The sequence below is a fragment of the Prosthecodimorpha staleyi genome, from assembly GCF_018729455.1.
In the GTDB taxonomy this organism is placed as follows: Bacteria; Pseudomonadota; Alphaproteobacteria; order Rhizobiales; family Ancalomicrobiaceae; genus Prosthecodimorpha; species Prosthecodimorpha staleyi.
Map to the genome: position 1 here is coordinate 247,018 of NZ_JAHHZF010000010.1, position 40,545 is coordinate 287,562.

General features: G+C 65.5%; 41 protein-coding genes and 1 pseudogene (1 of these 42 only partly in view). 34 read left to right on the forward strand and 8 right to left on the reverse strand.

What is annotated here, in order from left to right; translation table 11 throughout:
* From KL771_RS20400 to KL771_RS20415, 4 genes and pseudogenes are all read right to left on the reverse strand, one after another.
* Window positions 1-57: pseudogene (locus tag KL771_RS20400) on the reverse strand (integrase core domain-containing protein) (its annotated part extends 308 nt beyond the left edge of the window); the annotation flags it as partial.
* 38 nt (window positions 58-95) lie between these two features.
* On the reverse strand, window positions 96-1,376 hold the full coding sequence (locus tag KL771_RS20405) for a HipA domain-containing protein (RefSeq protein ID WP_261970357.1): 1,281 nt from the start codon (window positions 1,374-1,376) through the stop codon (window positions 96-98).
* Complete coding sequence (locus tag KL771_RS20410) at window positions 1,376-1,633, reverse strand: helix-turn-helix domain-containing protein (protein ID WP_261970358.1); 258 nt, start codon at window positions 1,631-1,633, stop codon at window positions 1,376-1,378. The genes KL771_RS20405 and KL771_RS20410 overlap by 1 nt, the downstream gene beginning before the upstream one ends.
* A gap of 310 nt (window positions 1,634-1,943) precedes the next feature.
* On the reverse strand, window positions 1,944-5,150 hold the full coding sequence (locus KL771_RS20415; protein WP_261970359.1) for a hypothetical protein: 3,207 nt from the start codon (window positions 5,148-5,150) through the stop codon (window positions 1,944-1,946).
* Window positions 5,151-5,915: 765 nt separating this feature from the next.
* Between KL771_RS20415 and KL771_RS20420 the strand changes: the two genes are divergently transcribed.
* From KL771_RS20420 to KL771_RS20435, 4 genes are all read left to right on the forward strand, one after another.
* Window positions 5,916-6,446, forward strand: a complete 531-nt coding sequence (locus tag KL771_RS20420; protein ID WP_261970360.1) for a crossover junction endodeoxyribonuclease RuvC — start codon at window positions 5,916-5,918, stop codon at window positions 6,444-6,446.
* Complete coding sequence (locus tag KL771_RS20425) at window positions 6,443-6,661, forward strand: hypothetical protein (RefSeq protein WP_261970361.1); 219 nt, start codon at window positions 6,443-6,445, stop codon at window positions 6,659-6,661. The genes KL771_RS20420 and KL771_RS20425 overlap by 4 nt, the downstream gene beginning before the upstream one ends.
* A complete protein-coding gene (locus KL771_RS20430; RefSeq protein WP_261970362.1) occupies window positions 6,658-7,212 on the forward strand; it encodes a hypothetical protein in 555 nt (184 codons plus the stop codon). The genes KL771_RS20425 and KL771_RS20430 overlap by 4 nt, the downstream gene beginning before the upstream one ends.
* Window positions 7,213-7,356: 144 nt before the next feature.
* Entirely contained in the window at window positions 7,357-7,962 is a 606-nt protein-coding gene (locus tag KL771_RS20435) for a hypothetical protein (RefSeq protein WP_261970363.1), read from the forward strand.
* Window positions 7,963-8,354: 392 nt separating this feature from the next.
* Here the strand turns inward: KL771_RS20435 and KL771_RS20440 are convergent, their stop codons facing one another.
* Complete coding sequence (locus tag KL771_RS20440) at window positions 8,355-9,026, reverse strand: hypothetical protein (RefSeq protein WP_261970364.1); 672 nt, start codon at window positions 9,024-9,026, stop codon at window positions 8,355-8,357.
* A gap of 33 nt (window positions 9,027-9,059) precedes the next feature.
* Between KL771_RS20440 and KL771_RS20445 the strand changes: the two genes are divergently transcribed.
* A complete protein-coding gene (locus tag KL771_RS20445) occupies window positions 9,060-10,319 on the forward strand; it encodes a site-specific DNA-methyltransferase (RefSeq protein ID WP_261970365.1) in 1,260 nt (419 codons plus the stop codon).
* Window positions 10,316-10,528 (forward strand): DUF7220 family protein, encoded by a 213-nt coding sequence (locus KL771_RS20450; protein WP_261970366.1) that lies wholly within the window; start codon window positions 10,316-10,318, stop codon window positions 10,526-10,528. The genes KL771_RS20445 and KL771_RS20450 overlap by 4 nt, the downstream gene beginning before the upstream one ends.
* Before the next feature lie 52 nt (window positions 10,529-10,580).
* Here KL771_RS20450 and KL771_RS20455 read toward each other — a convergent pair whose 3' ends face one another.
* On the reverse strand, window positions 10,581-11,165 hold the full coding sequence (locus KL771_RS20455) for a DUF3489 domain-containing protein (protein WP_261970367.1): 585 nt from the start codon (window positions 11,163-11,165) through the stop codon (window positions 10,581-10,583).
* Between the two features lie 98 nt (window positions 11,166-11,263).
* Window positions 11,264-11,485 (reverse strand): hypothetical protein, encoded by a 222-nt coding sequence (locus KL771_RS20460; RefSeq protein ID WP_054362053.1) that lies wholly within the window; start codon window positions 11,483-11,485, stop codon window positions 11,264-11,266.
* Window positions 11,486-11,601: 116 nt separating this feature from the next.
* Here KL771_RS20460 and KL771_RS20465 point away from each other — a divergent pair, with 116 nt between their 5' ends.
* Both KL771_RS20465 and KL771_RS20470 read left to right on the forward strand, forming a co-directional pair.
* Complete coding sequence (locus KL771_RS20465; RefSeq protein ID WP_054359357.1) at window positions 11,602-12,108, forward strand: hypothetical protein; 507 nt, start codon at window positions 11,602-11,604, stop codon at window positions 12,106-12,108.
* 857 nt (window positions 12,109-12,965) lie between these two features.
* Complete coding sequence (locus KL771_RS20470) at window positions 12,966-13,316, forward strand: hypothetical protein (RefSeq protein ID WP_261970368.1); 351 nt, start codon at window positions 12,966-12,968, stop codon at window positions 13,314-13,316.
* 239 nt (window positions 13,317-13,555) lie between these two features.
* Here KL771_RS20470 and KL771_RS20475 read toward each other — a convergent pair whose 3' ends face one another.
* Entirely contained in the window at window positions 13,556-13,726 is a 171-nt protein-coding gene (locus KL771_RS20475) for a hypothetical protein (RefSeq protein ID WP_160321237.1), read from the reverse strand.
* Window positions 13,727-14,100: 374 nt separating this feature from the next.
* On the opposite strand from KL771_RS20475, the gene KL771_RS20480 reads away from it, so the two are divergent.
* From KL771_RS20480 to KL771_RS20605, 26 genes are all read left to right on the forward strand, one after another.
* Window positions 14,101-16,122, forward strand: a complete 2,022-nt coding sequence (locus KL771_RS20480) for a phage terminase large subunit family protein (protein ID WP_390867318.1) — start codon at window positions 14,101-14,103, stop codon at window positions 16,120-16,122.
* 10 nt (window positions 16,123-16,132) lie between these two features.
* On the forward strand, window positions 16,133-16,345 hold the full coding sequence (locus KL771_RS20485; protein ID WP_261970369.1) for a phage head-tail joining protein: 213 nt from the start codon (window positions 16,133-16,135) through the stop codon (window positions 16,343-16,345).
* Window positions 16,345-17,898, forward strand: a complete 1,554-nt coding sequence (locus KL771_RS20490) for a phage portal protein (protein WP_261970370.1) — start codon at window positions 16,345-16,347, stop codon at window positions 17,896-17,898. The genes KL771_RS20485 and KL771_RS20490 overlap by 1 nt, the downstream gene beginning before the upstream one ends.
* 8 nt (window positions 17,899-17,906) lie before the next feature.
* Window positions 17,907-19,988 carry a prohead protease/major capsid protein fusion protein gene (locus KL771_RS20495; RefSeq protein ID WP_261970371.1) on the forward strand — a complete coding sequence of 694 codons (2,082 nt, stop codon included), beginning with the start codon at window positions 17,907-17,909 and terminating at the stop codon, window positions 19,986-19,988.
* Window positions 19,989-20,043: 55 nt separating this feature from the next.
* Window positions 20,044-20,373: a DUF2190 family protein gene (locus KL771_RS20500; protein WP_261970372.1), complete on the forward strand. Its 330-nt coding sequence runs from the start codon at window positions 20,044-20,046 to the stop codon at window positions 20,371-20,373.
* Window positions 20,374-20,388: 15 nt separating this feature from the next.
* Window positions 20,389-20,790: a hypothetical protein gene (locus KL771_RS20505; RefSeq protein WP_261970373.1), complete on the forward strand. Its 402-nt coding sequence runs from the start codon at window positions 20,389-20,391 to the stop codon at window positions 20,788-20,790.
* Window positions 20,787-21,638, forward strand: a complete 852-nt coding sequence (locus tag KL771_RS20510; protein WP_261970374.1) for a hypothetical protein — start codon at window positions 20,787-20,789, stop codon at window positions 21,636-21,638. The genes KL771_RS20505 and KL771_RS20510 overlap by 4 nt, the downstream gene beginning before the upstream one ends.
* The gene (locus KL771_RS20515; protein ID WP_261970375.1) at window positions 21,635-22,204 is read left to right on the forward strand and encodes a phage baseplate assembly protein V; all 570 of its coding nucleotides are present in this window, start codon (window positions 21,635-21,637) and stop codon (window positions 22,202-22,204) included. Before KL771_RS20510 ends, KL771_RS20515 begins: the two co-directional genes overlap by 4 nt.
* Before the next feature lie 581 nt (window positions 22,205-22,785).
* Window positions 22,786-23,289, forward strand: a complete 504-nt coding sequence (locus KL771_RS20520) for a hypothetical protein (protein WP_261970376.1) — start codon at window positions 22,786-22,788, stop codon at window positions 23,287-23,289.
* An 8-nt stretch (window positions 23,290-23,297) separates the two neighbouring features.
* Window positions 23,298-24,206, forward strand: coding sequence for a baseplate assembly protein (locus KL771_RS20525; protein WP_261970377.1), 909 nt, complete (start codon window positions 23,298-23,300; stop codon window positions 24,204-24,206).
* Complete coding sequence (locus KL771_RS20530; RefSeq protein WP_261970378.1) at window positions 24,199-25,596, forward strand: phage tail protein I; 1,398 nt, start codon at window positions 24,199-24,201, stop codon at window positions 25,594-25,596. The genes KL771_RS20525 and KL771_RS20530 overlap by 8 nt, the downstream gene beginning before the upstream one ends.
* Window positions 25,597-25,608: 12 nt before the next feature.
* Window positions 25,609-27,858, forward strand: a complete 2,250-nt coding sequence (locus KL771_RS20535; RefSeq protein WP_261970379.1) for a hypothetical protein — start codon at window positions 25,609-25,611, stop codon at window positions 27,856-27,858.
* Window positions 27,859-27,917: 59 nt separating this feature from the next.
* Complete coding sequence (locus KL771_RS20540) at window positions 27,918-28,127, forward strand: hypothetical protein (protein ID WP_261970380.1); 210 nt, start codon at window positions 27,918-27,920, stop codon at window positions 28,125-28,127.
* A gap of 1 nt (window position 28,128) precedes the next feature.
* Window positions 28,129-30,966 (forward strand): glycine-rich domain-containing protein, encoded by a 2,838-nt coding sequence (locus tag KL771_RS20545; protein WP_261970381.1) that lies wholly within the window; start codon window positions 28,129-28,131, stop codon window positions 30,964-30,966.
* A 24-nt stretch (window positions 30,967-30,990) separates the two neighbouring features.
* Window positions 30,991-31,443 (forward strand): hypothetical protein, encoded by a 453-nt coding sequence (locus tag KL771_RS20550; protein ID WP_261970382.1) that lies wholly within the window; start codon window positions 30,991-30,993, stop codon window positions 31,441-31,443.
* Between the two features lie 27 nt (window positions 31,444-31,470).
* The gene (locus KL771_RS20555) at window positions 31,471-32,985 is read left to right on the forward strand and encodes a hypothetical protein (protein ID WP_261970383.1); all 1,515 of its coding nucleotides are present in this window, start codon (window positions 31,471-31,473) and stop codon (window positions 32,983-32,985) included.
* 96 nt (window positions 32,986-33,081) lie between these two features.
* Entirely contained in the window at window positions 33,082-33,612 is a 531-nt protein-coding gene (locus tag KL771_RS20560) for a phage major tail tube protein (RefSeq protein WP_261970384.1), read from the forward strand.
* Window positions 33,612-34,100 carry a hypothetical protein gene (locus KL771_RS20565; protein ID WP_261970385.1) on the forward strand — a complete coding sequence of 163 codons (489 nt, stop codon included), beginning with the start codon at window positions 33,612-33,614 and terminating at the stop codon, window positions 34,098-34,100. Before KL771_RS20560 ends, KL771_RS20565 begins: the two co-directional genes overlap by 1 nt.
* Window positions 34,101-34,105: 5 nt before the next feature.
* Window positions 34,106-36,070 carry a phage tail tape measure protein gene (locus tag KL771_RS20570; protein ID WP_261970386.1) on the forward strand — a complete coding sequence of 655 codons (1,965 nt, stop codon included), beginning with the start codon at window positions 34,106-34,108 and terminating at the stop codon, window positions 36,068-36,070.
* On the forward strand, window positions 36,070-36,483 hold the full coding sequence (locus tag KL771_RS20575) for a phage tail protein (protein WP_261970387.1): 414 nt from the start codon (window positions 36,070-36,072) through the stop codon (window positions 36,481-36,483). The genes KL771_RS20570 and KL771_RS20575 overlap by 1 nt, the downstream gene beginning before the upstream one ends.
* Window positions 36,484-36,541: 58 nt before the next feature.
* Window positions 36,542-36,763: a tail protein X gene (locus KL771_RS20580; RefSeq protein ID WP_261970388.1), complete on the forward strand. Its 222-nt coding sequence runs from the start codon at window positions 36,542-36,544 to the stop codon at window positions 36,761-36,763.
* A gap of 11 nt (window positions 36,764-36,774) precedes the next feature.
* Complete coding sequence (locus KL771_RS20585; RefSeq protein WP_261970389.1) at window positions 36,775-37,815, forward strand: phage late control D family protein; 1,041 nt, start codon at window positions 36,775-36,777, stop codon at window positions 37,813-37,815.
* Between the two features lie 123 nt (window positions 37,816-37,938).
* The gene (locus KL771_RS20590; protein WP_261970390.1) at window positions 37,939-38,418 is read left to right on the forward strand and encodes a TIGR02594 family protein; all 480 of its coding nucleotides are present in this window, start codon (window positions 37,939-37,941) and stop codon (window positions 38,416-38,418) included.
* A 2-nt stretch (window positions 38,419-38,420) separates the two neighbouring features.
* Entirely contained in the window at window positions 38,421-38,756 is a 336-nt protein-coding gene (locus tag KL771_RS20595; RefSeq protein ID WP_054359381.1) for a hypothetical protein, read from the forward strand.
* A 231-nt stretch (window positions 38,757-38,987) separates the two neighbouring features.
* Window positions 38,988-39,356, forward strand: a complete 369-nt coding sequence (locus KL771_RS20600) for a hypothetical protein (RefSeq protein ID WP_261970391.1) — start codon at window positions 38,988-38,990, stop codon at window positions 39,354-39,356.
* Window positions 39,357-39,659: 303 nt separating this feature from the next.
* Window positions 39,660-40,337, forward strand: a complete 678-nt coding sequence (locus KL771_RS20605) for a hypothetical protein (RefSeq protein WP_261970392.1) — start codon at window positions 39,660-39,662, stop codon at window positions 40,335-40,337.
* Window positions 40,338-40,545 lie beyond the last annotated feature (208 nt).

The following is a 40,545-nucleotide window of genomic DNA, read 5'->3' on the forward strand; positions in this document are numbered from 1 at the left end:
GATCATGACAGGCTTCCCACGACGGGCCACCAGCGCCTCCAACTCTCGCATGACCCGCATGTTCGCGCGATCAAACAATTCCGACGGCTAAGATCTCACGTGAGCCGTCCGGCCATCTCGCGGATGATGGTGTGCAGGACGCCGCGGAGACAGCGCTGTTCGCCTTGAGGCGTCACGATACCGTCGTTGCCTGCTTCTATTTCGGCGAGCATCTCCTCTGCGATTCCTACGATGCGGCCATGTTGCCTGCTGATGAGACGCTCGGCAGTGGCCGCCTGCAATCCAAGTGTACGTGCAGCGTCGATAAGAATAGGGCGGTTGAGCGCTGAAAAGCGACCGGCTCCCATGACTGGCCATGCAAGCGTCGACCCATCGGGCCACCCCTGTTTTTGATAGAGGCGCGAGTCATAGATCGCTGTGCTCAGCAGATCATAGAAGGGTGCCGGTTGAATACCTGCGGACGTTACGAGGAAGCTCAGGTTCTTGAGGTGTGCGTCTCCGTTGCCGAGCAGCACATTAAAGACAAGCCAGTTGAAGAGGCGGGTGCGCGCAAGCGCCGGGCTGCGGCAGAGTTCGGCCAGTGCCGCGAGCGTTTCGACGCTGCCGCGCGCGTATTTGAATGAGCGGTCGAGATTGAGAAGCTGGCAGGCATCGATGGCGTGCAGCCGCCGCCATTCGGCTGCGGTCTGTTGCCTGTCAAAGCGTCGGATCAGGTAGACGGGCTCGGGGACGTAGCGGCGTTCTACATCGGGAACCTCGAGGCCGAGCGCGCGCGCGAGCCTCATCGAGAACCACTCGTTGATGACGGAGTGGGGATAGTCTTCGTCTGGATGATCCGGCTTTAGGATGTGGGTCGATGGCTGTGCACCAATTGGCTCGAAGAGTGCGCCGTTCTCGATCACGACGGCGAGCTTGTGCTGTGCACCGGCCAACGACATGCGCTTTACGGCATGGCGTCCGAGGGGGGCATTCGGAAGCGCCTTGATGCGGGCGGAGAGGTCGGCGTCGGGCAGCGGCCTCAAGCCGCCGGCGGGTACTTGCGCCTCGGGAGGCAGGAGGGTCAGGGCGCCGGCAGACTCGGCGCCGTAGTAGGCGAGCAAGCCGAAGGCATCGGCAGCGTCGATTTTGGCGTCGGTGGCGAGGAGTGTGCGCTGCGCTTCCTCGGGGAGGAGATTGTCGAAGAACCACTGCACGGGTCGGTTGCTGCCGCCATCGATATGGGGCTCAGCGCGTAGGGCCAGGTGTGGGCTCAGCGGGTAGCGCTGCGCATTCTCGAGCCAGCTTTCGACGTAGGTGAACGACCAGAGGCCCGCGACCTCGCCCAATTCGCCGACCGGTTGACCGTTGATGGAGGCGACGAGCGTCCGGGCGGCCATCAACTCTGCTCCGTGCCCTTCGGCAGGTATGACCGGGCTTCCTCGGGCAGGTCCAAGACGACGTGGATCCCGAGGCCCTGCAGGACCTGGAACAGCTTGTTCCATTGGGCCTTGTCGGCACCGTGCTCGATCTTGCTCAGGAAGTTCTCGCTCACGCCGACAGCGCCCGCGGTATCGTCCTGGCGCATTTTCTGGGCCTTACGGACGGCCCGGACCAGTGGGCCGATGTCGGTCGCCTTGGAGAGTTTGATGCGCATGAATCCTCACGATCATGAGGATTTTAACAGAAGCGTCGGCCTCCAGCAATATAATCCTGACGATCGTGAGGATTATGGTCCTCGACGCTCAGCAAATGCCGAAATCCTCGCATTTGTAAGGATTTCTCGACAAGGCTACCGCGACAGGGACTGACACCGACTGGCCGGGCCCGGCACGGAGCTCGGATCCGCACCGCCCGGGCGCGGGCTTCCGGCAAGAAATTGTTCGTCGTCTGGCTTGTCATGGCTCCATCCTATTCGGGAGTTGGAGCCTCCGGCAAACCCGGGCGGTTCACTCCGTCGAGAACCGCTATTCTTGCGCGGCACGCCAACCACTACGAAAGACAAGACCAGTCCGCCACCGCATCAACGCCGCCTCGCCGACATCGCATCGAACACTGACCAATTCGCGCAACATGTTGAATTCACGATCGTCGAGAAGAGCGACTTGCCAGCAGTCTTCGGAGAATTCTCCCAAGACGTTGTTCTTTTGAGTAATGCGCCAACGGGCAACGATGGCCTCCAGGGCTCGGCCTTTGAACTGGGCATGACCGTAATCGTCGACCTCGATTTCCCGTTTCACGACGGTCCAGCCATCCTCGGCCCTGGAAGCCTGGGATTGGGTTATCGGGGTCAAGCCATCAAAGGAAACCGGTGCCGAACCAGCCGCCTGCTTCTCGAGCAAGAGGCGAACCTTTTCCAAAAGGCCGCGGGCCGTAGCGCCATTCTGGGCACGCAACCGGGCTTCCACGGCATCCCGTTCGGCTGCCGCCTGTGCTTGGCGGCGCTCCGCAAGCTGGGCAGCGTCGCGGGACGCGCGGGCACGGTCCTCCTCGGCCGCAATGGCCTCAGCATCCCGTGCGCGGATAGCGGAGGCTTCCGCGTCGATTGCCGAGGCTTCCACAAGGACCGGTGCCGCTGCATAGGGGAGTGCATCACGCCGCATCGCCGTCATGAGTTTGCGAACGGTTTCCGCCGTTCCCGTCACGGCTCCGCAACTGCGCTTCTGAACGCCCACGAACATCGCTTCAGCGCCGAGCGACAAGCGACGCGCTGATCCTCCCGGCGGCAACCCCGGCCAAATGGCTCGCGACTCGCGGCCCAAGAGTTCGATGGCCGCCCGGTTCTTGGCAGGATCCTGCAACTCTTCAACGCAAAGGATGGGGGTCTTGTCGGAAACGACCAATACCGACCAGCCGGTCGCCCGACCGGCCTCGATCGCGGCTTCGATCTCCATACCGCGCGTCGCAGCCGCGCGGACGGTTTCATCATACTCGTTGCCAGCCATATTCCGATGCAGCTTCAAGTCGCCCTTGTCGAGCGCCCGGCCGTAGAAGGCGAGGCTCTCGGGTGTATCGGCGCGCAGATCGGCACGCCGGAAGCCGACGAAGTCGGATGTCACCCGTCCGGTTCCGCACGCCGTCGGTGCCACCTCGACGTTCAATCCTGGTCGTGCGAGCAATCGGGCGAGCGCAAGCCTGTCCGCCGCTTCGACCTTAGCTGCGACGATGCAGGCGGTGGCGATGTTATCCTTGAAGCGAAAATCACCGTCGAGGGTTCGGGTGAGATTCGGCGCACGGCCGCTGGCGTCGAAGAGGATCAAGACTGCAGCCGGATCTCCTTCCACCACCTCCCGTGCCGTCGGTCCGAGGCCTAGTCTCTCCGAAAGGCTTGCAGGCGGTCGTGGCGGCTCAGGCGGACGCTGACGTTCGGCATAGGCCTTCGCGGCGAGATCATAATCGCTCTTCAACGGCTCCGTCTGAACCTGCGCCGCCAAGGCTTGATTGGCGGCGCGCAAGTCAGACGCAGATTTAAGTTTCAAGGCGTGGGCCAGCGATTCTTGGATCGGCAGAAGCCGTGCAGCAGCCTGCGTGGCGAAATTATTCGCCATGTATCGATCAATGAAGAAGAGGCCAAGTTGGGCTTCGGCTTCGGCTTGGCTGAGAATTCGCGCCTCCTCCCGCTGGCGCAATTCGCGCCGGTCCGAAACGTAGGCTTCGAAGCCTTGAAGTGACCGGACTGCCTCGTCGAGCTTGCGGCGCGCCTCGGTCAGCCGAAGCAGGTCACCGGCCTCGAGGGCGGATTGAAGCTGCAGGGCGACGCGGCTGAGGTCGGCGATGCCAGGGACGACTCCCCGATCCGCCAGATAGGCCTTCAGATCGGCGAGCAGGTCACGCGCCGCGACCATGCGCGGGTCGTCCGCGCGCAAGACGACAGCCGGCGCGGGGGGCGGGGAGCCTTGGCCCGTGGTGGCCGAGGCTCCGCCATTCGACGTCGCGGCGCTGCTGCCAACGCCCGTCCCCGCGGCCATGGCATCCGGGACCGGAGCGAAAGCCTGGGTGCTGTTCAGGGCCGCGATGCCTGAGGTGCCTGGTCTCGTGCCTGCGGCGACTGCCAAATTTGGCGGTGTCGCGATCCGACACTCCGCATTCCACGAGTCGGTCTGCCGCTTCGTGCGCGTATCGAAAACGCCTTCGGAATAGATGAGCCGCCCGCGGGCATCGACCTTGGTGGTGCCGACCATGCTGAGCGTGGGGCGATTGCGCCGCACTCCGGTCCATTCGATCGCCCGTCGACGGGCATCGGCGGTGACGGACCTTGCCTCGTATTGATCGGCCCGGTGATACTCCGTGCCAGACGCCATGCGATGGACGATCGACAGACGGCCTCCGGAAATCTGGATGGTCGTGAGTGCGATAGGGTCCGGGTCGGACGATATCGTCGTCGGACTGCAATCGAGCGCAAGGTCTCCGGTTCCGGGGGACGCCGTGAAAGTCTGGTGCACGACGGTGGGCGCCACTGGAGGCATCGCGGCTGCGAGCCCGTCCGACGACGCCGTGCAGAGCGATGTCGATCCATCCGTGACCCGGCCGAGGTTCAGGTCGGTTACCGTTTCCGTGTAGAGAACGCGACCACCGGCATCCAACGAGGTTCGGCCATCCATGCGGATGTTGGGCCGTGTGCGGAGAACGCCTGACCAGATCAAGGCTTTCTGCCGCGCGTCGGCGCTGCCCGGCGACGCGATATATTGATCCCCACGGTGGTACTCCGCACCGGAAGCGGCCCGGTGAACGATGGAAAGACGGCCGGCCGTCACGGCGATCGTGGTCGAGACGATCGGGTCGGAGTCCGATGAAGGCTCCGAGGGCCGACATCTGAGCGTGAAATCGATAGTCGATGCGACCGGAATGCTCGCGTGAAGATCGGACGCGACCGACGGGTCCGGTGTCAGAACATTGCCACGGGCTCTCGCGCAGCGGCTGCGCGGGGCGACGAGCATGGGGTCATCGGGTGAAACACCGTTGCTGATGATGCGCCGCAACGACATGCCTTGCCTGGCCATCTCCGCGTCGATGCAGGCAAGCTCCCGTTCGTCGAATTGCCTCCAGGCCACGACGTTTCGCGCGCCCTGCTGTTGCGCCATGGCACCAAACATCAACGCGAACGGATCCACCTGTTGGGCGAAAGTCGGCGCTGCGAGCAAGATGAAAACAAGGGAGATAGGAGCACGCAGCATACAATTTCCACGCATTCTTGCTGACCACACGGCCGTCTTAAGGGAGGAGGGGACCTCCTGTCAGACGACCTTCAGCAAGCTAGACCTGTGCCTGCGGGCTGGCAATGCTCGCGGGTAGCAATAACGGAGTGCGCATCCGGCGAGTACCACGGTCCCCGTCGTTGACGGTGGGGAGCGTCAGGCAACGACGTGTTGGTCCGGCTTCGGCTTCCAGTTCCAGGGCGGCAGGGCATTGATCGCCCCCGCGGAAAATCCGGAGACCCCAATCCTAATCATCTGCACCAAATTGCATCGGCACATCGAGCGCAACCATCAAGACTTGAAGCAGGGAGTCGATCACTAAGAGAGTCGAGGGTGGCTCCTGTCACCAACCCCCCGTTTGTCACCAACCTCCAAACGAGGTTGGTGACAAAATTTCCTCATTAAATTCAACGCTGTCACCAACGTCACCATTGTCACCAACCTCTTTCAAACATGCATGAAGGAGGCGGTGTCCGGCTTTGGGGTTTCACACCCCTATAGGAATATGTTTGGTGAGGTTGGTGACAGCCGAGGTTGGTGACTATCGGACCAACCATTTGACGTAGAACGGAATTTCCTGTCACTAACCTCCCACGGGGTTGGTGACAGGAGAGGCGCGGGTCTGTGTCTTTTCGATCCGGCCGGCCTTGCCGCTTCTGATTTTGGCTTCCGGACATCGGGGCGCTGAAGCTATTCTCGCGACGACCAAAGCCGAAGGCCCACGCAGTCCCGTGAGCCTTCCCCATGCAGAAATCCCTGATCTCGGCGACCGACCCGACGGCTCAATCCCGCCGGCTGTCGAACGACCATCACGCCTTCCTCGCCCTCGACCTTGGCAGCGCGACCGGCTGGGCCTTGCGCTCGCCGGACGGGCACATATCCAGTGGGACGGTCTCGTTCCGCCCAAGTCGCTACGACGGCGGCGGCATGCGCTACCTGCGCTTCCGGTCTTGGCTCGACCAGATCGAAGCCCAAGCGCGTGGGATCTCGGCGGTCTATTTTGAAGAGGTCCGCCGCCATGTCGGTACCGACGCCGCTCACATCTACGGCGGCTTCCTCGCAACCCTGACCGCCTGGTGTGAGACGCATTCGATCGCCTACCAGGGTGTTCCGGTCGGGACGATCAAGCGGCATATCACCGGCAAGGGCAATGCCAACAAGGCCGCCGTCACCGCGGCGGTGCGCGCCCATGGCTTCGTCCCGGCCGACGACAACGAAGCAGACGCCATCGCCATTCTGATCTGGGCGACCGAGACCGATGGAGGTGTGCGATGAGCCGCCCCCTCCCAGGCGCTCCGCGTGAGCCGAGCTGTGTGCTCGGGCGGATGATCCCGACCTCGATTGCCCCGGACGCCGTGAAGGCGGCGGGCTGGCGGGATCACGGCCTTCTTGTCGTCGCTCTCAACGACCCCCGTCTTGGCTGGGCCGACCGTGAACTGATCCGCACCATCGGCGAAAAGCTCTACGGCACTCGGGAGGGAAGGCGATGAGCACGGGACGCAAGCGGAAGGCCCGTGCCACCATTGACCGGCCCGCCAAGCCGTCGGCGCGTCTCGTGACCCACCAAGTTGTCGAGGCCGATCCCGATGGCGTTCGCGTCGTCCACCACCGCGTTGTCGACACGCTGGGCCGGATGTTCGCTGCCGGCACGATCGACGGCGACATGCTGAGCGCCGCCCGCGACTTTGAAGCGGCCTTCACGCTCGCGAGTTTCGATCGCATGCCGTCGGCGTCGCTTGTGCTGGTTCACGCGCCCGGCACCCACATGGGCACGATGAGCGATCGGCAGATTGGCGCCCGCGAGAGCGTGTTCCGGGCGCTTGACACGCTGGGCGGCATGGGCTCGCCGGCCGGCTCCTGCGTCTGGCACGTGGTCGGCCTGCAGTCGTCGCTTCGGGAATGGTCGATGCGCCAGGGCTGGGGTGGCCGGGCCGTTCGCCATGAAGCGGCCCAGGGCATCCTGGTCGCCGCGCTTGGGGTGTTGGCGAGCCGGTCGCGTGGCAACAGCCGAATGAGCGCTGCGATGGAGAGGAATAGATAGCTAATACAATGTCTTGACGGAAAACGACAAGGGCACTTCAGCTTCCGTCTTGCAGCCTGTCCGACGTAACTCTAGGATTCTCCCATGGTCCGGAAGTGGGTCTCGACCCCTCCGGAACATCCTCTTCAAACCCATGAGCATCCGATGTCCGGCACAATCGTCGTCACATATGACGGGCGTGGCATCGCCAGTATGCTGTCGGCAGCGATGCTGCTCGCCGCACCAGGCCGGCTGGAACGCGCCCTGCACGAAGGCGTGCGCGCCGCCGGCGACAAGACCAGGACCGTGGTTCGCAAGAGCCTGCACCAGCAGATGGGGACGAAGCGCTACGGGACGGTCGTCGCCGCGACCCGTTCGTTCATCCCCGGCCCAATGACCTACGTGATCGAGGGCAGCGGCAAGGGCCTGCCGATCGTCGAGTTCCCGGTCCGCGGCAGTCGGACGAAAGGTCGGACCTGGCGCCAGCAGCCTCGCGACGGTGCTGGCCGGTTCGGGCCGTTGCCGCCGTCCGACATCGGCTTCGTCACCGCCAGGTCTTGGCGGGTGGCGCACAATTTCAAGCGCTCGTTCGTGGCAGCCGACGGCACGTACAAAGCCCGCCTGCCAAGCTCACCGCGGACGCGAAAGCTGTTCGGGCCGTCGGTCGCCAAGGAGATCGTGAAGGGCGCGACCTGCACCGCGTTCGAAGCGACGGCTCTGCGGGAGATGGAAGCGAATCTGGCCAAGCGACTTGCACGGATTGTTCCATAAAAGCACGTCAGAACAGTCGCTTATGGATAATCGACAACGCCCGTTCCGTTTCTGTATTGCGTGGTTTCCTGCGTAACTCTAGATTCTCGCCATGGTCGGAAAGTGGGTCTGAAGACGCCACGACGGCCCGAGAATCCCCAGCCTCAACACCTTCGAACTCGCTCTTCGGGGCGGGTTCCATTTTGTCCGCGCCATCGAGGTGATCCCCGAGTCCATCGCCCCGCGGGTATCCCGCGCTGACGCCACGATAGTCATGGTCCCGTAGCTGCAGAGCGCGGGTGCAGCTTCTGGGAGGCCTTGGGTCCTTACGGCACCCCCTTGCCCGCGGGTGCGCGCGCAGCCCGAGAATCCGCTAGCGGCTCTTGTGGGTTTGGGTTGGAAACGGTTGGAAACTAATCCTTCTCGGGGCCGTCTAGTGGCTGACCTTCGATCCGCGCCGCCAAAAATAAGGCGAATTCAACACGCCGCAGCGGTCCAACGTCTTCGCCCGCCAGGGCGGCAAGCCTCCCAATTTCCGAAGGGTGTCCGTCAAGCCAAGCATGGATCGCGCGTGAGTAAGATAAATATGCCGCAGGGCTATTGTGACTCTGCCCAGAGGCCGAATATCCAAATCGAGTCGCAATGATCTTGTCCCAAATTGGGCAGAGGTCTGGGTTTGCGAAATGCAGTAACTTGCTTGTTCCCACGACAGAGCGGTTCACAGAAAGGAGTGTACCGCGTTCGCCAGCGTGAGTCAGAATTCGAAAGATTTCCTCTTTTGAACGCGCGCAAATTCGTAAACTTGTCACAAGCTGCCCGAGTTCTCTTGCAGATTGCTCCCAATCCTGTCTCAGCTTCAGAACGGTCGGCATCCATCCATATGACGCGTACATCATCGCGAGAATGGCGTGTGGGTCCAGCCAGTCAGTTCTTGAGCCTAGCATAACAAGAGATTTGTACCCTAGCCGGTAGCCCCTGGGGTCAAGCTCATCCGTGGGGAGCGGATGCTTTAGCACAGCGGATACGGCATCAGAAATGATGTTCATTGAATCGTCAAATCGCTGCAGGTGGTTGTGTGAGCTCATCGGTGGTGGTGTCTCTGTTGCGGAGGTACTCGCATGCTGCAGGTGAACTACCGGCATGTCGATGGCCTCTTTCCGTATGCCCGCAACGCCCGCACCCATTCCGACGAGCAGGTTGCCCAGATCGCCGCCTCCATCCGTGAGTTCGGCTGGACCAACCCGATCCTGATCGACGACGATGGGGGTATCATCGCCGGCCACGGCCGGCTTCTGGCGGCGCGCAAGCTCGGCATGGTCGAGGTGCCGACCATCACGCTCGCCGGACTGTCCGAGACGCAGAAGCGCGCGCTGGTCATCGCCGACAACAAGCTGGCACTCAATGCCGGCTGGGATGACGAACTGCTTGCGGTCGAACTCCAGGCGCTCATCGACGAGGGTTATGAGGCCGCCATCACGGGCTTCTCCGACGCCGAGATTGAGCGGCTGATTGCGTCGGCCGCCGCGACAGCCTCCGGCCTCGTCGATGAGGACGAGATTCCCGAAGCGCCGCCGCATCCGACCACCGTGCCGGGCGACCTCTGGGTTCTTGGACGCCATCGCCTGATCTGCGGCGACGCCACCCAGGCCGACGCCGTCGCTCGCCTTCTCGGTGCAGTCAGGCCGCATCTGATGGTCACGGACCCGCCCTATGGCGTCGACTACGATCCGGAATGGCGGGAACGTGCCGGGGTCAACACGTCGACCGCCGCCAAGGGCAAGGTGCTCAACGACGATCGGGCGGATTGGCGGGAAGCCTGGGCGCTCTTCCCCGGAGACGTGGCCTATGTCTGGCACGCTGGCCTGTTTGCCGGAACTGCCGGCGAGAGCCTGATCGCGTCCGGGTTCAAGTTGCGATCACAGATCATCTGGGACAAGGGGCAACTCGTCCTCAGCCGAGGCGACTATCACTGGCAGCACGAACCCTGCTGGTACGCCGTGCGCGGCAAGGGACACTGGTCCGGAGATCGCAAGCAGACGACCGTCTGGGCGATTGCGAAGCCGCAAAAGTCCGAGACCGGCCATGGCACGCAGAAGCCGGTGGAATGCATGCGTCGCCCCATAGAGAACAATTCGTCGCCGGGGCAAGCCGTCTATGAGCCGTTCTCGGGCTCGGGCACGACCATCATCGCCGGCGAGCAATCCGGGCGTTCGGTCTATGCGGTCGAACTCAATCCCGCTTACGTTGATATTGCGGTCGAGCGCTGGCAGGCGTTCACGGGCTCGACCGCCACCCTCGAAGGAACTGATCGATCCTTCGCGAAGGTCAAGGCGGACCGATCGGCCGGCACCATCGACGCGCGGAAGGACGCTGCATGAGGCAGTCGCGCAGCCTGTCGCTGGTGGAAGCCGGCGCCAATGTGTTGGTCGGTTTTGGAATCGCGGTTCTCACCCAGATGGTGGTCTTCCCTATGTTCGGGCTGAAGGCAGCCCTCTCGGATCACCTCACGATCGGCCTCGTCTTCACGGTCGTGTCGCTGGCGAGGGGCTATCTGCTGCGACGGCTGTTCGACCGGCTTGCAGAATGACGATGCCCGCCACGGGGACGTGAGCCGAAGGCGGGCTCCTGGTCGGTCACCGTCAGTCGGCTATGCGATAGACCCGACCCCTCTGATCCTCTTTGGCCGAGGCAACCTCAAGCCCAAGCTTCTTCTTGAGCGGCCCGGCGAGTACACCTCGGACGGTGTGGCTCTGCCAGCCTGTCGCCTCGGCGATCTCGGCGATGGTCGCGCCGGCGGGCGCCTTCAGCATGGCGATGAGCTTCGCCTGCTTGGTCCCGTCGCGGGTCTTGCGGACCGGTGCGCCGTTGGCACCTGTGGGCGCGACCGGGGCTTCGGGCGCGGACGTCTTGACCGGAACGGCGACATCGCCCCCGCCGCCTGCCTGTAGCGCAGCGTCCGGCGACGTGACAGGCTCGATGCCGAGGACCGCGAGGCCGTCATTCGTTAGGATCAGCCTCGTCTCGCGACCGTCGTCCATGCGCCGCCAAACCGGTTCGTCCTCGACCGCTTCGACTTCCACCACCAGTCCGCTGGTCAGGAGCACGTGCAGCACCTTCGGGATGGCCCCTCCCTTCAGATGATTGGGCATCGGCAGGAGGTTAAGCGAACTCCGTTGCGACGCGGAGCTGAGAACCAGAAGCTGGGTGTCGGTGAGTTTGGCCATGTCGGTCTCCCGTCGTCTGGGCGCCACGACCATCGCGGCGCCGCTACGGGTGCGAGCCCCGCAAGGGGGCGGGGCCGTCAGGATGTTGGAGCCCTTGCTCAGTCGGCATATTCGCCTTCGTGGAAGGCATTGTCGGTGATGCGCTTCAGGAGGGCGGCGTAGTCTTCGAGCGATCCGACATGGCCCCAGGTGACGTCGTCGGGCGAGACCTGGAAGTGATCTTCGCTGAGCGCGACGATCCGCTGAAGCATCGCGTCGATCTGTTGCTTCTTGGCCAGGAAGGCGGCCAGGGCCCTGGTGTTGTCCTTGCGCTTCAGCATCGTCATGTCCTCCGGTCGTGACGGAGTAATGCGTTCTATTTGACCGAAGCCAAGGCAAATGATCGAAGTCGTCGATCACATCACCCCATGATCTGAGGCCGATCGCGAGGACATCGATGGGTCTCTCGATCGGTGACTTCGCCAAGCGTGTCGGCGTCAGCCACGAAGCGATCCGGAAGGGCATCAAGTCCGGCCGCGTGGTGCTGTCGTCCGACGGCACGATCGACGAGATGACCCAGGTCGAGCGCTGGCACGCGACGCGCGACCCAAGCAAAGTCCGCGGTGGCCGGCCGATGACGGCGTCAACGCCGGAGGCCTCGGCGTCCGCTGTAGCCAAGTTCGACCAGTTGAAGACCGCCGAGAAGGCGTTGCAGGTCCAGCTGCTGCAGGAAGAGCTGCGGCAGGTGAAGGCCGAGACGGTCAACCGCGACGAAGTTCGGCGCAGCCTGACCGCCTTCGCCCGCCTTATCCGCGACAAGTGGGTCAACTTCCCCAACCGCTACGGCCAGCAGATCGCCGCGGAGGTCGGCTGCGAACCTAAGAGCTTGATGGCGAGCCTGGATCGGTTCGTCCGCCTGCAACTCGACGAGATCGCCAACGCCAAGCCGACACTGCCAGACTGATTTCGTTATGATCGATGGGAGTTCGAGCCTTTCCAAAAATGGCATGGCCGCTGACGCCTGGGAGCGTGCAGCGGCCAAGGTTCGTTGGAGGAAGCCTTAGATCAGCCACCGGCGGCCGAGAAACCGCCGTACCCTCTCGGATTTCGATCTAATTTGATCTTATCAATCCAGTGTTGAAAAAAAAGAATAAATTCAGCTATTGAGGATGATGCGCTCGATATCGGCTATATAGCCTAATTTGAGGATTATTACTCTCTAACCACCCGTCCTCACGCGCCGCATCCTTACGAGAGCCTCAGACAAGCCAGGAGGCACCCCTTTGATCCGGCGGTCGTTTTTCAAGATGATGGTCGGGATGAGCGCAGCCGAGGCGAACTGCGCGTTCATCCGGGACGCGGATCAGCACAGCCTATGCTTTGGACGGTGTAGTTTCATCCGCGACGCCGATCTTCGGTACACTTTCAACGGCCGCTGGGCCCTTCATCCGGGGGAACGATATGCGGCAGATGTGCCTGGCGCGACGCCGTTGACCCTAGGAGGGCAGCCGACCGCTCAGAGCCAGACCCGAAAGGTCATTGCACCCGGCAAGGTAGTGTAATTCGCCGATACCGAGACCATCTGAGTGGTGATTTGGAATGTGGACGGTGGAGCAGCGGGCGATCCATCGGCGGGAGGGAAGAGAGGGTTCCGCCAAACCGGACAAATTTTCAATGTTTACCGAAGGCTGGAAGATCAGAGAATCTGTCGAAAAACACTGCAGATTGTTCGGAGTGAGGCGTTTCAGTGAGTAGTAACCCTCCTTTTCGGATTATATTTTTTATACATTTATAATTCAACGATAAATTTGCGGTAGAATCATGGCTGATTACGATTTAAAGGATATGCTGGGGCTGGTAGAGCAGGTCAAACGCTTCATCCTTACATTCAATCGACTGCGCGCTACTCATGGACTGGAGTTTGACGACATTCTGATTGTGTTGGCGGTCGTCGAAATCAATTATAGATATAAGGTTCTTTACCCTGCACCCGCGCAAGCCGTCGCAGCGTTCATTCAGATGCCCTATCAGACCACGCGTCGCCGGCTTGCTGTGCTGACCAAAGCAGGACACCTCCATCGGAGCGAAAGCGGCGGCTACATCGTCGCCGACATCAACTTGCCGAAAGAACTACTCCGTACCTTCCGCCAGGAACCCGACATTCAGACGTAAGCCTCTGCTATCGACTTCGATAATAGATAATCTCTGGTCGTAGTCGAGGCATCCTCAGGGGTCTTGGGGCGCTCCGCGATGGTGTGCTTGTTGCGTGCCATATTCTCGAAGAGCAGGCCACCTGCTTTCGACGGATCGAAGGCAGTCGAACCAACAGGGAACACATGGAGCGCGCCTCTCGATCAGGGTCGGCTTGAGGCCAACGAAGGCAAACGACGTTCATTTGGAAGCGCGCCGCCTCACCAGTTTGAGGCGACGAACAGCGCAAAGATCGGAAGCCACACGGCGATCGAGAGGAGAAAGACAAGGAGCGTCAGGAACCGATCTGTCGGAGTGCGCGGCGACTTGTCGATGATGGCTTCGACTTCGTCGAGATCGGGAGGTGCGTCGTCGATCAGGTGCCGGCGCACGAACCTTTTCCAGGCCCGCCTTGTGGCAGACAGTGCCCGTTTACGGTTTCGCATGGTCTTGGGCGACTTGGGCATGGCATGCCTGACTCGACTCGCATGGTTTCATCTGAACCATGAATGTAATGAGCGTCGGCAAGTACATCGATTGACCTACAGTTGTTATGGGATTCTAAGTATTAATATATAATAAGGATATTTGATGCGATTTAAATAAAATTTACATAAAAATTATCCATGACACTGATAACACTCTATATTTAATTGAGTATCCAATTGAACGGTGTTGATTTTCACAATTCAACGTTCTGATTGCGACCCCCAAAACGGGTAATAAAAGGAACGCCGATGGATGCGTCGGACCGGCAGCACGGCACGTGCCGGAGCGCCATGGCCTCTCTATCTCTATGCTGACCGACCACGACTGGGCGCTGACGGTCCTCTGCGAGGAGAGCCGCCCGGACGCCGCGGTGACGGTCTCGGAATGGGCTGACGAGCACCGTGTGCTGAGCTCCAAGGCGTCGGCCGAGCCGGGGCTCTGGCGTACGGACCGCACGCCGTATCTCCGCGAGATCATGGACGCGCTGTCGAGCTACTCGACGGTCGAGACGGTCGTGGTGATGAAGGGCGCGCAGGTCGGCATGTCGGAGGCCGGGCTCAACTTCATCGGCTACGCCATCCATCATGCTCCCGGTCCGGCGCTCTATGTGATGCCGACGGTCGAGACGGTGAAGCGGATCTCCAAGACCCGGCTCGACCCGATGATCGAGGCGAGCCCGGTCCTGCAGGAGCGCATTCCGCCGGCCCGGTCGCGCGACGCCTCGAACACGATGTTCTCGAAGGAGTATCTCGGCGGCGTCCTGATCCTGACCGGGGCCAACTCCGCGGCGGCGCTCCGATCCTCGCCGATCCGCTACCTGGTGCTCGACGAGGTCGACGCCTATCCGGCCAATGTCGACGACGAGGGCGATCCGGTCACGCTGGCGATCAAGCGCTCGGACACGTTCCTGCGGCGCAAGATCTTCATGCTGTCGACGCCGAGCGTGAAGGGGTTTTCGCGGATCGGCAAGGCGTTCCGGGAGGGCGACCAGCGCTGGTTCCACGTCGCGTGCGACGACTGTGGGGAGCGTCAGCCGATCGTCTGGTCAGGCATCCGCTGGCCGGAGAGTTCGCCGGAGGCGGCGGTGTTCGCTTGTCGGGCGTGCGGTCACGAGCATCCCGAACACCGGAAGTCCGATCTCATTGCCGGCGGCGCCTGGATCCCGACTGCCGAGCCGAAGCGTGCGGGGTTGCGTTCCTATCACCTGTCGAGCCTGTACTCGCCGTGGAAGTCCTGGGGCGACTGCGCAACGGAATTCCGCGCCGCCTTCGGCGACGACAACCGCGCCGACCCGGCGCTGCTGCAGCCCTTCGTCAACACGGTGCTCGGCGAGGAGTGGGAGGACGCCTCCGGCGAGCGGGTCGATGCCGCGGGCCTAATGGAGGTCCGGGAGGACTATCTTCAGGTCGAGGGTGAGCGGTTGCCAGTTCTTCCGGCCAAGGTCGCCTGCCTGACCGCCGGCGTCGACGTCCAGCCGGACCGGATCGAGCTCGAGGTGGTCGGCTGGGGCCGCGACGAGGAGTCCTGGTCGATCGACTTCAGGGTCATTCCCGGCGATCCGTCGGCACCGGCGCTGTGGGACGAGCTCGACAGCGTCCTCCTGCAGCGCTGGCCGCATCTCGGCGCGCCGGACGGCATGGCGCTCTCGGCCGTCTGCGTCGACACCGGCGGCCACAACACGATTGCGGCTTACGAGTTCGTCAAGCCACGCCAGAAGCGCCGGGTCTGGGGCATCAAGGGGGCGAGCGACTATCGAGCCCCGATCTGGCCGAAGCGACCGGGCCGCACCAACAAGGGCAAGATCGACCTCTATTCGGTCGGGGTGCATGCGGCAAAGGACGTGATCTACAAGCGCCTGGCGCGGACCGGGCCGGAGTTTGCCGGGGCCGGCGCCTGCCACTTCCCGGCCGATCGCGATGCCGGCTACTTCGAGCAGCTGACCGCGGAGGTGAAGCGGACCAAGTTCATCCGCGGGTTTTCGGTGCCGTTCTTCTGGAAGCCGGACCATGCCCGCAACGAGGCGCTCGACTGCCGGGTCTACGCCTACGCGGCGCTCCACGGGCTTTTCGCCCTCGGCTTCAAGCTCAACGCCACCGCCGAGCAGATCGCCGCCGCCGTGGAGGCCGCCCGGGCGGCGGGTCAGTCCCGACCGGCACATGTCGAGCGTGCTCTTGTCCCCGTTCCGGTCCGTCCGGACCTGCCCCAAGCCGCCCGCAACTCCAGTGCCCCGAAGCCGGTCCGGCCGAACCGCTGGATCCGACCCGGCCGAGCCCGATCGGGCGGATGGCTCAGCCGTTAGGAGACGCCGCATGACCACGCTCGACGAAGAGATCGCGGCGCTGCGCGAGGCGATCGCCAGCGGCGCGCTCAAGGTTCGCTCGCGGGTCAATGGCGTCGAGAAGGAGGTCGCCTATGCCTCCTACGACGACCTGCGCAAGCGGCTCGACTTCCTGCGCGGGCTGCAGGCCGGCGGCCTCCGCCGCAAGGCGATCCTGGCCGCCGTCCATCCCGGCCGGTCCTGATGCCGGCGACCTGGCTCGACCGCGCCATCGGCTTCGTCGCGCCGGCGGCCGGGCGACGCCGGCTTCGCGACCGCCACGCCTTCGAGGCGACGCTGCGCGCCTATGCCGGAGCCGATAGCGGCCGGCGCTCGGCCGGCTGGAGCCCGCGCGGCACGTCCGCCAATGCCGAACTGGCGCTCGCGCTGCCGAGCTTGCGTGATCGCATGCGCGATCTGGTGCGCAACAATCCGCATGCCGCCAAGGCGGTCTCGACCATCGTGGTCCACGCTGTCGGCTCCGGCATCATGCCGCGCGCCAAGTCCGGCAACAAACGCCTCGACCGCAAGGTCGACGCCCTGTTCGATGCCTGGACCAAGGTCTGCCATTCCAAGGGGCGGCTCGACTTCTACGGCCTCCAGACCCTGATCTGTCGCGAGTTCATCGAGGCCGGCGAGGTTTTGCTCCGCCGCCGGTCGCGGCGGCTCGCCGACGGGTTGCCAGTGCCGTTGCAGCTGCAGGTCATCGAGGCCGACCATCTCGACAGCGCCAAGGACGGTGACCTCGGCAACGGGGTCATCGCCGTCCAGGGCGTCGAGCAGGACGCCTTCGAGCGACCGACCGGCTATTGGCTGTTTCCCATCCACCCCGGGGCCATCCGGCCCGCCGGGATCCTGCCGAAGGGTGGGCGCTCGTCACGCGTGCCCGCCGACGATATCGCCCATGTGTTCGAGCTCCGCCGCGACCAGGATCGCGGAGAGCCCTGGGGCGTCGCCGCGATGGCGTCCCTCAAAGACCTCGGCACCTACGAGGAGGCCGAGGTCATGCGCAAGCAGATCGAGGCCTGCACGGTCGGGGTCGTGACCGGCGAGGATCCCGAGCCTCGTCTCGGCGGCACGGTCGGGGCAGACGAGGAACGCCAGTTCGGCATCTTCGACGGCTCGGGCTTCCGGGTCGAACGCTTCGAGCCCGGCATGTTCCTGAACCTGCACGGCGGGCAGGACATCAAGTTCCATTCGCCGGTCGCGACCGGGGCCTTCGAGGCCTACAAGCGCGTCTCGCTGCAGGCGATCGCGGCCGGCTTCCGGGTGCCCTATGAGCTGATCTCCGGCGACCTCGCCCATGTCTCCTACATCTCCGGCCGTCTCGGCATGCAGGAGTTCTATCGCCTGATGGAACAGGTGCAGTGGCAGATCCTGATCCCGATGTTCTGCGAGCGGGTCTGGGCCTGGTTCTGCGGGGCGGCCTACGACGCCGGCTTGATCCCGACCGCGACGGTCGCGGTCGAGTGGTCACCGCCGCGCATGCCGGCGGTCGACCCGTTCAAGCAGGCCATGGCCGACCTCCTCGACATGCGTGCCGGCACCCGTTCGCATGCCGAGATCGTGCACGAGCGCGGCCGGAACCCGGACGACGTGCTCGCCGAGATCGTGGCCTTCAACGCCGCGGTCGATGCGGCCGGCATCGTGCTCGACAGCGATCCGAGGAAGGTCGCGAAGTCCGGCGTCCTGCAGGTGAGCGAGGCGCAGAGCGCCGCGCCCGAACAAGCGGCGGCATCCGGCCAGCCCAAGACCTGAGGACCATCATGGATGACGAGTTGGAGCGTGCGATGCCGGTGGGCGTCGTCGGCGACACCATGCTGGGCCGCGAGCAGCGGCTGGCGCCCACGCAAGCCGTCTCGGACTGCATCGCTCTGGTGGAGAGCGTCCGTCTCAAGCCGGGCAGCTTCGATCGGACCCAACGCACCTTCGAGGCGGTGTTCACCACCGCCGCGCCGGTCCGCCGCTGGTTCGGCAACGAGATCCTGGAGATCACGCCGGACGCGATCGATCTCGCCCGGCTGGAAGCCGGCCAGGTCCGCTTTCTCGATCATCACCGCTCCAACGACCGCCGTGCCGTGCTCGGCACCGTCGAGCGGGCCTGGATCGAAGGCGACGGCCTCGTCGGTGTGATCCGCTTGGCCGAGACCCCCGAGGCCCACGAGGCCGCGGGCCAGATCGAGCGCGGCGAATTGACCGGCATCTCGGTCGGCTACCGCGTCGACAGGTGGCAGATCACCGCCGTCGACGAGACCACAGGCCGCGAGGACTGGACCGCCACACGCTGGGCCCTGCTCGAGGTCTCGCTCGTCTCCGTCCAGGCCGACGCCAATGCCTTCGTGCGATCGGCTTCGCCTCAGCCTGCGACGGGGGCCGCTCAGACCGCTCCCAGCACCCCTCCTCGTTCTTCCGCCGCCCCGGCACCATCCAAGGAGACCTCGATGGATCCCGAGACCATCGCCGACGGACCGCGCGGCGACACCCCGACGGCCGATCCCACCGCCGAGACGATTGTACGCTCGCAGGAAGCCGCCGTCCGCGCCGCGACCGAGGCCGCCGTCCGCGCCGAGCGCGAGCGGGTGGCCGCCATCACTGCGCTCTCGAGCCGCCACGCCCTGCCGAGCTTCGGCGCCGAACATGTTGCCGCCGGGACTGCCATCGACGCCTTCCGCACGGCTCTGCTCGATCGGCTCGTCGACGCGGAAGCGACGACGGCGATCCGCTCGACCGTCCGTATCGGCCAGGACGAGACCGAGACCCGTCGGGCCGCCGCGATCGACTATCTGTTCGCTCGCGGCCTTGGGTCCCGCGAAGCCACCCTATCGGACGCTGCCCGCCAGTTCCTCGGCCTCACCACCCTCGGCATGGCGGCCGAGTGCCTGGAATGGCGCGGCGAATCCACCCGGCGCATGAAGGCCGACGACATCGCGCGCCGCGCCATGACCAGTTCGGACTTCCCCTTCCTGCTCTCGGCCGTCGTCAACAAGGAGCTCCGCGCGGCCTATGACGTAGCCCCGCAGACCTTCCGTCCCTTCACCCGCCAGATCACGCTGCCTGACTTCAAGCTCGCCCATATCCTGCGCAAGGGGCTCGCCCCGCAGCTGAAGCGGCTCGGCGAGCATGGCGAGTACCGCCAGGGAGTCGTTGCCGAGAGCGAGGAGACGATCGGGCTGCAGACCTACGGCATCATCGTCGCCATGACGCGCCAGATGATCATCAACGACGACCTCGGCGCTTTCCGGTCGATCCCGGCCGAGTTCGGCCAGTCGGCCGCCACGCTCGAATCCGACCTCGTCTGGGGGAAGCTCCTGGCGAACCCGGTCCTTAAGTCGGACGGAACCGCCCTTTTCCACGCAACCCACGGCAATCTCGCCAACCCGGCCGCCGCCCTCTCGGCCGAGGCAATCAACAAGGGCCGCTCCGCCATGGGGCTGCAGACCGACCTCGACAAGAAGACGGTCCTGAACCTCACGCCGCGCTTCCTCCTGATCCCGCCCGAACTGGAGTTCACCGCGGCCCAGATCCTGACGCCTGTCAACGCCCAGCAGAGCGCCAACGTCGTGCCGGAGTTCATTCGCTCGCTGACCCCGATCGTGGAATCCCGCCTCTCGCTCGGCGTCAAGAAGCCCGACGATCTCGGGCTCAACGTGAACGGCTCGGCCACCCAGTGGCTCCTCGCCAGCGACCGCGTCGACACGGTCGTCTACGCCACCATGACCGGTCAGTCGGGGCCTTATGTAGAATCCGAGATGGGCTTCGATGTCGACGGCATGAAGATCAAGTGCCGGCACGACTTTGCGGCCGAGGCCGCCGACTTCCGCGGGCTCTACAGGAATGCCGGCGCGTGATCCCACGCCAAGCCCAGCCGAGCAATGCCACGCCAAACGTCGAGGGAGCCCTCTCATGAAGAACGTCGTCCAGCGAGGCGAGATCCTCACCCTTGCCGCACCCTACGATGTCGCCGCCGGCGCCGGCCTCCTGGTCGGCGCCATCTTCGGCGTGGCGACCAGCCCTGCGCTCTCCGGCGCAACCGTCGAGGCGGCCGTCTGCGGCGTGTTCGAACTCGCAAAGACCAGCGCGCAGGCCTGGACGGTCGGCGCCAAGGTCTACTGGGACGATGCCGCCAAGCTCTGCACGACGGTCAACACGTCCAACACGCTCATCGGCGTCGCGGTGGCGGCGGCCGCCAATCCGTCGGCGACCGGGCTGGTGCGCCTCAACGGGTCGTTTTGAGCGGTGTCCACCCGAATGCTCCTCGACAGGCTTGCCGGGCGTGCTGTCGAGCGGGCCTTTGGCGAAAGCGTTCTCGTTCAGCCGATGAAGGGCGGCAAAAATGCTGCCCCGAGCCCCGATCCTGATCGCAGCATGACGACGATCCGCGCGGTGATCTCTATCGCGCCGGAGGATCGCCCCCTCTTCGCCGACCGCAAGGCTGGCGCCAACACCCTCGGCCAGACGCGGGTCATGCTCGCCGGGGTCTGGGCCACGGTCACGGCCGCCTTCGTCGCCGAACTCGGCTATCAGCCTGTCCAAGGCGACCTCCTCGTTCTTGTCGACCGGCCCGGATCGCCCCGCTACCGCATCACCCAGGTCGATCTCGACGACCTCGGCGCTGTGACCCTGCACCTCACCAGAGAGGCAGCCTCTTGAGCCTCGTCGCCCTCGCCATCCGCGCCTGCACTTACCTCGCCTTGCGCGGCGCGACCTGGGCGGGCGACTGCGTTTACGAATCCAAGCTCGAGCCGATCGACGTGATCGTCCAGGCCGAGACCCAACCCTTCATCACCATTGCGATCGATGAGGCCTCCGGCGAACCCAAAGGTCACGGCGCCTCGCTCCTCGCCGCCGTCGACCGGCTTTTGCTCGTCATCGAGATCGCCGTCGGGGTCCGGGCACTCGCCGAAGACGGCTCCACCATCGTCGGCGTACCCCCGACCGACCGTGGTCTGGAATGGACCATGGACATTCTCGTGCACCAGGTCATGCGCACCCTCTCCACCAATCCGACCTGGGGCGACCTATGGCGGCGCTTCCGCATGGAACTGAACGGCATCCGCCTCCTCCGCGGCGGTGCCACTGAGGGCGAGCGCTATGCTGCTCGCCAGATCGTCTTCGACCTCCATCCCGTCTCCGATCCGGATGTTGGTACCATTCCGGCCGGTGACAGCCTTTGGGGCACGTTCATCGCGGCACTTCGCAGCCTCGATGCGGCAGACCCAGAGCTGGCCGAATACCGGGCGCTGGCCGATCTCATCGAGGCGGAGATCGCCGAGCCGCAAGGGATCGGGTCCTGGCAGGTTGCGGCGGGTCGGTTGGGACTGGCACGGCAGAGCGTCGGGGCGTTGGGGATCGTGCCGGAGGGGGATGGTTCCCCGGAAGTCGAAGCCGCGCTCGTGGCAATGATCGAGATAGATCAAGGGGGCGACGCGACATTCGTAGTTGATGAGGCTCGGACTTACGAGATCGTGCTAGGCGATGGGCTGGAGGCCTCGCAATGAACTGGCTCGAAGCCGTGCAGCGGATCCAGGCACTTGAGCGCCGCGTCGCCGGCATGGTGCGGCACGGAGCCGTGAGTGAGGTCGACATGGCTAACGGGCTCGTCCGGCTGACGATCGCGCCGGAGGCCGATCAGGCTTTCCTGTCGCCCTGGATTCCCTATGGCCAGATCGCCGGCCCATCGACGGGCCTGAAGGTCCACACGCCGCCGGTGGTCGGGCAGAACATGACCCTGGTCTCCCCGTCGGGCGACCTGCGCCAGGCCGTCGCCTTGCCGATGACCTGGTCGGATCAGGCAGTATCGCCTGGGCAAGGGCCGCATCCGGTCGCCACGTACGGCGCGTTCAAGATCGAGATCCTGCATGATGAGATGAAGGTCACCGTGCCGAAAGCCACGATCGTCGCCGGCGGTTCGACCTTCGAGTTGACGGGGCCAGGCCTGAAGCTTGCGGCCGACAAGGTCCAGATCGACGGGTCGTCGGTGAAGCACAACGCCAAGGAGATCGGCGACGGACACCGCCATATCGACTCAATGCCCGGTCCGGCCAAGACCGGCGTGCCGGAGTGATGTCCCTCCAGCCGCAAGGTGGTTGGGTCTCCCGCATTCCGATTGCGATCGCAGATATCACAAAATCTTCTACCCCCCCCAATGTTCAAACTTACGGGTTCATGGTTGGAAGTCTACATCCTTCCATCTTCAATCGGGTTCTGAAGGCTTCGACAGAATCGGGCTTCAGGCCACGACTTTCCAGGTAATGGCAAGACGCCTGTATCGCTGCGTTCCACGACATCTCGACAGTCTCAAGGACGAGAGGATGAATCTTGTCGTCTTCCAGAAATGTCTTCAACTTGGAGAGATGATGCATCGCACAAATCCTCTTTCGCCCCAAAAATGCTATTCTGACTAAAGCATCTTCGCCATCGTATAAATTGGTTATAGCGATCGCATGAATGCAGCTTTCGCTTATAGCGACCGAGACGGGTTTTGAGCGGCGGATGGGCATCATTCTCCTGCTTCCGCGTGCAAGGCCGATCGAACCCATAGTGTCGTTTGGCGAGGCTGCGGTGTTCCTCTTGGGAAAGACCATGCAGACCCCTCAGACCAGCGACGGCGTCGGATCGAATGCTATCCGCGCTTGAGCCGGAGGTGTGCTGATGCCTGTCGATCGTGTTGCCCTCCGGGCGCGCCTGCGCGCATCAGGCCGGCACGCCGAGGCTGCCGGTGCCGCCGCGATCGCCCCGCCGCCGCTCGCCGGCAATGAGCCGACCGGCATGGACGCAGCAACCGGCCGGCTGGTGACCGGCTGGCCTTGGGTAATGCAGTCGGCGTCACGGGTTCTGACCACCGCCTACTTCGAAGAGGTGATGCGGCCGCATGTCGGCTCGAATGCGCGTCAGCTCTTCGGCGAACTCGCCCATGTGAGGACAGCCCAGCGCTTCCGCTGGGCGGTTGGCGTGGCGCTCCTCCTGTTCGTGCCCAACCTGCGGCCATCGGCGATCCAGCAACTCAGCTCCGACCGAACAGGCGCAACCGGCTGGATCGCAGAGGGCGACTACCTGCCGCGTGCCCATCGTGGCGACCCGACCTCTGCCGGCCGTCGCAGCATCGATCTTGTGCCGGCCGGCCGCGGTGGTGCTGCCATTACCGGATAGGACAGTCGATGACCCGGTTCCTGTCGACGCGCCTGGACCTCTCCCGCCTCCAGGCGATCCGCCCGGCCGTACTCGTCGACATCGACTTCGAAGCCCTGCTGGTCGAGCGTCTGGCGCGGCTGCAGGAGGAACTGCCGGCAGTCGACGTGCTGGGCCTGGAGACGGACCCGCTGGTCCGGCTGCAGCGGGTCGACGCCTATCGCGAGATGCTCGACCGGCACCGGTTGAACGAAGGCTTTCGGGCCTTGCTGCCGGCCTTCGCGCGCGGCACCGATCTCGATCACATCGCGTTGCGGGCCGGGATTCTCCGGCAGGAACTGACCCCGGCGACACCATCCTCCCCGGCCGTGATGGAGCCGGATGACGCGCTGCGGCTCCGATACTTCGCAGCCTTCGGCGCGCCGGCGGCCGGCTCGGAAGACGCCTATGTCTTCGCCGCGCTGACCGCCTGGCCGGGCGCGTGGGACGTGCGCTGCGTCGGTCCGGACGAGCATGGCCAGCCCGGTGCCGTCGACGTGGTACTGACCGCCCCGGACGGTCAAACGGTCGCGACCGAGACCCTGGCGGCTGTCTCGGCCGCGCTCAACGCCAAGACGGTTCGACCGCTGACCGATCAGGTCTCGGTCCTGGCGGCCACCATCGAACCTTACGCGGTTGCGCTCACCGCCGAGATCCTGCCTGGACCCGATCCGGCTGCGGTTCGCACCGATATTGTCGCCCGGCTCGGGACGATCACTGCGGAGCGTTATCGCGCCGGCGGGGAGGTCCCGCTCGCCGCGCTGGCAGCGGCGGGTTATGCGGCTGGTGCGGTGATGGTGTCGGTCATGAGCCCGGTCACTTCGATCGCCCGCAGCCCTTATGCAGCCCCTTGGTGCACCAGCATCGCCGCAACTGTCGTGGAACGACTGCATGGCTGAGGGCGCGTCGGCTGCCGGGCGGCACACGGGCTTCGACCTGCTGCCGCCGAGCGCGATGGCCGTGGAACGTGCGCTATCACTCGTCTCGGCCGAGGCCCGCGATGCCATTCCGTGGGACGATCTTGCCGCCTGCTTCGACCCCGCGCGCTGCGCGGAACGGCTGCTGCCCTGGCTCGCGACCGTATATTCCGTCGATCTCTGGATCGAGACCTGGCCAACAACCCGCAAGCGGGAGGTCATCGCCCGCGCCATCGAACTGCATCGGCTCAAAGGCACGCTCGCCGGGATCGAGGCCTATCTCGGCCTCGTCGACGCCCGGATCGTTGCAGTTCGCACCCCGCCTGACCTCTTCTTTCTCGACGAGGAGGACGGGTTTGGCCGCGCCGCCTGGCTTGCGCGACTGCCGGAGATCCAGATCCGGCATTGGATGCGCAGAGGCTCGGCCGACCAGGCCGGCGCCTTGGATGATCCCGCCGAGGGCATCGCCGACGGCGAGGTCTCGATGGGGCCGCTGGAGGTCTTCCTCGACGACGACGAGCCGGATGTGACGATCGGCGCTCTGTTCTGCCTCGAAGCCGAGGACCAGCCCCTCACCGGCGCCGAGGCCGTCCTGATCGTTGCCGGCCGCGAGACGCCACTCGTGATCGAGCCCCTCGGCGAGGATGGCTCGCGCTCAGGCATCATCGCCGATGTCGAGCGGCTGCATGTCCCGCAGCCCTCCGACCCATACTGGTTCCTGGCGCTCGACGATGCCGCCGGTGATCCCGATCCCGGCTTCATCGGCGACGAAGACGGCTGCGCCTTCTTGGCATCCACGGATCGAACCTACGCAGCCCTGATCCGCCGCGGCCGGCAGACGTTCGCCGACTTCGCCGGTCCGACCGTGATCGGCCGCGATGTCCTCGATGTCGATCCGGTCCGGCTCTATCCGGAGAGTCCTGCACCTGCGACATGGTTCCTGGACGAATGCGCCGGTGATTTGATCGACGGCCTCGGGTCGGCCGAACCGCTCGGCTATCTCGCCGACGAGACCGAAGTCCTGACGGCATACGTCGACAGCTGGCGCCTCGTCGATCCGGATGTCCCGGAGACCCACGGACCGGCCTTCTCGTTCCTCGGTGTCGACCGTCTCGGCATACCGGCCTACGAGGCCGAGCTCACCGTCGACCGGTTGGAACCGTCGCATCCGCTCGGGCTTTTCCTTGGCGACGTGCCGGGCGACGACGACGCCCTCGGTTACCTGATCGAGGACGAGTTCGCCGCCCTCGCCGAGATCTGCGCCGCCATCGACACCGCAAAGAGCCGGCGGGACCGCGTCCTGATCGATGCCAATCACCGAAGCGCCAAAAGCCTGCGCGAGATGACGTCGATCCGAGACCTCTTTGCCTGACGAGGTGCACCGATGGAACAGCGCATCCCCTTCCAGCAGCGGCAGGGCGTGCCGCCGGTCGATCTGAACGCCCTGCAGGAGGCCGTGCGTGTCTCCGTCGATGCCGTCGTCGCCAACCTGCTGGTCCGCGCGGTCTACTACAAGGGCCTCGCGGTCACGAAGGTCTCGGCCAACGAGGCGCAGGTCGGCACAGGCCGCTTCTTCACCGCCGGTCAGGCCTACCGGCTCGATACGGCCCTGTCTTTGAACCTTGCCCCGCACCTGCCGGCCGGTGCCAACCGCAAGATCATCGCCATCGTGGCGAGCGGTGCGGAGGTGACGACCGAGAGCGACCCGCGCCGCTTCCTGACCGACGCCACCACCCGTGCCTCGGTCGCCAACACGGTCGCGACCCGCGTCACCCGCAAAGTGCAGATCGGCATGGTCGAGGGCGCCGAGAGCCTCGCACCGCTGCCCCCGACGGTCGCAGTCGACTATGCCCTCTTGGCGCTCATCACCCTGTCGTCGACCGGTATCGTCGACGTCCCCGTCCAGCAAACCTCCCAGATTGCCCCGAACCTGCAGGATGCGGTCGCGGCCATCACGGTGCTGCAGGCGCAGCAGGCTCTGCAGGCCGGCCTCATCGCGACGCTGCGCACCGATCTCGCCGGTCTCGCCCGCACCGTCTCGGGCCTTGCCGGTCAGAGCGATGTCGACCGGATCGAGCAGGCGCTGCTCATCATCCGCGAGAAGTTGGAGATCCCCGACGACGCCTCGGCCTGGAGCTATGACAGTTTTGCCACCGAGGACGAGAGCGACACCACCCACGGCGCCTATAATGCCCGGGTCGCGGCCGGCCTGCACCTGCCCGCGCCCGCTCCAACGTCCCAGATCATGACCCTGCTCAATCCGGTCGACAGCCGCGTCAAGGTCGGCGCCAACGGCGTCATGCTGCCGGCCTGGACCGAGACGACGCGGCTGGAGGTCGCCAGCGAGAAGCAGAAGCTCGCGCTCGCCACCTATCCGGTGGTGACCCGGACCCAGACGAAGCAGACCCAGTCGATCGCGTTCAAGTGGTGGAAGACCCGCCACGGCGGCCTCGCCGACACCATCGCCAAGACCCAAGGTATGGTCCGCCTGCTCGACCCGGCGACCGATACCTGGTTCGAGATCGACATCCGCCGCTACCGCTGGCGCAAGCTCAAGAACACCCAGTGGGGTCTCTGGATCACGATCGAGGATTTTGACGGCTATTGGGACCATGGCGAGACGACCACCTCCGTCTCCGGCGCCACCATCGCCCAAACCGTCCTCAACGCCCAGGCCGGCTGGCTGACCGCGGTCGGCATCAACATCGCCGAACTCGCCACCAGCGGCGACCTGCGCGTGAGCTTAAGCGGCTGTCGCGAGGACGGCACACCGGACCTCACCCGGACGCTGGAGACCGTGACGGTCGCCTATGCGGCTCTGACGCTGGGCTGGAATCGGATCGTGCTGCCGCCGGCCCATCTGGCCCGGGGTGTGCGCTATGCGGTCGTGCTGCAATCGGCGGGGGCCCACAAGGTCTGGGCGTCGGACGTGAACGAGCTCACCAACGGCACGGCCTTCACGGCGACCGACGATGTCTACTGGTCGGGCATCCTGGCCGCCGACCTCAATCTGCGCCTCGTCTTCGCGACCTTCCCCCAGCAACTGACCATCGTGGAACTGACCTCGATCGTCCGGGCTGGCGGCATCGACGCGATGGACTTCACCGCGACCGCCATCTGGCCCGACGCGGTCGACTTCGACGTGCAGGCGCAGATCGCCGGCGTCTGGCGCTCCATCGGAGCCGAGGATGCTGCCCTCTTCGCCGGCAGTCCGAACCTCGTGCCCCTGCGCATGCTTTGGAACGCCACCAAGGACGATGCGGTCGGCATCGTGCTCGCCAAGAGCAGGGTCACGGCCACCAAGGCCGCGCTGGCCGGCGTCCACATCTCGACCGCCAGAACCCTTGCCGCCGGCACCACGCCGGCCGTGACGGTCCGCCAGGTCCTCGACGGCTACGACGATGCCCAGCACGGACATGGGGTCAAGCTCCTGCACGGGGCCGGCTATGGCACGACCAAGACCGCCGCGGCGCAGAGCTTCACGACACGCTCGGACGGCCGCATCGACTATGTCGCGAGCTTCGATTTTTCGGCGGGCGAGATCGCCAGCTACAAGATCCGCACCGAGATGACGATCAGCGATCCGGCGGTCGAGTACCGCGTCACTGAGCGGTGGGATCACGCCGCAGCCTGACGGACCGTTCGGCCACAGCTCTCGCCCACCCTCGCTCCATCGCCATCGGAGACACTCTCATGGCCCGCAGGTCCATCACGACGACGCCCGCTGCGGCGCCGGCGACAGCGTCCCCGCGCTTCGATCCGCAAGCGCTCTATCGCGTCCGCTTTGCCGAGCCGGTCCGGCTCGGCGCTCTGACGATCCGCGCCGGCGCGCCGGCCATCGTGCTGGGCTCTACTCTCGAGCGCCAGCCGGACGATGCCATCCTGGCGGCGGAGCGGGTCTGACATGGCCGATCGCTGGTCTCAGTATCGTGCCGCGATCGACGGGGCGGCGCGCGGCGACGGGCTGTCGCCGGAGGACCTGCTCACCTTCCTGGCCCACGACCTGAACGATCGCCTGACCGACCAGGAAGGCCGGGTTCTCAGCCTGGAGGCGATCAAGGCGACCATCCTGGAGACGGTGCTTGCCTACAATCAGGTGAAGCTCGCCGATGCCTTCGATCGTCTGCGTGTCCTGACCGATGTCGGCCTCCTGTTCGAGGCCACGTCGACCACGGCTGCCGAGGTGGCGATCGGAACCCTGACCGTGGTCGTCGCCGAGGCCGACCGTGCTCGCTTTACGCCCGCAGGCTTCGTCGGCGTGATGAAGACCGGCGACCCCTCGATCTTCATGGCCGGCCAGCGGGTCGCCTACGATCGCGCCTCGGGCCTCATGACGATTGAGGTCGATCGCCTGACCGGCTCCGGCACCCATGCCGATTGGACCATCATCGCCGTCTCGGGCACCGACTATGCGGCGGCGGCCCAGGAGGCGGCCGGATCGGCGGCAGCCGCGGAGGTCACGCGAGCCGAGGCGGAGGCGGCCCGCGACGAGGCGCAGGGCCATGCCGACGATGCCTCGATCGCGCGCGCCGGCGCGGAAGTCGCTCGATCGGATGCTGAGGCTGCGGCGACAGGTGCCGCGTCATCCGAAGCGATTGCCGACGCGCATCTGGCGGCCCTGCTCGACCTCGCCCAGCATGTCCTGCCACCGGGGTCGGCAAACCCCACGACGAAGCCGAATGGCGCTCCGGTCGAGGAAGGCGACTTCTACTGGAACACATCCGCCAAGGAGCTGCGCCGGTTCGACGGATTGGCCTGGGGCGTCGCCTATGTGCCCGCGACCTCGGCGGTCTCATCCTTCAACGGCCGCACCGGTGGCGTGGCGCCCGCCGACGGCGACTATGCCGGATCCCAGGTCGTCGTCAGTCCGAGCATTCTCGGTCAGACCCGCGTTCAGGCTGTCCTGGCGGCCATGGCCGCAGCGGTGGCCGCCAAGCTCGACACCGCTGTCCTGTCGGGCTTCATGCTCGGCCTTCTCGACGATGCGGACGCAGCCGCAGCGCGCACGACGCTCGGGGCTGCGGCGACGAGCCACGAGCACGCCTGGACGACGCTGACCTCGGGCGTGCCGGGCACGATCGCGGCGCTGGCTGGCGGCACGGCCGCAGCCGACAGGGTCTGGTACTACACCGGGCCGGGCTCCGGCGCCTTCATGACCGTCTCGGCCTTCGCGCGCACGATCCTCGACGATGCCGATGGAGCAGCGATTCTCACCACCATCGGCGCCGCCGCTGCCGGCCACGGCCATGCCCATGCGGTCCCCGGCGGCGCCTCGGGCTTCCTGTCGGGGACCGACAAGACCAAGCTCGACGGCATCGAGGTCGGCGCCAATGCCTACACGCATCCGACCGGCGACGGCGCGCGGCATGTACCCGCCAATGGGACGACGAATGCCGGTAAGGTTCTGAAGGCGTCCGCTACCGCCGGGGCCTACAACTGGGACTGGGTCATCTGGTCGGAGTTGACCGGTGTCCCGCCCTCGCTCGGATCCATTGCCGCGCTGAACCCTGCGGCGGACCGCCTCGCCTACTACGACGGCCCGACCTCTGCAGCTCTCGCTCCCCTGACCGCCTTCGGTCGCAGTCTGATCGACGACGTGGACGCGGCCACGGCCCGCACGACGCTCGGGGCGGCCGCGTCCTCGCATGCCCATGCCGACGCCACGGCCGCCACCGCCGGCTTCCTGTCCACGGCCGACAAGACCAAGCTCGACGGCATCGCCGCCAATGCCAACGCCTATCTGCATCCGAGCGGCGACGGCAATCGTCATGTCCCGGCGACCGGCACGACCAACAGCGGCAAGGTTCTGAAGGCCGGCGCCACCGCCGCATCCGAGGCCTGGGGCGATGTGGCATGGGCCGAGATTGCCACCAAGCCCACCATCATCCAGGCGATCGCCGGCCTGACCCCGGCCGCCGACCGCCTGGCCTATCTGACCGGGACCGGAGCCGGTTCGGCCGCGCTGACACCGCTCACCGCCTTCGCACGCAGCCTCCTTGATGACGGCGACGCCGCCACAGCGCGCACGACCCTCGGCATCGGTTCATCTTTCGATGTCCAGCTCTTCACCACGAGCGGCACTTGGACCAAGCCGTTGGGCAAGTCCGACGATACGCCCGTCCTTGCGCGCGGCTGGGGCGGTGGCGGGTCCGGGGCGCGCTCGAGCGGCACCGCCCAGGATCGCAGTGGCGGGGGTGGCGGCGCCTTCAACTGGGCCTGGCTCCGCCTCGGTGATCTGCCGGCCACGGTCGCCGTCACGATCGCCGCGGGCGGTGCTGCCCGGACCAGCAATCAGTCCGGACAAGCCGGTGGCGACAGCACGTTCGGATCCTTTCTGACCTGCCACGGCGGCGCGGGCGGAACCCAGACCGGCACCAACTCAGCGGGGGGTGGTGGGGGTGGCGTTCGCGGTGCGGCGTCGGGCGCGACCGGGGGCATCGGTACCGGTGCGGCCGGCGACAGCATGTTCGGCGGTGCGAGTGCCACCTCGGGGAATGGCGCGTCCTCCTTCTTCGGGGGAGGCGCGGGGGCTGGCGCGGAGAACGACCGCAACGGCGGCAACAGCGAATGGGGCGGCGCCGGCGGCTCGTCGCGCTCCGGATCGGGCGGCCTCTCCAAGTTCGGCGGCAATGGCGGCTCGTCCACCGCGAAGGACGGCATCGCACCGGGCGGCGGCGGCGCCGGCGACAGCACGACCTCCGGAGCCGGTGCGCGCGGCGAGCTCCACGTCATCGTGTTCTGAAGCCTGTTGCGAGGAGGCCGGCCCATGCCACGCTACCACGTCGTTGAAGCCGGCCGGGTCGTGAACACGGTCCTGGCAGACGGGCCGAACAGCCTACCCGGTGTCGTCCTCGTCCCCGACGACGGCACCGCCGAGATCGGCTGGCGCTACGATGGTGAGGTGTTTATTCCGCCGCCGCCTTTACCCGGTCCCGTCCCCGCGGTCGTGTCCGATCGCCAATTCTTCCACGCTCTCGCGATCTCCAGCCTCATCACGGAGGCTGAGGCGCTGGCGGCTGTGCGGACCGGCGACATTCCTGCCGCCCTGCAGGTCGTCATCGACGCGATGCCCAAAGGCGAGCGCTTCGCCGCCACGATGCTGGTCAGCGGCGCCGTCGCGTTCCGGCGCGATCACCCGCTCGTCGAAGCCGTCCGCTACGCCCGCGGCATGACGTCCGATGAGGTGGACGACCTCTTCCGCCTGGCCGGCGGTCTTTAGCTCGACATCCCCATTCAAGGAGTTCCCATGTCCGTGACCGTCGGCCTGTCCATCCAGCGCGAGGCCAACGAGCCGGCGCCGCCGTCTTATGCCGTCATGTCGGTCGCAGGCCTGATCGGTCCGTTCGAGAAGGCAGCGGCAACCTCGGCAGAAGCCTTCGCAGCTCGCTTTCCGCTCGACACCTGCGTCCGCTTCCAATCGACCGATGCCACCGCACGCATGATCGATCCCGACGGCGACATGGGCCGGGCCATCGGCCTGATCAATGCTCAACTCGGCCGCACCCAGACTGGCGCCCAGATCATCGTGGTCAGGACCGCTGAAGGAGAAGATGACGACGCGACCATCGCCGCCATCGTCGGCAATGCCGCCGCCCGGTCCGGGATCCATGCCTTCAAGCGCGGCGGACCGGATGTCGGCGCCTACCCGCGCCTGATCCACATCCCGGGCGGTTGGTCCAGTCGGACCAGGGTCGGCGTGACCGGCCATACCATTGCGGCGGCCGGTGCCGGCTACGACACCGTGCCGACCGCGACGCTGCCCGTTGGGGCTGGAGCCGGTATAGGCTTTGCCGCAACCGTCACGCTGACCAGCGGTGCTGTCACCGGTCTCACCATCACGGATCCCGGCGACGGCTATACGCCCGGCACCTATCCGCTCACCCTGACCGGCGGCACGCCGGAGACCCCCGCCGTCGTCACCGTCACTGTTGCGCGCCTGGCCAACCCGATCGTCGCCGCCCTGCCGGCCGTGCTCAACGCCTTTCTCGGCATCGCCTACATCCAGGCGCCCGGTCTCTCCGAGCAGGGCGACCTCGACTTCCGCGAACTCCATGTGTCCGAGCGGATCGGCATCGTCACGCCCGGCGTGCTCGTCACGAACACGGCGGGCGACGTGGTCGCGACCGATCAGGCCGCAATCCAGATCGGCCTGCACATTCGCCGCGACTTCCAGGCCGACGGCCGGCCGTTCAACCCGATCCTGAACCAGCCCGTCACTGGCATCGTCGCGCCGACCCGCGCGATCGAGTTCTCCTGGCTCGACGACAGCGTCGAGGCCCAGCAGCTCCTCGCCCACCAGGTCGGACCGCTCGTACGCGGTGAGGCCGGCGACGACTTCGCCGCCGCCGAGGGGGGCTTCGTCTCCTTCGCGTTCGAGACGATCGGTTCCGAGCCGATCTGGAGCCAGATGCACAAGGTGCGCGGGCGCGACTTCATCGAGCTCACCGTGATCCGCACCTTCCGCAGCTATTTTGGCCGCTTCCGGCTGACCCGCCAGACGATCGAGACCATCGTCGACACGGTCGAGGACGTGCTCCGCATCGCGGAAGCCCGCGGCGAGATCCTCGGCTATGCCTGCCGCTTCGATCCGAACCTCAACAACCCCTCGGACCTCAGGACCGGTCACATCTTCATCGAGACCAAGTTCGAGGAGGCGCCCGTGTTCCGGAAGGCCACCCTGCTGTCGCGGCCCTACGTCCAGGCCATCGACGACCTCATCGCGGCCCTCTCCGGGCAGGCCGGCGTCCTGGTCGAGGGGTGATCATGATTCGTATTATATTTGTTCCAAAAATTCGCAACCTTGAATTTATTTCAATCACGATTCGTTCAGAATTGGGATTGTTTGGAGATATCCCAAATGTCTGATGTCCTTCTTCTGGAGACCGCCAACGTCTTCATCGGCAAGCACGACCCATCGAAGTCCAAGCATCTGGTCGTCCAGAACGCGACCCTTCCGGGCATCGACTTCGTCACCGTCGAGCATCAGGCCGGTGGCGCGCCGATGGGCGTCAAGTGGAACATGGGCTCGATCAAGCCCTTGGAGCCGAAGTTCAAGCTCGCCGGCTTCGACCGCGAGGCCTATCGCGCCGCGGCCATCGGCTCCGGCCGCGTCGAGACCATCACCATGCGCGGTTCGATCCGGCGCAAGTCCGACGGCGCCGAACTGGAATGCGTCGCAAAATTCCGCGGCTCGCTCGGTACCATGACGCCGGACGAGTTCGGGCCGTCGAAGGAGATGGGCCACGACCACATGCTCGCCGACGTGACCTACTACCGGCTCGTGATCGGCGGCGAGGAATGGTTCCTGGTCGACTTCTTCCGCGCCGTCGTCCGCCGCTTCGGTATCGACGAGTGGGCGACGCGCCGACAGTATCTGGGGCTGGCGTGATGGCGCTCTATCCCGCCCCGCGGCATGAGCCGACCTACGACACGACAGCGCCGCGTATCAGCGTGGCTCTCGCCTACCCACTCCGGCTCGGCCGTCGCCGCATTGCGCACATTGACCTGGTACCGCCGACACTCGACGATCTGGAGGCCTTGCGCGGCCTCGACGGCGCCGGCCCGCGCGAGATCCTGGCAGCGATGTCGGACCTCGACCAAGACAAAGTCGGCCTCCTCCGCTGGCCCGACGTGGAGGCGGCGTTGGAAGCCGCCAGGGCCCTCCTGCCGCCCGATCTCCTGCCTGTCCCCAACAGTACTTCGCTGATCGCAACCGACCTGGAAGCCAATGTGGCCTCCGTGGCGTCGGAGGCAGCCCCGCGCATTCCCGCTCTGCCGACCGATCTCGACGACGACGAGACCGTTCTGCCCACGGCCCGCGCGGATTGCCTCGTCGACCTCGTCGGTGTCTCCATGGAGGGCATCGAGCATGGATGACCGGCATGGGTGACATCCGCTCCACCCTGACCATGCAGCTCCTGAACCAGGTCAGCGGCCCGGCCGCCCGCATGCGACGGGACTTGCATGAGCTCGACGCGACGGCCCGCAAGGCCCAGGGTCGCCGAACGCTCGGTGTTGGAGCTGGGAGTGGGATTGGAACCGGGTCTGGCGCCGGCCTCGGCGCCGGTGTCGGCGCTGCCGGCACCGTTCTGGCGGGGAGCGGCCGGATGCTGGCCGGCGCCATCGGCGGCTATGCGGTCGGCTCTACCGCTTTTGACGGCTATCGCCGCTTTGCCGACTTCGAGCGTCGCCTGACCCGCGTCGGCCTCACCGCAGACGCAACCGCCGGCATGATCGCGCGGGCACGACCGCAGCTGAAGGCGACAGCACGCGAGGTCGGTCTGACCCAGTCCGAGGTCTTGGGCGGCGTTGAGGCGCTGGTCGCCGCCGGCCGCTCGCTGCCCGACGCCATGGCGTTCCTGCCGTCCGTCGCTCGCACCGCCCAGGCCGCCGGGGCCGAGATCGTCGATATCGCCAACTCGGCCGATGCGCTTGGGACCTCGCTGAAGATCCCCGCCAAGTCGATGCAGCAGGCCTTCGACATTCTTGTGGCCGGCGGCAAGGCCGGCAAGTTCGAGCTGAAGGACATGGCCCGCTATCTGCCGAGCCTCGCCCCGGCCGCCGCCGCCATCGGAATGTCGGGCACCGAGGGCCTGCGCAAGATGGTTGCCATGCTGCAGGTGATCCGCGCGCAGACCGGCTCGGCCGAGGAGGCCGCGGCGTCGGCCAACAACATCTTCGCCAAGATGGAATCGGAGGAGACCGCGAAGAAGTTCTCCAAGATGGGTGTCGATCTGCGCAAGGAGATGACCAAGGCTCGCCAGGAGGGCCGCGACCTCCTGGAGGTGTTCCTGGATCTCTCGACCCGCGCCTTGAAGGGTGACCTCTCGAAGCTGCCGCAGCTCTTCCAGGATATGGAGTTCGCCCGTGGCATGCGGGCCCTCCTGGCGCAGCGCGGCGAACTACAGCGGCTCGGGCATGCGCTGCGCTCCGTGGACGGCACGACGCTGAAGGATCTCGGCCAGGTCTCTGGCGATGCGGCCGCCGGGCTGAAGCGGCTGACGGATGCCTGGGACACGGCGCTGCGCTCGCTCGGCCGGCTCGCCGACAGCGCCGGCGTCTCAAGCCTGCTCTCCGGCCTCGGCAGCGCGGCCGAGAGCGCGGCGACGAGCTTCGATCATCTCGGCCGCTCGCTCGGCGCGCTCGGCGAGGGCCGCATCCGCGACGGCGTGCGCGACCTCGCCAAGGCGGTCGAAGACCCGCTGCGCTTTCTCAGCGGCGAGCGAGGCGGTGTGCTCGGCGCCGTCCAGGACCGGATCGACGCTCGAATGGACAACGAGGTCGCCACCAAAGAGGCGCGGCTGAAGCAGATGATCGGCGTCTTCGAGACCACGGCCAAGCGGATCGACGAGAAGTACCGTGGCCGGACGATACCGGCCGAGATCGCCCGCATGCGCGAGCAGGCGGTCGCCGACATGATGGCGCTCCAGGCCGAGATCGCCCGACTGAAGTCGATGCGGCAGTCCGCCGAGATAGGGGGCCGTCTCCCCGGTCTCCAGCCCTATGGTTCGCTCGACGATGCTGGTCCGCTCGACATTCCGAAGCCGCCGGCCCCGCCGACCGATCGGCTGCCGATCCGCAAGCCGACGCCTGAGGAACGGCGCAAGCCCCTCTCAAGCATGATCGTCCCGGTCGCGCCGCTCGACGATCCGACGCGGGGTCTGCCGGAGACGATCCGGCAGAATGGCGAGGCGGCGGTCGCCGAAGCCAAGGCCATCGCGGCTCGTATCCAGGCCGCCTTCGATGCCGTCCATCCGGTGATCCGTCCGCGCGTGGAGGCACCCTCGGGCTTCAATGGCGGCTTCGCCCCGCCCGGCAATTATGGTGACGATGGCGGGCGGCGCTGATGCTGATGTCGATCGGTCCCTTCGCGTTCGACCTGGTCGTCAATGCCGACACTCTCGGTGAGGAGGCGACCGAGGATTTTGCCCGCAAGGACATCATCGGCAGCCGCAAGCCGTTCGAGCATGTCGGCGCCGGCGACGACCGCTTCACGATCCGCGGGGCGCTGTTCCCCGATCATCTCGGCGGCGGCGAGGCGGTGCGCAGTCTCGTCGCCCTGATGCGCACCGGCATGCCCCAGCTTCTCCTGCGCGGCGACGGCCGGCTTCTCGGTTGGATCGTCATGACCAATATCCGCGCCGAGGCCACCCATCTCGACGGCCGGGGCCGGCCCGGACAGGTCACCTTCGAGATCGAATGCATGGCCTGCGACCAGCCGAGTGCGGCCGGGCACCTGGCGGCGCTGCTGTCGCTCTGAGGTCTGTCTCGCCAAGACGGGCCAACTCTCTGAAGCAGGACCCGCCGGAGGCAGCACCATGCCGGTCGTCACGGTCCGCGCCCGCGGGATCACGCTCGAGCGGCTGGTGTTCAAGGTCGCAGGCGGCTTGGTGCCGGGTCTGGTGGAACGAACCCTGGAGGCCAACCCCGACCTGGCGCAGGCCAGCGACGAACTCGCCGTCGGCACCCGCATCGCTATCCCTGAGGTCGGCGAACTCGAGCGGGCGCGCAGCATCCGTCCCGTGCGGCTGGTCGACTGACGGAGGCCTGGATGGCAAACCTCGCCTGGTCGCGCGCCCGTTATGCAATCACCTTCGCTGGCGCCTCGGTCGACGACCGGATCGCCCCCTTTCTGATGCGGGTCGAGGTTGTCCTCAACGAGGAGGCCGATGCCGACACGGCCACGATCCTGCTCTCCGACACGATCCCCGGCACCGTGCCGCCCATGCCGGCCTTCGCGCTGCCGCCGAAGGGTACACCCGTCTCCATCGCGCTCGGCGCAGAGCCTGCCGGTAGAACCCTGGTCTTCACCGGCTTCGTCGAGACCGCCCGTTCGCGGGGCGACCGCGGCGGCGGCCGCTCGATCGAGATCCGCTGCACGTCCCTCGACACGACCTCCGATGCCAAGAGCCCGAAGACGCGCCACAAGGACGGGGCCAGCCTGAAGGACGCGGCCGCAGACTTCGGCACGGCCGGCGGTCTTTCCATCGAGGTTCATGCAAGTCTAGGCGCCATCACGCGGCCCTATTGGGCCATGGATGGCGAGAGCGCCATAGGCTGGGGCCGGCGTGTCGCGCGCGAGGTCGGCGGTCTCTTCAAGGTGGTCGGCACCCACGGTGTCATCGTCCCCAAGGGCGCCGGACTTTCCGCCAGCAGACAGGCCCTGTCGCCGATCCTCGTCACCTACGGCGTCAACGTCATCTCCTGGGACCTCGCCCCGGATGCCGGCCGCACGCCCTTCGCCGAGGTCAATAGCCGCTGGTACGACCCGGCTCAGGCCAAGTGGCTGGAAAAGACCATCACGGTCACCGGCGGGTCGGGCTCGACCCGGCAGAGCATCCGTCATTCTCGCGCCGACGAGGCCGAGGCCGGAGACGCGGCCACGGCCGAGGGCAAGGACCAGGAACACGAGAAGGGCGGCGGGACGGTCGAGATCGACGGCTTGGCTGGGGCGCAGGCCGGGGCGCCCGTCATCGTCGCAGGCCTGCACCCCGATATCGATCGCACCTACACCGCCAAGGCCGTCGCCCACGCCCTCGACCGTGCCCGCGGCTTCGTCACGCGGATCGAACTCGCCCGTCCGCAGGGCTGACGGTCGAGACCGGGACTGCCGGCCCATCCATCCCCCGAGGCTTCACCGATGCGCTTTCCCCTGCGCGCCGAATGGCTCGCCGCTCCGCGCTCGCCCCCCACCCCTGACCGCATAAGGACATCCATGAACTGGCTTGAGCATGCCCGCGCCTATCTCGGTCTCACCGAGATCGCCGGCCCCCACCACAATCCCAAGGTCGTCGGGCTCTGGAAGACCGCCAAGGTTCCGGGCGTCAGCGACGACGAGACGCCCTGGTGCGCCGCCTTCGTCTCCGCCGTGCTCGAAGAGGCCGGCATCGTCTCCGCCCGCACCGGCTGGGCGCGGTCCTACCTGACCTGGGGCATCAAGCTCGGCGCGCCGGCCGTCGGCTGCATCGTGGTGTTCGAGCGCGGACCCCATGCCGGCCATGTCGGCTTCGTGGTCGGCAAGGACAAGGCCGGCCATCTGATGGTGCTCGGCGGCAACCAGGGCAATGCCGTCTCGATCAAGCCGTTCGATCGCAAACGCGTGCTCGGCTATCGCTGGCCGGCCGGGTCCGAGCCCGACAATTTTGCCCTTCCGCTCATGACCAGCGACGGGCAGCTCTCCCGGAGCGAGGCCTGACCATGCTGGGTCTCGGACTTCTCCTCCCCAGCCGTGGGGCTCTCGCCGCGCTGCTCGGAGGCCTCATCGCGCTCGGGATCGTAGCGCTCGTTGCCGAGGAACGCGGCGCCACCCGGGAACGCGCCGCCTGCCTGGCGCGCGCCATCGCCGAGCAGAACCGCCAGGCCCTCGCCAACGAGACCGCTCGCGAAGCCACCCGTGCCATTGCGCTCGGCTCGCTCGAGGCCGAGCGCCAGACCGCCGCCATCCTCGACGAGGTGCTTCATGCTCCGGTCCCTGCCTCTCCTCGCTGCGGTCTCGGCGCTGACCGCGTGCGCGCCCTCGACCGGCTCCGGTAACCCGCCGCGGATCGACCCCGTCGACCTCACCCTGACGCGCGCCTGCGAACGGCCAGCAACGCTCCCGAACCGCGACCTCTCCGAGGACGAAGTTGTCCGGTTCTGGGGCTCCGACCGCAAGCATCTCGTCGACTGTGCGAACCGGCACCAGGCCCATGTCGGGGCGATCAGGATCCGTGACGACCTGATCGCCGGGCGCAGTCCCAATCTCACCCCCACAGGAGGACGCCCATGAGCGAGCCGGTGTTTCTTGGGCTCTCCGTCAAAGTCATCGTCGCCGGTGCCGTTGGGAGCGCCGTCGGCATGGTGCTCGGCACCGGACGCTGGTGGGAGCGCATCACCCGCGGCCTCGTCGGCGCCGCCAGCGCCTATGTCTGGCATCCCGTCGCGGCCAAGATCCTGATCGGGACCGCCGCGCTCCTGCTCGAAGACAAGCACCTGCCGTCTCCGGCCGAGATGGAGCCCGTCGCCGCCTTCCTGTTCGGCGTCGTCGGCATGATCGCCTGTCAGGCCGCCATCAACACCGTCACGGCCGTGCGCGACCGGGCGGATGATTTTGTCGAGCGGGAGGTGAAAGGAAAGGCCGCCGGCGACGGTTGAAGAACCAACATATGAAGAAGTATCTCAGCAGGGGTGCGTCGACGATCGTCGGCGCACCCCCGATTTTTTGCGTTCCGATGCCGACTTCCATCGGCATGAGGCCGGCGAAAGCTCAGCCGGCCTTGTGGGCTCCGAACGGGTTCGCCGCCATCCTGCGTCCCGCCCTCCTCGCCCATCACGCTCATACCGTCGGCGCCGGCCTTGACTCTTCTCGAGCGGCTGCGTACCCCCCCCTATAGCAATGTCCGCCGAACGCCATTTTAACATCGGGCGGGACATTTCCCATTCGGAGGAAGGCCATAAATGTTTTGGCGGAAAATTTTTCTCGCACTCATCTCAACTGTTACCAGCATCAGTATTAGCGCAGACGCTTCTGCAGGCACCGAAACGTGTGAGTTTATTTTGAATAGCAAATGGATCGTTCTTAAGAACGCGGCAATTGGCCCGGACAAAGAATTGATATTTCGGCGCTTCGCCATTTGCAAGCAAGATAACAGTAGCAACATTGACAAAGAAAAAATAGGTAACAATTTACTTATGTTATCATGTCCCATGAATGTTAGAAAAACTCCTTACTTCACAATCGCAATGCCAAATTATGCACACGTAACAACAATCGAGAAAGATTCTTGGGTTCCAGAACTCCGGATGCACGCGGCCTTGAGCCCCGGATCGACTTTTCATTTTACCGCAGAATACAGGAAGGGTGAGTTTTATATTGACCTAGACGCAGGAATTAGTGGCTTTTTATCACAGTTTTTCACCGCGCACGAAGCCATCTTTGAGTTTGGTGCAGCGGGGGAAAGGATTATTATATTACAACCAAGTATTTCAACGGAAATTGATCCGCAGCGGAAACGCTTCAGTGGCTTTTTTGACGCTGTAGTTCCGATTTTACTAAAGGATAAAGGATTCGAGTACACTGTCTATTCTAACGAATCAATGCTAGCCGCTTGCGAAAAACATCGTCGAGGACGTTAACGTGCGGTTTGAACGTTTTGTTTGGTGCGAGTATTTATGATTTTTGCTAACAGGGGATGCTATCATGAAGGCATTGAAGTTATCTTTAGTATTCATTTTTTCTTTCTGGGCTTGGAATTGGGCTGAGGCTGCTAGGCCCTGTTGACAAATGCCCGTATCCAGAGGCGGATGGCTGCGATCTGGACGAAGCCGAGGTAGCTGGCCGCGG

Bases quoted from the DNA above. Each gene is read 5' to 3' on its own strand.
- KL771_RS20550 (WP_261970382.1), top strand. From the start codon at position 30,991: ATGCCACGCTACCACGTCGTTGAAGCCGGCCGGGTCGTGAACACGGTC.
- KL771_RS20435 (WP_261970363.1), top strand. From the start codon at position 7,357: ATGTCCGGCACAATCGTCGTCACATATGACGGGCGTGGCATCGCCAGT.
- KL771_RS20555 (WP_261970383.1), top strand. From the start codon at position 31,471: ATGTCCGTGACCGTCGGCCTGTCCATCCAGCGCGAGGCCAACGAGCCG.
- KL771_RS20425 (WP_261970361.1), top strand. From the start codon at position 6,443: ATGAGCCGCCCCCTCCCAGGCGCTCCGCGTGAGCCGAGCTGTGTGCTC.
- KL771_RS20605 (WP_261970392.1), top strand. From the start codon at position 39,660: ATGTTTTGGCGGAAAATTTTTCTCGCACTCATCTCAACTGTTACCAGC.
- KL771_RS20565 (WP_261970385.1), top strand. From the start codon at position 33,612: ATGGCGCTCTATCCCGCCCCGCGGCATGAGCCGACCTACGACACGACA.
- KL771_RS20490 (WP_261970370.1), top strand. From the start codon at position 16,345: ATGCCGGCGACCTGGCTCGACCGCGCCATCGGCTTCGTCGCGCCGGCG.
- KL771_RS20460 (WP_054362053.1), bottom strand. From the start codon at position 11,485: ATGCTGAAGCGCAAGGACAACACCAGGGCCCTGGCCGCCTTCCTGGCC.
- KL771_RS20535 (WP_261970379.1), top strand. From the start codon at position 25,609: ATGGAACAGCGCATCCCCTTCCAGCAGCGGCAGGGCGTGCCGCCGGTC.
- KL771_RS20405 (WP_261970357.1), bottom strand. From the start codon at position 1,376: ATGGCCGCCCGGACGCTCGTCGCCTCCATCAACGGTCAACCGGTCGGC.
- KL771_RS20590 (WP_261970390.1), top strand. From the start codon at position 37,939: ATGAACTGGCTTGAGCATGCCCGCGCCTATCTCGGTCTCACCGAGATC.
- KL771_RS20595 (WP_054359381.1), top strand. From the start codon at position 38,421: ATGCTGGGTCTCGGACTTCTCCTCCCCAGCCGTGGGGCTCTCGCCGCG.
- KL771_RS20465 (WP_054359357.1), top strand. From the start codon at position 11,602: ATGGGTCTCTCGATCGGTGACTTCGCCAAGCGTGTCGGCGTCAGCCAC.
- KL771_RS20600 (WP_261970391.1), top strand. From the start codon at position 38,988: ATGAGCGAGCCGGTGTTTCTTGGGCTCTCCGTCAAAGTCATCGTCGCC.
- KL771_RS20455 (WP_261970367.1), bottom strand. From the start codon at position 11,165: ATGGCCAAACTCACCGACACCCAGCTTCTGGTTCTCAGCTCCGCGTCG.
- KL771_RS20450 (WP_261970366.1), top strand. From the start codon at position 10,316: ATGAGGCAGTCGCGCAGCCTGTCGCTGGTGGAAGCCGGCGCCAATGTG.
- KL771_RS20545 (WP_261970381.1), top strand. From the start codon at position 28,129: ATGGCCGATCGCTGGTCTCAGTATCGTGCCGCGATCGACGGGGCGGCG.
- KL771_RS20495 (WP_261970371.1), top strand. From the start codon at position 17,907: ATGGATGACGAGTTGGAGCGTGCGATGCCGGTGGGCGTCGTCGGCGAC.
- KL771_RS20580 (WP_261970388.1), top strand. From the start codon at position 36,542: ATGCCGGTCGTCACGGTCCGCGCCCGCGGGATCACGCTCGAGCGGCTG.
- KL771_RS20430 (WP_261970362.1), top strand. From the start codon at position 6,658: ATGAGCACGGGACGCAAGCGGAAGGCCCGTGCCACCATTGACCGGCCC.
- KL771_RS20415 (WP_261970359.1), bottom strand. From the start codon at position 5,150: ATGCTGCGTGCTCCTATCTCCCTTGTTTTCATCTTGCTCGCAGCGCCG.
- KL771_RS20560 (WP_261970384.1), top strand. From the start codon at position 33,082: ATGTCTGATGTCCTTCTTCTGGAGACCGCCAACGTCTTCATCGGCAAG.
- KL771_RS20440 (WP_261970364.1), bottom strand. From the start codon at position 9,026: ATGAGCTCACACAACCACCTGCAGCGATTTGACGATTCAATGAACATC.
- KL771_RS20585 (WP_261970389.1), top strand. From the start codon at position 36,775: ATGGCAAACCTCGCCTGGTCGCGCGCCCGTTATGCAATCACCTTCGCT.
- KL771_RS20485 (WP_261970369.1), top strand. From the start codon at position 16,133: ATGACCACGCTCGACGAAGAGATCGCGGCGCTGCGCGAGGCGATCGCC.
- KL771_RS20445 (WP_261970365.1), top strand. From the start codon at position 9,060: ATGCTGCAGGTGAACTACCGGCATGTCGATGGCCTCTTTCCGTATGCC.
- KL771_RS20570 (WP_261970386.1), top strand. From the start codon at position 34,106: ATGGGTGACATCCGCTCCACCCTGACCATGCAGCTCCTGAACCAGGTC.
- KL771_RS20500 (WP_261970372.1), top strand. From the start codon at position 20,044: ATGAAGAACGTCGTCCAGCGAGGCGAGATCCTCACCCTTGCCGCACCC.
- KL771_RS20540 (WP_261970380.1), top strand. From the start codon at position 27,918: ATGGCCCGCAGGTCCATCACGACGACGCCCGCTGCGGCGCCGGCGACA.
- KL771_RS20525 (WP_261970377.1), top strand. From the start codon at position 23,298: ATGACCCGGTTCCTGTCGACGCGCCTGGACCTCTCCCGCCTCCAGGCG.
- KL771_RS20530 (WP_261970378.1), top strand. From the start codon at position 24,199: ATGGCTGAGGGCGCGTCGGCTGCCGGGCGGCACACGGGCTTCGACCTG.
- KL771_RS20470 (WP_261970368.1), top strand. From the start codon at position 12,966: ATGGCTGATTACGATTTAAAGGATATGCTGGGGCTGGTAGAGCAGGTC.
- KL771_RS20410 (WP_261970358.1), bottom strand. From the start codon at position 1,633: ATGCGCATCAAACTCTCCAAGGCGACCGACATCGGCCCACTGGTCCGG.
- KL771_RS20505 (WP_261970373.1), top strand. From the start codon at position 20,389: ATGCTCCTCGACAGGCTTGCCGGGCGTGCTGTCGAGCGGGCCTTTGGC.
- KL771_RS20515 (WP_261970375.1), top strand. From the start codon at position 21,635: ATGAACTGGCTCGAAGCCGTGCAGCGGATCCAGGCACTTGAGCGCCGC.
- KL771_RS20575 (WP_261970387.1), top strand. From the start codon at position 36,070: ATGCTGATGTCGATCGGTCCCTTCGCGTTCGACCTGGTCGTCAATGCC.
- KL771_RS20420 (WP_261970360.1), top strand. From the start codon at position 5,916: ATGCAGAAATCCCTGATCTCGGCGACCGACCCGACGGCTCAATCCCGC.